The sequence below is a fragment of the Amycolatopsis sp. NPDC104819 genome (assembly GCF_055583145.1).
This window is the reverse complement of sequence record NZ_JBVJON010000007.1, coordinates 112188-168664: the sequence shown is the minus strand read 5'-3', so window position 1 is coordinate 168664 and position 56477 is coordinate 112188. Positions and strand designations below refer to the sequence as shown.

Here is a 56477-nt window from a genome sequence, read left to right as displayed (position 1 = left end):
CGAACGAGCCGGTCAACGCGCTGGTCGTCGACCTCCGGGGCCGTCAGGACGTGCTGCGCCGCGACAACGCCGCGATCAAGGGTGAGCGCGAGCGGCTGTGGAAGGTGATGGGGAAGCTCGCCGAGGCGGCCGCCTTCGCCGAGGCCGTCGACGGCGCCGTCGAGACCCAGGCCGGCGTCTTCGACTTCACGGATCCCGCGCGCGCCAACGCGTTGCGGGGCGACGTGCTGTACCCGATCCGGCAGCGGCACCAGGACCTGCTGACCCAGCTCGCGGTCAGCGCCCAGGGTTACCTCGCGCTGGACCTGGTGCGCAAGAACAACGACGAGCTGATCCGCGGGGTCGAGCGGGCGGTGTCGACCACCGTGTCCGCGTTGCGGGTCGCGCTGCTGGTCAGCGGGGCCCTGGCGAGCCAGCGAGACGTCCTCGACGAGGTCGCGGCGCTGCAGGCGACCACCGACGGGCTGATCCGCGCCAACACCGAGCTGCTGGACCTGCAGTCCGCCGAGATCCGCAAGGCGAGCAGCGACCCGGCGGTCGCGACCGAGACGATCCGCGCGTCGTTCGACCGGATCTACGCCTCGATCGACGCGATCGACGGCTTCCGCGCGGACGCCGTCCGCAGCATGGCGACCACGGTCGAGTCGCTGTCCGGCGAGATCCGGCGGGCCGAAGACCACCTGCGCCGTTCGCACGAGGGGGAACTGTGATCAAGAAGCTGGGGGCGTTCGTTCTCTGCGCCGTGCTGCTGGCCGGCTGTTCGGGCTCTGACACGTCGGCGCCGCTGGGCGACCCCGAGCCGGGCACGCTCCGGATCCTCGCGGGCAGCGAGCTAGCGGACATGCAGCCGGTGCTCGACGAGGCCGAGAAGGCCACCGGGGTCAAGGTCAAGTTCACCTTCACCGGGACCTTGGAGGGCGCCGAAGCGCTGGCGAACGGCAGTGTAGACGGCAAGTACGACGCCGTCTGGTTCTCTTCGAACCGTTATCCCGCGGGCATTCCCGAAGCGGCGAAGCGGCTCGGGAACCAGGTCAAGATCATGAGCTCGCCGGTGGTGCTGGGGCTGGCTTCTTCCGTCGTGCAGCGGCTCGGCTGGGCGGGGAAGCCGGTCAGCTGGGGCGAGATCGCCGCGCAGGCGGGGAAGAAGGCGTTCAGCTACGGGATGACGGACCCGTCGGCGTCGAACTCCGGGTTCTCGGCGCTGGTCGGCGTCGCGTCGGCGCTCGCGGGGGCGGGCAACGCCATCGACGCGCAGCAGATCGCCGCGGTGACTCCGCAGCTGACGCAGTTCTTCAGCGCCCAGGCGCTTTCGGCGGGGTCTTCGGGCTGGCTGTCGGACGCGTACACACGGCGCGCGACCGGCCAGGACCCGGGACAGAAGGTCGACGGGCTGATCAACTACGAGTCCGTGCTGCTGTCGGCGAACGCGTCCGGGAAGCTGCCGGAGCCGCTGAAGCTGATCTATCCGAGCGACGGCGTCGTCACCGCGGACTACCCGCTGACGCTGCTCGCTTCCGCGGGGGACGATGCCCGCTCGGCGCACCAGCGGCTCTCCGACTACCTGCGCACGCCCGACGTCCAGAAGAAGATCATGGACACCACGCAGCGGCGGCCGGTGGTGCCCGGGGTGGCGCTGGGGCCGCAGTTCGCGCAGCGTGACCTCGTCGAGCTGCCGTTCCCGGGGACGCAGCAGGCCGTCGACGCGCTGCTTTCCGCGTACTTCGACAAGATCCGGCGGCCGTCGCGGACCTTGTACGTGCTCGACACGTCGGGTTCGATGGAGGGTGACCGGATCGACGCGCTGCGGACGGCGCTCGTCGGGCTGACCGGCGCGGACAACTCGCTCACCGGGCGGTACCGGCGGTTCCGGAGCCGGGAGGAGGTGACGATGCTGCCGTTCAACACGCACCCTTCGGCGGCGTCGACGTTCACCGTGCCGGAGCAGAACCCGCAGGGCGAGCTGGACAAGATCAAGGCGTTCGCCGAAGGGCTCAACGCGCGCGGCGGCACGGCGATCTACGACAGCCTCACCGAGGCCTACCGGGTGCTCGAACCGCTGGCGGCGCGCGACCCGGACCGGTTCACCTCGATCGTCCTGATGACCGACGGCGAGAACGCGAACGGCTCGGCGCTGCCGGACTTCCAGGCGTCGTTCGGCTCGCTGCCGGCGGCGATGAAGCAGGTGCCGGTGTTCACCGTGCTGTTCGGCGAGGGCAGCAGCGACGAGCTGACGCAGGTCGCCACGCAGACCGGCGGCAAGGTGTTCGACGCGCGGAAGGTCCAGCTGTCGAGCGTGTTCCAGGAGATCCGCGGGTACCAATGATGCTGCGTTATCTGGGGTCGACCAAGAACCTCGCCGGCTGCGTCGGCGGGCTGCTGGGTGTGGTGCTGTACCTGACCGGGGTGGTCGGCTGGTTCTGGCCGTTCGTCGTGGTGGCGTTGTACCTGGTGGGTGCGCTGCTCGCGCCGGGGGAGAAGGTCCGGCTGGTGCCGGACCGGTCCGTCGAGCTGCGGCAGTCCCTGGACGCCCTGGTGGCTTCGGTTTCCGCGCAGGCTTCGCGGATGCCTGCGTCTACTGTGGACACCGTGCGGCGGATCGCCGAAGTGCTGGTGGATCTGCTTTCCCGGCCCGCGCGGCTCGCCGCCGATCCCGATCTGCAGCACTCCGTCACGCGGCTCGCCGGGACGGATCTGCCGCTGTCACTGGAAAGTTATCTGAACCTGCCGTGGTGGTTCGCGTCGCGGCGGGCGGGGGCGGGTGAGGAACTGGTGGCACAGCTGGGTTTGCTGGAGGCCGAGGCGCATCGGGTGGCCGAGCGGTTTTACTCCGCGGACGTCGACCGGCAGGCCGACCACACGCGGTATCTGCGGGACCGGGACGTCTGAGGTCGCTCTACCCTTGTGAGTGATGATGTTCGAACGCGCGTTCGAGTAACGTGGTCGGTGTCCGGCTCACCAGGGAGGGGAAGTCATGAACGCGCACCGAGGTTCGGCAGGGTCAGGGTCATCGCTGCGGTGGTCAGCCAGCTCAGCAGGTCCGGCAGGGGGATGCGGGAAAGCCGTTCCGGCCATTCCTCGGCCACGGTGTGCAACACGAGCTCGTCGTGCCGTGGCTCGACCTTCGTCAGCTTTATGCCCGGCGGAAGTTCCGGCAGCGGCAGCACGATGGGCCGGAAGCGCTTCGGCGGGCGGAGCTCTCGCTGTCCGATGTGGAGGGTCCGGGGCACGAGCACCACGGCGTCGTCGGCCACCTGGGCTTCGAGGGTCAGGTAACCCCATTGCGGCCGCTTGGCCCAGTGGATCTGGAGCAGCCCGCTGTCCGCCGGAGCGGCCACGATCCCGGGGCGCACCTTCGCCACCCGTTCGCGCAGCACGTCCGCGGAGACCGTGATCCGCAGTTCCACGCGGGCGGGCTTGGCGGCCGGCGTGGGTAGGGAGCGGAGCCGGACGTCTTCGGCGAGCACGGTGACCCGGCGCAGCGGAATGCTGCCACCATCGGGCTCGGGCCAGTCGACGTCCTCGGCGACGATCCGGACGTCACCAACCCGGCCGGTGGCCAGCCGGAGGCTGTCGGCGGGGTAGTCGAGTTCGGTGAGGGTGAGGCCGACCTCCCGGTCGTCCACCTTCGCGGTCAGCCGCCGCCCGACAAGCTGCTCGGTGACGGTCCGCACCAAGGCGGCGGGCGTGACGGGAACGTTCGGAAAAAGCGAACGCCCGGCCGCGGCCAGCCCAGCCAGCTCAGGCCAGGGCGACCAGCCTTCGAACCACCTGCCGTCGCTCATCCGTCCAGTGTCGCCGAAAGCCACCCCCAACCGCGAAGCCGGGTGTCCCGCCACCGGTCACCGCCCAGCGAAGTGGGTGACGACCCAGCCGGAACGCTCCAGCTACATGTCGGACCACCTGCCATCGCTGACCGGCGGGTATCGCCACAGAACACCGCGGTTGGCCGCGACGGTGGTCCGTGTCGGACCGCCTGCCGTCGCTGACCGGTGGGGCATCGCCGCAGAGTGCTGCGGTTGGCCGCGACGGGTTGTCTGTCGTCGGTCACCGCCCAGCGAGGCGGGCGGCGGACATGCGTCGAACCACCCGCCGTCGCCGACCGACTGGGGTGTCGCTGCGGGACACCGTGGACGGCAACGGCAGGTGGTCTGTCACGACCAGCCAGAGCACAACGGCCAGGGGTAACCGTGTGTCGGACCACCTGCCGTCGCCGACCGGCTGAGGTGTCGCTGCGGGACACCGTGGACGGAAACGGCAGGTGGTCCGTCGTCGGTCACCGTCCGGCGAAGCGGGCGATGATGCCGGTCACGACCAGCCAGAACACCGCAGCCAGACCGAAGTCGAGGATGACGGCCAGGCTGGGGCTGTCCACCGGGAACAGGCCCGGCCAGAACAAGGCGAGAGGAACCGCAAGCGACTTGATGAAGGCGAAGAAGGCGTTGCCGGCGTTGGCACCGGCGAGCACCATGATCATGTAAAGGACTTCGATCCCCGCGAAGATCGCGCCGATCGCCGTGATGACCCGCACGGCCGTGTTCCGTCTGGTGGTGGTTCGCCAAGGAGACATGCCCGCAAAATTCCCGGATCGGGTGACCGATCAAACGCTTCAAGCCCGAGATTGCGCCGTTCGGCCGCTCCCGTTGCTCTCCGCCACCCCTCCGCCACACCCCGCACACCCCCTCCGTCACCCCTCCATCCCCCTCCCGCCTTCACCCCGCCCACCACTCCCCAAACCTGCCCAACCAGCCGTGTCGACCCTCCAATCACGTGTGTCGACCTTTCAATCACGCGTGTCGCCCCTCCAGTCACAGGTGTCGGCTCCTCGATCACGTGTGATGCCCCTCCAGTCACGCGAGATGCCCGCCTAATCACGGCTGGTGCCCTCTTAGTCACGCGTGATGCCCGCTCAGTCACGGTCGATGCCCACCTGATCCGGTGAGTTCCGGCTCCAATCACGCGAGTCCCGGCCCCAAGCACGCGAGTCGCGGCTCTGATCACGCGAGTCACGGCCCTGATTACGCGAGTTCCGGCCTCGATCACGCGAGTCACGCCTGCAAACACGCGAACTCTGGCCCCGATCACGCGAGTACGGGCCTCGGCTGCGCGAGTTCCAAGCTCGATCGCACGGACCGCCCGCCCGAATCGGCCGATCGCCACGCTCGCGGCAACGGCAACGGCAACGGCAACCGGGCGACAGGTCGAGCGAGCAGTCCAGCCCGTGGGCGCGACCCCACCGCCGGAGGCCTGCTCAGCCGGGCTCAACCAGCTTGCGCGGTCGCGAGCCCGGCGAAACGGCTCCCGACCGGATCGCCCAATCGCGAGCAGCGGCGTGAGCCGCCCCGCGAGACCAAACCGCCCACCACCTACCCGCCCACAGCCCCCAGCAACCGAGCCACAGCCCAGTCCTGCACCGCAAGCCCCACAGACTTGAAAACCGTCCGCCCACTCACCTCCGGCGGAGCCCCCAACGCATCACCAAGCTCAACCAGATCCCCCCGAGAAAGAAGCCCCGTATCCACCGCATGAATCACCTCACCGGCCTCCTCAAGCACAGCCCCCACCTGATCCACCACCACACACCCAGCGGTAGCCAACAACTCCGCAGGAAGCTCCCGCATGGAAGGCAGATAAGACCCGATCGCATTGACATGAACCCGTTCAGGCAAAGCATCCACAGCAAAAAGAGGCACCGAAGACGACGTAGCACAACAAACGATCTCAGCGTCCGACACAGCATCCGACGCGGAAGAAGCAACCCGCACCGCCAAAGCAGGAAACTCCGAACCCAACCGACCCGCAAAAGCCCGCGCCCGAGCCAAATCTCGCCCGTACACCGCCACCCGGTCCACCGGACGAACCGCCACCACCGCACGAACCTGGTCCGCCGCCTGGGCCCCAGTACCCAACAGCGCAAGCCGGTGCGCGTCCGGCGGTGCCAGCAGATCTGTCGCGACGCCCGAAGCCGCACCCGTGCGCAGTGTCGTCACCTCGATCGCGTCCGCGACGACCTGGCCCTCGGCCGTGTTCCACACCAGCGTGCCCAGGATCATCGGGGCACGACCGGGGACCAGGTTGAGGGTCTTGACGACCGTGGTCGACGTCGGGGTGTGGCAGGCGCTCATCACCAACGTCGTGCCGCCGCCGAAAGACAACCGTTGGGGCACCTCGAAACGGCCGGCGGCGAGGTCGACGAACGCCTCGCGCACCGCCTCGACCGCGGCGGGCATCGGTACGGCGGCCCGGACGGCCTGGGCGTCGAGCATGCGCGGGGTCCCTTCGGGAGCGGGCATCTGCCGCTAGCCTGGCGGGGTGCCCGAAGCCACGCAAGATCCCGTCGAGGAGCAGCGGTTCGTCCGCGACGACCGGTACGAGGAGGAGATCACCGGGCGGCACTACGTGCGGTGCGAGTTCCTCGAGGTCGACTTCTCGGAGGCGGTCACCCGGAACTCGGTGTTCACCGACTGCACCTTCGGCAACGTCCGCTTCAACGCGTCCCGGCACGTGGACACGGCCTTCACCGGCTGCTCCTTCAAACGGTGCAACTTCTTCGACGCCGAGTTCACCGGGTGCAAGCTCGTCGGCGCGACGTTCGGCGAGTGCGAGCTGCGTCCGCTGCGGGTCACCGGGGGCGACTGGTCGTTCGCCGGGCTGCCGGGCGCCGACCTGCGGGCGGCCGCCTTCCACCAGGTGCGGATGCGGGAGGCCGACCTCACCGGGGCGAACTGCGCCGACGCCGTGTTCGCCGACGTCGACCTGTCCGGGGCGATGCTGCACGCCGTCAAGCTGGCTCGTGCCGACCTGCGGGGTAGTGACCTTTCGGCGCTCGATCCGGTGAACGCCGACCTGGCCGGCGCGATCGTGTCACCCGAACAGGCTGCGGTGCTCGTCACGTCGCTCGGGCTGCACGTCCGGGCGTAGGCTGCCGCAGAAGGCAGTGAGGAGGCCGCATGGGCGTCGTGACACCGGGTTTCCGCGGCCGCGCCCGCAGCGGCAACCCGCGCCTGCCACCCGGGCAGTACCTGGCCGAGGACTTCCCCGTGCTCTCCGCGGGGCCGACGCCGCGCGTGCGCACCGAGACGTGGGAGTTCACCGTCACCACCGAGACCGGGGAAAAGCACGCCTGGAGCTGGGCCGAGCTGATGGCCCTGCCGAGCGAGAAGCCCACAGTGGATATCCACTGCGTCACCCAGTGGTCCAAACTGGACACCCGGTGGCGCGGCGTCGCGGTGGACACGCTCGTCGGCGGGCTCGACACGATGGCCGACTACGTCATGGTGCACTCCTACGGCGGGTACACCACGAACCTGCCGCTGGCCGACCTGCTCGACGGCCAGGCCTGGATCGCCTACGAGTACGCGGGCAAGCCACTGACACCCGAGCACGGCGGCCCGGCGCGGCTGCTCGTGCCGCACTTGTACTTCTGGAAGTCGGCGAAGTGGGTGCGCGGGCTCGAGCTGAAGTCCCGGGACGAGCCGGGTTTCTGGGAGAACGTCGGTTACCACGACTACGGGGATCCATGGCGCGAACAGCGGTATCAGGGCGACTAGCCTGGCGGGTCGCCCGCCTGGCCGGCTTCCGCGACGAGACGCCGACGGCCCGCACGCTCCTCTTCGACCTGCCCGGCTGGCCGGGGCACCTCGCGGGACAGCACGTCGACGTCCGGCTCACCGCCGCCGACGGCTACCGCGCGCAGCGCAGCTACTCGCTCGCCGCGCCCGCCGACGGTGACCGGGTCGAAATCACCGTGCAGCGCGTCGCCGACGGCGAAGTCTCCGAGCACCTCACCGGGCCGTACGCGGTCGGGGACCCGATCGAAATCCGCGGGCCGGTCGGCGGCTGGTTCGTCTGGCGGCCGACGGACCCGGCGCCGGTGCTGCTCGTCGCCGGCGGTTCGGGCATCGTGCCGCTGATGGCGATGGTCCGCGCCCGGCGCGCGGCCGGCGTCCGCACGCCGTTCAAGCTGATCTACTCGCTGCGCACCCCGGCCGAGCAGTACTACGCCGACGAGCTGCGGACGCCGATCGCGGGCCTCGACGTCACGTACGTCTACACGCGCGAGCTGCCCGGAGGCCGGCCGGGCATTCCGCGACGCATCGACGTCGCCACGCTCAACACCGCGGGCTGGCCGGCCGAGTTCGGCGCGTCGTCCTTCGTCTGCGGCCCGACGAGTTTTGTCGAGACGGTCGCGGACATCCTGGTCGCCCTCGGCCACGACCCGCACCGCATCCGCACGGAACGGTTCGGGCCCAGCCGCGACTGACGGGCTATTGCGCCTCGGGCCGGGACAGGAGCTCGCGGAGCGTCGAGAGCAGCTCGCGCCGGTCCGCCGCGCCGAGCTTGCCGCGGATGCGGGCCATGTGGTGCTCGACCGTCTTGCCCGAGATGAACAGCTTGCTGCCCGCCTGCTTGTAGGTCAGTCCGTCGACGACCAGCCGCGCCACTTCGAGCTCGCGCTCGCTCAGCGCCGCCAGCCCGGTGCCGGCCGCCGCGGGCTCGGTGGTGCCGGCGTCGCGGCGGGCGGCCGTGCCCTGGAACTGGCGGGCCGCCTCCAGGAGCTGGACCATCGCCTTGCGGTCGGACGTCCGGATCGCCGCCTGGCCCGCGAGCCTCGACGCGTCCCAGCGCAGCCCGAGCTCGTGCAGCTCCGCGGCTGCGGCGGAGATCGTGTCGGGGGCGAAGGCGCCGCCCAGCACCGCCAGCCAGCCCTCGGCCGCCGTTGCCAGCGCGCTGGGGTGACGACCGCAGTGGGCGTGTGTCGTCAACGTAGCTAGGTGCGCCTTCGCCGCTTCCGTGTCTTCCAGCGCGATCGCCGCGTGCAGCTCGTGCCAGACCAGCGAGACCGTCCACAGTGGAGGCTCGCCGAGGTGGGCCAGCAGGCCGTGGGCGCGTTCCAGCTGGCCGGCCAGCTTCGCGTACGCGCCGGTGCGGGCCGCCGCGATCGCCAGCTCGCCCAGCGGCAGCAGCGTGAAGAGGTCGACCTGCTGCCGCATCGACGCCTGGTAGGCGCGGTTCCACGACCGCTGCAGCCCGACGAGGTCGCTGGCCCGCCGCGCGAGGCCGAGCTCCAGGGTCGCGAAGAACAGCTCGTCGCGCGCTTCGAGGCGATGACCGGCGACGGCGTCGCGGTGTTCGGCGGCCTTGGCGAGGTCACCGGCGGTCATCGCGACCCAGCCGAGCAGCAGCCGGTGCCGCACGGCGAGCAGGTCCCCGCCGGTCCGCCCGGCCAAGGCCCGGCTCAGCACGGACTCGGCCAGCGCCAGTTCACCGGTGTGCACGGCGGCGAGCGCGGCCAGGGCGGCCGGGCTGTCGGGCAGCAGGGTGCCGCCGAGGGCGGGTTCCAGCATGGTGGCGGCGCCGAGCAGGGTGGACAACGTCTCGGTCGCGCAGCCGGCCACGGAGTCCGCGATGCCGCTGGCCATCCGGGTCGCGGCACCGGCGAACAAGGTCGGCGCGACCCCGGGGGCGGGGGAGTCCAGCAGCCGCCGGGCGCCGTCGAGGTCGCCGGTCCCGACGAGCGCGATGGCCGCGAAGGCATCGGCCCCGGCCCAGGAGGCCGCACCGATCCGCCCGGGCGCGGCACCGTCGGCGCCGTGGGAGCCCCAGGCCGCGCCAGTCTGGCCAGGGGCGACCCCGCCCGCGCCACCGAATGCGGCTTGGTCGGCAGCAGCGCCACCGCGAGCGGCACCGCCGCCGCCAACAGGGTCGATCGTGCGTGAAGCCCAGTGGTACAGCTCCGCACTCCGCGCCAGCTCCCCGCGATGCGCCAGCACCGTGGCAGCGATCGCCACTCCGGCCGCGCGGGTCTCCGCGTCCTCCGCACCAAGCATTCCGTCGCCCAGCCGCAACGCCGTGTCGAGATCGCCGGACAACGCCGCCGCGCGGGCCCAGCCCGCCGTGACCACCGAAGACCGATCGCCCGCCTCGGCCGCGGCTTCGAACAGCTGCGTCGCCAGCCGCGCGTCGGTCGGCAATGCCTCTCCCGCTGCCGCGGCGAACGCGGCCGCCGCGGACGCGCCGGAACTTCCGGTCCCCAGCAGCGACCGGGCCAGCTCGAGCACCGGGAGCCCGTTCGCCAGCTGCAGCTCGACCAGCCGCTGCACCGTCGTCAACCGGCGCGCGGGCGGTCCGAAATCGCGGACGGCCGTCTCGGCCAGGGGCAGCAGCGTGTCGTCCGGGGCGAGCAGGCCGGTCGCGCGGGCGCCGTCGACGATCGCCGGAAGCTCGTCGGGGCCGCGGTCCAGCAACGCGCACAGCAGGTCGAGGTTGCGGCCCGCGCCCGCCTCGGTCGCGATCAGGTAGCGCAGGACGTCGTCGTCCAGTTCGTCGAGCTCGGGCCGGAACTCCTCCAGCCGGCCGAGCACCGCGCGTTCGGCCAGCCGCGGCACGCCGCCGCTGCGGGCGTGCAGCTCGGCCGCCGCCGCGGGGTCGGCGGGGGAGCCCGTCAGGGCCGCGCTCAGCTCGGCGATCTCGTCGACGCCGAGCGGGCCGAGCTGCAACAGCGTCCAGCCGGGCGCCACCGCGGCCGGCCGGTGCGCGACGACGATCGGCCCGTCCGCGCCGGCGAGCAGCTCCTCGAGCTGGTCGGGGCCGAGCCGGTCGGCGTCGTCGACGAGCAGGGCGTGGACGCCGGCTTCGCGGAACCGGCGGTCGAGCGCGGCGAGCAGCACGCTTTTGCCGTACCCGCCCGGCGCGACGACGGCGAGCCGCAGCGGCGCGGCCGGGTCGGCCGTGACCTGGTCGAGCAGCTGCCGGGCCGCCGGGTGCACGGGGACGGTGCGAAGCGCGGAGACCTGCGTGAGCAGTGTGTTCAACAGTGACCTTCACCGGAGGGGGCGCCGGGGGCGCAGTGACTCGGGGCGGGGGAGGTGTCGGGGCCGGCGGTGGCTTCGCGGGCGGTGAGGGTGATCAGCACGGCCGAGACGGCCGCGGCGAGCACGAGGATCGCGGCGGCGAGGGGACGCCGCCGCCGGAACAGGTTCAGCGGGCCGGTGCGCTCGGGCAGCTCGAACGGCGTGATGTCGACCGGCGGCCGGGGCGGCCGGTCGCCGAGCTCACTGAGCGTGTCCACCTGGGGGAGCAGGGTCGTCTCGACGGCCTGGGGTTCCTGCGGGGTGACGCGGTGGTCGGCGCGCAGCGCCGCGAGGGCGGCGGCGCCGAGTGCGGTGGTCGCCGGCGGAACCGGTCCCGCGAACATCGGGCACGGCGGCCGGGCCGGCAGCGCGTGCGGCGGGACGTCGCCGCAGAACACCACGCCGGCGAGCCCCTTCGGCGACGTCGACGCCGCGCCCGCAAGGGCGAACAGCGTGCTGAGCGCCGCGGCGGGGGCGACGCCTTCCGCGGTGGCGCCCGGCTGCCAGCCGCCCGCGCCGGCGGCCGTGGCCAGCGTGACGTGCACGCCGTCGGCGCCGAACTCGCAGACCCCGGCGAACTGCGCGCCGGGTCCGGGGACGGGCAGGTGTGCGCCGAGCGCGGCGGTCGAGCCGGGGACCAGCGTCACCGCGGTGAACCCGGCGTCGGCCAGTGCCCGCCGCAGCACGTCACGGCGGTAGGTGCCCCAGTCCCCGGGGTGGGTCAGCACCAGGTGGCGCGGCGGGCCGCCGAACAGGTTCGCGGCGTGCTCGGCGATGCCTTCGACGAGCACGGTGGTCAGCGTCTCGGGCGGGAACGCCTCGCCTTCGACGAGCATCGGCACGTCGTCGCCGATCCGCCGGTGGAAGCCGGTGAGCAGCCGGGACGGCACCCGGGCGCCCGCCTGCGCGGCCGCGTCGCCGGTGAGCAGGTACCCCTCGTCGTCGAGGAACAGCGCGGTCGCCGCGGCCGGGGACCGCTCGCCCAGCCAGAGGGGTTCGGGGTCGCCCCAGCCGGGGCCGCGGCGGCGGCAGGTCGCGGCGTGGGTCCGCCCTTGCGCCACATCGATCCCGAGGACGTAGGACAACGGCGTTTCCTCCTCACCTCGCAGGGCCGATCAGGGGATCGAAATCCCCCTAGGGCTCGGGGCATCCTCACCCAAACGGGTTAGTCAAGCAAGTGGTTGGAAGGATTTAATCCAACTGAGTGCGTCTCGGATGAGCCCCTAACTCCCTAACGATGACATATCGATCCCCTATCGGCTGACCGGCCTGCGACTCGGAGTGATCCCCGATGTGCGTGGGGGGACCGGCTCCCTACCTTGATGTCGGAGCACCGGTCCTTGCGGCCGATGCCGTCCCCCGAACCACCGGACCAGGAGAAAACCCCATGGACTCCGTGCAGACGTTGCACGACTTCGCCCTGAACCTGCTCAACGACCCGACCGCGCTCGCGGCCTTCGGGACGGACCCGCAGGGCGCCCTCGCCGCCGCCGGTCTCGGCGACGTCAGCGCCGCCGACGTGCACGAGGTCATCCCGCTGGTGCTCGACTTCGTGCCGGTCGACAGCCTCCCCGCCGTCGGTGGCCTCCCGGGCGTCGGCGACCTGTCCCCGGTGGGCACCGACGCCACCGGCATCCAGGGCGCGATCGACCAGCTCACCGCCCTCACCTCGGGCCTCGGCCTGTCGGCCGCCACGCTGCCGGGCGTCGGCGACCTCGGCGCCGGCGAGCTCGGCGGCTCCCTGCCCGGCGTGGGCGGCCTCGGTCTGCCCGCGGTGGCGGGCTTCGGGCACCCGCTTTCGAGCGTGACCGACATCACCAACAACGCCGCCAGCGTCACCACGATCGCCAGCGATGTCACGAACACCTTCGGGCTGGGCGGCGATCTCGCGCAGAGCATCGACGTCGCCTCGGTCGGCGGGCTCGGCAACGCCGTCACCGGCGCGGTGGACGGTCACAACGTGGTCGGCGAGGTCGGGCACACGGTCACCAACGCGGTGAGCACGGTCGGCACCGGCGACCTGACCGGCGCGGTCACCGGCACCGCGGCGGCCGGCGACGTCACCAGCCACGTCGGCGACCTCGGCAGCACGCTGAAGCACGTCGGCGACCTCGACGTCAAGCACGTCGGCGGCGACCTGACCAGCGCCGCCCAGAACAGCCTCGGTGACATCACGCACAACACCGTCACCACGGTCACCGGTGCGGTCGGCGGCGTCGACCACAACGCGGTCGGCGACATCGCCGGCAACAACGGTGTCGACGCGGTGCACGACGTGGTGTCGGGCGTCACCGACAACCTCAGCCACAACGCGCTGGGCAACATCCACGTCGGCGACCTCGGTCACAACGACATCCACCTCGGGCACTGATCCCCGAACGGTTCGTCGGTGCCCGTCCCGCGGTCTGGGTGCAGCCGCGGGACGGGCACCCGGTGTGCGCACGGGGAGTAAACCGGGGACACTCGTCCCTCGTGACCGCCCCGGCTTGGCTCGAAGTGCTCAACGAGACCCTGGACGCGTGCCGCACGCACGGCCGCGCCGATCTCGCCGAGCGCCTGCGCAGACGCCGCGACGCCCCCGTGGGGCAGATCCGGCTCGGTGTGCTCGGCTTTCCCAAGCAGGGCAAGGGCTACCTGCTCAACGCCGTGCTGAACGCGCCGGTGTGCGCGGTCGGCGACGCCGCGACCCCCGCCGTGCCCACCGAGATCGCCTACTCCGCCGAACCCGCCGCCACGCTGGTCGGCCGCTCCCGCGAACGGATCCCCGTCGCGGTCGAACGGCTCACCGGTGAGCTCGGCGCCCGGCCCGCCGGCACGCTCACCCGCGTCGAAGTCGGGGTGCCGCGGGAGCTGCTGTCCGCCGGGCTCGTGCTCATCGACACCCCGCCGGTCGGCGACCCGCGCTCACCGCGCACCGCCGCCGCCCTCGAGCTGCTCGACGAGGCGGACGCGGTGATCATCGTCTCCGACGCGACCGCGCCGCTGAGCGCCGCCGAGCTCGCGCTGGCGCGCCATGTGCGTACTTGGTGCCCCCATGTCGTGTTGGCGCTCACCAAGATCGACTCCTGCCCGGGGTGGCGCGCGGTCGCCGAACGCGATCGCGCGATGCTCGCCGAAGCGGGGATCGACGCGCCCGTTCTGCCGGTTTCGGCCGTGGTGCGCCAAGCCGCCGCGAAGGCGGGTGACGCGGATCTCAACGCCCGCTCGGGTTTCCCGGAGCTGCTCACCTGGATCGCCGAGCAGGCCGCGCGGCCGCAGGAGCAGTCCCGCGCGCTGCTCGCCGCGGTGGGCGTGCGCGCCGCCGCCGCGGAGCTCGTGGAGTCGTTGCGCGACCGCGTCGAGTCGGCGGGGCAGGACGCCGGGCTCGGCCAGGCCGCGCTGCTGCAGCGGGCGCAACGCCGGGCCGACGACCTGCGCCGGCAGAACACCCGGTGGCAGAACCTGCTTTCCGACGAGGTCACCGACCTGCTGTCGGACGCCGAGTACGACCTGCGCGAGCGGACCCGCAAGATCGTCACCACCATCGACCAGACCTTCGACGAGGGTGACCCGGCGAAGGTCTGGGAAGACTTCTCGGCGTGGCTGGACGACTCGCTCGCCGACGCCGTCGAGACGAACTACTCGTGGCTGGCCGACCGGGCGGAGTGGATCGCGCAGGCCACCGCGGCGTGCTTCGGCGCACAGTACGACCAAGCGCTGCCCGACCTGCGGCTCGACGGCTCGGGGGTGGAAAGCCTCGACGACGTCCGGCGGCCAAAGATCGAGAAGTTCAAGATCGGCCAGCAGGCGTTCACCGGGTTGCGCGGGTCCTACGGTGGTGTGCTGATGTTCGGCCTGGTCACCAGCCTCGCCGGGCTGCCGCTGATCAACCCGGTCTCGATCGGCGCGGGCGCCGCGTTCGCCTTCAAGACGATCAAGGACGAGGGCGGCATGCGGCTGCAGCGCCGCCAGGCCGTCGCCAAGCAGGCGGCGCAGCGGCACGTCGACGACGTCTTCATCCGGTTCAGCAAGGAATGCCGGGACGCGATCCGCGTGGTCCAGCGGCGGCTGCGCGACCACTTCACCGGGCTGGCCGAAGAGCTCGCCGACGAGCTGACGCGCGAACGGGAGACGATCCTGGCCGGCACCGCCGAGCGCGAGCGCCGGACCGTCCACATCAGACGCGAGATCGACCGGCTCGCCGGCCTGCACCAGCGCGCGGGCGAGCTCGGCACCCTGGCGGGCCGGCAGCGCCGGGAGCTTTCGGCGTGACCCAGGACGTCCGCGACCTCCTCGCCGCCGCGGCCGGGCTCTACCGGGACGACCCGCGCGCTTCGGCCCTCCTGCACGACTGCATGGATCGGCTGGAGCAGCCGCTGCGGGTCGGGTTCACCGGGGCGCCGTCGTCGGGGAAGACGACGCTCGCCGCGGCGCTGGGCGAATGGCCGACCCGGGCGCTGCGCGACCTCGTGCTGCTGGACGACCCCGGCCCGGCGGACGACCTTCCGGACGCGACGGTCCGGCTGGTGCGCCACCTCGAACCCGACGAGCTCGCGGCGGCCCACCCGCCGGGCGGCTCGGCGTTCGCGCGGCAGAGCGCGGTCAACTCGGTGCTGGTGCTGTCGCGGGCCGACGAGGTCGGCGCGGGACGCATCGACGCGTTGCTGACCGCGAAGCAGCTGGCGCGGCGGGCCTGGCGCGAAGACCCGCTGTGCACGGGTTTCCTCGGCGTGATCGCGGTCGCCGGGCAGCTGGCCTACGGCGGCCGGTCCCTGCGTGACGACGAGTTCGACCTCCTGGCGGCGTTCGCCGCGGTGCCGCGCGAAGAGCTGGAACGGCACGTGCTTTCGGTGGACTCCTTCACCGACCCGGCGTTCCCCGGCCCGATCCCGGTCGAGACGCGGCGCTCGCTGGTGGTGCGCTTCGGGATGTTCGGCGTCCGCCTGGCGCTGACGCTGATCCGGACCGGCTGCGACGACCGTGTGAAGCTCTCGGCGGAGCTGGTCCGCCGCAGCGGTCTCGGCGAGCTGAGGGACACGCTCGCGGGTTGTTTCGTGGCGCGGTCCGAGGCGTTGAAGGCCCGCACGGCGATCATCCGGCTGGAGGCGCTGCTCGCCGCCCAGCCCCGCCCGGGCGGCGACCGCCTGGTGTCCCGCGTCGAGCGGTTCGCCGCGGCCGCGCACGACTTCCGCGAGCTGCGCCTGATCGCCGACATCCGCGGCGGCCGCACGGCGCTGTCCGGCGACCCCGCGGAGGAGGCGGTCCGGTTGCTCGGCGCCCAGGGCACGGCCCCGGCCGACCGCCTGGGCCTGGAGCCGGACGCGGACCCGGGCGACATCTACGACGCGGGGCTGGACGCGCTGCGGCGGTGGCGGCACGAGGCGGAGCGCCCGGACCGCCCGCACGCCGAGCGGACCGCGGCGCACGTGGTGGTGCGGTCGGCGGAGGGGCTGCTGGCGCTGTTCGGTTAGACCGGCTCGCCGTTCACAGTGACGTTCGTGAGCGTCACGTCCCGGGCGTTGCCGATCTGCGGCGCCGGGGTGTCGATGTTGGTGAACGTGCTGTCGCTCAACCGGAACCCGGTGAGCGGGCTCTCCGCCGCGCCGCTGATCTTCAGCGCGAACGGCGAGTCGTCGAGGTGGACGTCGCTGATCGTGATGTCGCGGATCACCGGCTGCACGATCGGGCCGCCGGTCAGGCGGCGCACGTGGATGTCCGAAACGACCCCGCCGCGGCGCGGGTTCGTCTTGAGGTAGACACCGTAGAACGACTTGTACGACGACCCGGCGTGGATCCGGTTGTCCTGCGCGAAGACGTTGCGCACACCGCCGGACATCTCGCTGCCGACCGTGATCGCGCCCCAGCGGCCGTCGGTGTCGCGGCCGGACTTGATCACCGTGCCGTCGTCGCCGGTGTCGAAGGAGCAGCCGTGGACGTGCACGTCCGCGCTGCTCTCCGGGTCGCCGCCGTCGACCATCGCGCCGCGCGAGTAGATCGTGACGTTCCGGACCGTGACGTTGCGGCACAGCACCGGGTGCACGGTCCACATCGCCGGGTTGCGCAGCGAGACGTCGGCCACCAGCACGGTGCGGCAGCGGTAGAACTGGATCATGTTCGGCTTGAGGAAGTGCTTGTCGCCGAACACCCGCCGCGCGGGCGGCACGCCGTCGACCGCCTGCTGCTGCAGCACTTCCCAGTCCGGGCCGCGACGTCGGTCTGGTCGATCGCGTAGATGAACGGCGAGTAGCTGAGGAATTCGATGCCCTGCCAGCGGGTGAACACCACCGGAGGTAGGACGCCGCGTCGCTGCGGAACCGGATGGTCCCCACCACGTGCAGCTCCACTTTGGACAGCAGGTGGATCTTGCCGGTGCGGAACGTCCCCGCGGGCACCAGCACCCGGCCGCCTCCGGCGGCGTGGCACGCGCTGATGGCCGCCTTGAACGCCGGGGTGCAGTCGGTGGTGTTGTCGCCGACGGCGCCATACCTGCGGATGTCGAAGACGCGGCACGGGAACACCGGGGGCCGGACCCGGCTCAGGATGACCGGCACCCGCGCCCACGGGTCCTCGGCGGCGCTCGCGCCGCCGGGCCGAACACCGCGCCGGCGGCCGGCAGCCCGCCCGCCGCGCCCGCGACCTTCAGGAACTCACGCCGAGTGCCGCCCGACATACATCATGTACAGCATGCGATATTCCGTCACGACGGTCAAAAAGTATGCCGGTGACCGTTATTGACGCCCGGGGGAGCCCGGCGCACCATAGACCGGTCTATGGTCCAGCGCCGGCCGAAGGGAACCACGCCATGCCCGAAGACCTCCGCCCCCGGGTCCGGCTGTTCGGCGAGCTCCTGGCGCACTGGGCGCGCGAACGCCCCGACGAGACCGCGCTGCTCTTCGGCGACCGGTCGTGGACCTGGACGGAGTTCGACGAGCGGGTCCGGCGGCTTTCGGGCGCCCTCGCGGCCGCCGGGGTCGGGCGGGGTGACCGCGTCGCGTTCGTGGACAAGAACCACCCCGCCTGCCTGGAGACGACCTTCGCGGTGGCCGGGATCGGCGCCGCCAACGCCGTGGTCAACTGGCGGCTCTCCGGCGACGAGCTCGCCTACGTGCTCGCGGACGCGGGCGCGAAGGTGGTCTTCGTCGGCGCCGAGCTGCGGCCGGCACTCGACGCGGTCCGCGACCGGCTGCCCGCCTTGGAACGCGTGGTCGTCGTGGGCGGCGACGCCGACGAGTACGAGCCGTTCCTGGCCGGCGCCGAGCCGCACACCGCGTCCGGTCTCGACGAGGACGACGGCGTGCTGGTCATGTACACCAGCGGCACCACGGGCTTCCCCAAGGGCGCGGTGCTGACCCACCGCAGTGTTCTCGCGCACGGGCTCGCCGCGGGCACGGCGTTCCCGATCGGCCGCGGCGACGTCAACCTGGTCGCGATGCCGCTGTTCCACGTCGGCGGCAGCTGTTACGCGGTTTCCGGGTTCCTCTACGGCGAACCGTCGTACCTGACGCGCGAGCCGGACGCGGCGTCGCTGTTCGCCGCGCTGCAGGCGGGGATCACGCACGCCTTCCTGGTGCCGGCGGTCGTCGCCGGGATCGCGCAGGCCGGCGAAGTGGCGCTCAAGGCGTTCTCCCGGCTGAAGTACCTCTGCTACGGCGCGTCGCCGATGCCGCTCCCGTTGCTGCGCACGGTGCTCGCCGCCTGGCCGGACGTCCGGTTCGCGCAGGTCTACGGCATGACCGAGCTGTCCGGCGCGGTCACCGCGCTCGACCCGGAGGCGCACCGCGACGGCTCCCGGCCCGAGCGGCTGGCGTCGGCGGGGACCGCGCTGTCCGGTGTGGACATCCGGATCGTCGACCCGGTGACGGCCGCGGACAGCGCGGTCGGCGAAGTCTGGATCCGCACCGAGCAGCGGATGGCCGGCTACCTCGGCAAACCCGAGGCGACCGCGGAAACCATCGTGGACGGCTGGGTGCGCACCGGCGACGTCGGCCGGCTCGACGACGGCGGGTTCCTGTTCCTCGAGGACCGTGTCAAGGACATGATCATCACCGGCGGGGAGAACGTCTACTCGCCGGAGGTCGAGCGGATCGTCGCGGAGTACCCCGGGGTCGCCGAGGTGGCCGTCATCGGCGTGCCGGACGAGCGCTGGGGTGAGCAGGTCAAGGCCGTCGTCGCGCCGGCGCCCGGGGAGGAGCTCGACACGGACAAGCTCGTCGAGTTCTGCCGCGAACGGCTGGCCCACTACAAGTGCCCGCGCAGTGTCGACGTCCTGGAAGCCCTGCCGCGCAACGCGACCGGCAAGATCCTCAAACGTTCGCTGCGTGAGCCGTACTGGCGGGACCGGGACCGGAACGTCTGATGCCCACGGCGAACCGGGAGGCCTACTTCGCCGGCGCGCTGGAGGTGCTGGCGGAGCACGGGTTCACCGAGCTGACCGTCGGCGCGCTCTGCCGCGGCCTCGGGGTCACGAGCGGCTCGTTCTACCACCATTTCGGCGGCTGGCCGGGGTTCGTGGAGCAGCTGCTGGAGCACTGGGAGAACCGGCAGGTGCTGATCCTGCGCGAGCGGAACTTCGGCGCCGGCGGCCCGGCCGCCGACTTCGCCGCGCTGATGGACCTGACGCTCGGCCTGCCGCACGAGGCCGAGGCCGCCATCCGCGCGTGGGCGATGAACGACGAAACCGTGCGGGCGGCTCAGAAACGCGTCGACGACGCCCGGCTGCGGACGGTCGGCAAGGCGGTCGAGGGCATCGTCGGCGACCGCACGACGGCCCGGACGCTGACCTCGCTGGGGATGGCGATGCTCGTGGGTCACCAGCAGCTGGCTTCGGTGGGGGAGCACAGTGAGCTGGCGGCCCTGTTGGCGGAATACACCCGGCTGGTGCACTCCCGCGCCTCGTGAGTGTTTTTTAGGGTTCTAACCCTAAAAAACACTCACGACCGGGTCTGAGCGTTGCCGAGCACCCGGTTCACGGTGATCTCCAGGACCACGCGTTGCGGGTTCGGCTTGGGCTGCCGATAGCGGGCGGCGTAGCGGTTTTCGGCGTCCTTTACGGACTCGGCGTCATCGCGCAGCACCGCGCGTCCCTCCAAAGTGGACCACCGCGGGCCGTCGAGCTGGCAGACCGCGACCGGGATGCCGCCGTCTCCCGCGGCGCGCGCGAGCCGGGCCTTGACCGACGACGAGAACGTGATCACCCGCGCGACACCGGCCTCGAAGTCCACGGTGACACCGACCGCGACGACGTGCGGGGTGCCGTCCGGTCGGACCGTGGTGAGCGTGGCCAGGTGACGCTCGGTCCAGAACGCGCGGAAGTCCGGGCCGCGGCCGTCGAGGGTGATCTTCATGCCCTCCACGCTAGTCCGTCCGGGTGGCGCGGGGGCCGTGAGACCACTCACGGTTATTGTAAGGAAAGTTTCCTAACAGTCTTGACCGAGTCTTGAACCTTCTGTCACGCTCTGATCGCCGTCGCCGCAGCCAACGATGTCCTTTACGGAGGAGCGATGAGAAAGATCGTCCGGGCGGTGGTGGCCACGGCCGCGCTGGCCGCCGGGCTGCTGAGCGTGCCCACGACCGCTTCCGCGGCCGGCACGCCTTACGTGCCGGGAACCCTGCGGCCGTCGGTTTCGCAGGCCACGCAGGACCAGGTGCTCCAGAAGTACTACGACTTCTGGAAGACGAACTTCCTGACGACGAAGTGCGGCAGCGGCACCTACGCCGTGCTGTCCAAGGACGCCGACCACTCCTTCGTCGCCGAGGGCGAGGGGTATGGCCTGACGATCTCGGCCATGATGGCGGACAAGGACCCGCAGGCCCGCGCGATCGTCGACGGGATCCTGAAGTTCGTGAAGGCCCACCCGTCGGTCAACAACAAGGACCTGCACGCGGCCGAGCAGGACTCGAAGTGCAAGAGCGTCAACGGCAGCGACTCCGCGACCGACGGCGACCTCGAAATCGCCTACGGCCTGCTGATCGCGGACAAGAAGTGGGGCAGCACGGGTTCGGTCGACTACAAGGCCGAAGCCGTCCGGATCATCAACGCGATCAAGAAGTCCGAGGTCAACAACAGCACGAAGTTCACGCTGCTCGGCGACTGGGGCAACGACGCGGAGTACAAGAACAGCTCGCGTTCGTCGGACTGGATGCCGGGGCACCTGCGCGCGTTCGCGAAGGCGACCGGCGACAGCTTCTGGGACTCGGTCCGGACCCGCTCGGAGACGGCGGTGAGCCAGTTGCAGTCGTCCTACGCGCCGAACACGGGACTGCTGCCGGACTTCGTGGTCAACACGAACTCGACGCCGAAGCCGGCGCCGGCGGACTTCCTCGAGGGCCCGTACGACGGCAAGTACAGCTGGAACGCCTGCCGCGACCCGTGGCGCCTCGGCGCGGACGCGATCTCGTTCTCCGGCAGCGCGGCCGCCGCGCAGGTCCGCAAGATGAACACGTGGATCAAGTCCGCCACGGGCGGCGACCCGTCGAAGATCCAGAGCGGCTACTCCCTGTCGGGCTCGAAGACCGAAAGTGGCCAGCACCCGTGCTTCACGGCCCCGTTCGCGGTGGCGGCGATGACGGACGCGGGCAGCCAGGCCTGGCTCGACAAGCTGTGGACGTCGATCGCGTCGTTCTCCCCGGACTCGACGGACTACTACGGAACGGGCATCACGGTCCAGGTCCTGCTGATCCTCAGCGGTAACTACGTGGCTGCCTAGCTCGGCTCGTCCCGCACCCGGAATTCGGGTGCGGGACGACCGCTTCGCGGGCAAGACTGGCGCCATGACCGGTCACCCGCGCAGCGTCGAGGAGCTGACCCGCGCTCTCGACGCGGGCCGGCGGTTCAAGTACGTGTACTTCTGGGGCCACCGGCCGCCGCGCGGCGGCGGGGTGGGGGCCGGGTGCTTCAGCCAGTGGTGGCCCTCGCCGTTCGAGCTGGACGGGGTCCGGTTCGCCACCGCCGAGCACTACATGATGTGGCGCAAGGCCCTGCTCTTCGGCGACGAAGAGGTCGCGGCGCAGGTGCTGACCGCGAGACACCCGAAGCAAGCCAAGGACTTCGGCCGCCGGGTGCGCGGCTTCGACGAAGAGGCTTGGGTGGCTCACCGCTTCGAGATCGTCGTCGACGGCAACGCCGCCAAGTTCGCCCGGCATCCCGAGCTGGGCCGGTACCTGGCCGGCACGGGGGAACGGGTGCTGGTCGAGGCGAGCCCGGTCGACCGCGTCTGGGGGATCGGTCTCGCGGCGGACGACCCGCGGGCGGAGAAGCCGCGCGCTTGGCGGGGCCGCAACCTGCTCGGCTTCGCCCTCGCCGATGTGCGCGCTCAGCTCGGTTCGCGCAGCGGCAGTCCCGCGGCACGGTAGATCTCGTCGATCACCGTCATCGTCTCGACCGCGTCGGCCGCCGAGGTCTTCACCGGCTCGCCGCGCAGGACCGCCGCCGCGAACGCGTCCAGCTGGTACTCGTACGACGCCCGGCGCGGGAACTTCTCCGACCGTCGCACGCCGTCGACCTCGATCCGCATGCGGTGAAACGCTTGGGGCGCCACCGGGTTCACGATCCGGATCGAACCCCGGGAGCCGACCACCTTCGCGCTGATCTTCAGCAGCGTCGACGACCACATCGAGCACTCGACCCGTCCGGTGTGGCCCGACGGGTACCGGAGCTCCGCCGTCATCGCCCGGTCGATGCGCGAGTCCCGCAGCTTCGGCGAAGCCGACACCACCGACGGGGTTTCGCCGCCGCCGAACGTCCGGGCCATGTGGACCGCGTAGCAGCCCGCGTCCATCGTCGCGCCGCCCGCGAGGTCGTAGTCGTAGCGGATGTCCGAGAACTTCGGCAGCGGGAAGCACAACGCCGTCTCGACGCGCTCGAGCGAACCCAGCTCGCCGGACGCCACGATCTCCTCCACCCGCAGCGCCAGCGGGTGGTAGCGGTAGTGGAACGCTTCCATGACAATGCGGTCCGAGGAAGCGGCCAGTGAAGCGATCTCCCGCGCCTCCGCCGCGTTCGCCGTGAACGGCTTCTCGCACAGCACGTGCTTCCCGGCCGCCAGGGCCGCTCGCGTCCACCGGCCGTGGAGGCCGTTCGGCAGCGGGTTGTAGACGGCGTCGACGTCCGGGTCGGCGAGCAGGGCCTCGTACGACGAGTGCACCCGCGGGATGCCGTGGCGGGAGGCAAACGCTTGCGCCCGGTCGGCGGAGCGGGCGGCCACCGCGACGACGTCGACCTCGGAACTGGCTGAAGCGGGCTTGACCAGGGCGGCGGGCGCGATGCTCGCCGCGCCCAGGATGCCGATCCGCAGGCTCATGCGCGCAAGTTAGCACCGGCGTAGATTTCAACAGCTAGTTGACCTCTTCAACAACGAGTTGTACCGTTCCGGCCAGCCGAACAGTGGAGGTCCGTTATGTCCCGTTCACGTGCCGCTCAGGCGGTGTTGCTCGCGAGCCTGGCCGTGCTGGTGACGGCTTGCGGTGGCGGTCCGGACGGCGCAGGCGGGTCCTCGCAGGCCCCCGGCGCCCCCGCGTCCGGCATCCCGGACACCGCGGCGATCGTCCAGGGTGTGCAGAAGGACGCCCAGCTCAACGCGGCTTTGCCGGCGAACGTCAAGCAGGCGGGCGTGCTGCACCTGGCGTCGAACCTGCAGTCCGCGCCCAACAACTTCTACGCCGCCGACGGCAAGACCCCGATCGGCTACGAGGTCGACCTCGCCAAGGCGGTCGCCGCCAAGCTCGGCGTCACCGTGACCCACCAGGACATGGCGTTCGGCTCGCTCATCACCAGCCTCCAGTCCGGCCGCATCGACCTGACGATGGCCGGCATGAACGACACCAAGGCCCGCCAGGCGCAGATCGACTTCGTCGACTACTTCACCTCCGGCATCACGATCATGACCCGCAAGGGAAACCCGGACGGCATCACCGGCCCGGACACCCTCTGCGGCAAGAACGTCGCCGTGGTGCAGGGCACCAGCCACCAGAAGTTCGCCGAGGCGCAGACGGCCAAGTGCACGCAGGCCGGGAAGCCCGCGGTGAACGTGACCGCGACCGACAGCGACAACCAGAACCAGAACCAGCTGCGCACCGGCCGCGTCGCCGCGATCCTCAACGACCTCCCGAGCGCCGTCTTCATCTCGCGGACGGCGGGCGACGGCAAGTTCTTCGAGGTCGTCCCGGGTGAGCCGATCGAAGGCGGGCCGTACGGCATCGGCGTCAACAAGCAGAACACGCCGCTGCGCGACTCCGTGCAGAAGGCGCTGCAGGCGCTCATCACCGACGGCACCTACGGCAAGATCCTGCAGGCGTGGGGTGTCGACCAGGGCGCCATCAAGGAGGCCGCGATCAATGGCGGCTCCTGAACCGCTCCCGATCGTCCGGCTCCGGCACTGGGGCCGCTGGGTCGCCGCCGCGATCATCCTCGCGCTGCTCGTGCTGCTGGGCATCGCCCTCGGCAACGCGCAGATTGAGTGGGGTCAAGTCCCCGACTTCGTCTTCTACCGCGTCATGGCGACCGGCCTGCTCAACACCGTGGTGCTGGCCGTGCTGTCCCAGGCCGTCGCGATCGTGCTCGGCATCGTCATCGCCCTGCTGCGCCGCAGCGCCAACCCGGTCGCCCGGTGGTTCGCCGCCGGGTACATCTGGATCTTCCGCGGGCTTCCGGTGCTGCTGCAGATCCTGCTCTGGTACAACCTGGCGCTGGTCTTCCCGGTCATCGACATCCCGTTCCTCGTCCACGCGCAGACGAACGTGCTGATCAGCGCGTTCACCGCCGCGTTCCTCGGCCTGGCGCTCAACGAAAGCGCGTACATGGCCGAGATCGTCCGGGCGGGACTGAACAGTGTCGACAGTGGACAGACCGAGGCGGCGAAGTCGATCGGCATGACACCGGCCGCGACGCTGCGCCGGGTCGTGCTGCCGCAAGCCATGCGCGTGATCATCCCGCCGACCGGCAACGACTTCATCAACATGCTCAAGGGCACGTCGATGGCGTCGGTGATCGGCGTGACCGAGCTGATCCACGCGGCCAACAACATCTCGTCCAACAACCTGCTCGTGATGGAGACGCTGCTGGCCGCGGCCGTCTGGTACATGGTCGTGGTGACCGTCGCGGGCGTCGGGCAGCACTACCTGGAACGCTCGTTCGGCCAGGCCGATCGCGGGCCGCTTTCCCGTGCGGGCAAGGCGTTGCGCGGCGTGCCGCTGGTGAGGAGTGCCCGTGTCTGAACCACTGCTGCGTGCCGTCGGCGTCAAGAAGTCCTACGGTCACACCGAAGTCCTCGGCGGCATCGACCTCGAAGTCCACAAAGGACAGGTAGTCTGCCTGCTCGGGCCGTCCGGCGCCGGGAAGAGCACGTTCCTGCGCTGCATCAACCACCTCGAGACGATCGACGCCGGCCAGATCTGGGTCGACGGCGAGCCGATCGGCTTCCGGCAGCGCGGCGGGAAGCTGTACGAACTGCGCGAACGCGACGTCGCGCGCCAGCGCCGGGACATCGGCATGGTGTTCCAGCGGTTCAACCTGTTCGCGCACCGGACGGCGCTGGAGAACGTCGTCGAGGGCCCGATCCGGGTGCTCGGCCTGAAGCCCGAAGACGCCCGGAAGCAGGGCCTCGAGCTGCTCGACCGCGTGGGCCTGGGCCACCGCGGAGACGCCTACCCGGCGCAGCTGTCCGGCGGGCAGCAGCAACGCGTCGCGATCGCGCGGTCACTGGCGATGAAACCGAAGCTGATGCTGTTCGACGAGCCGACGTCGGCGCTCGACCCGGAGCTGGTCGGCGAGGTGCTCGAAGTGATGAGTACGTTGGCGGGGGAGGGGATGACGATGGTCGTCGTGACGCACGAGATGAGCTTCGCCGCGGAGGCCGCCGACGAGGTGGTGTTCCTGGCCGACGGCGCGGTGGTCGAAACCGGGCCGCCTGATCAGGTGCTGAGCGCGCCGAAGCACGAACGGACCCGGCAGTTCCTGGCGAGGATCCTCGCGTGACGCGGATTTCGCCCCGGTACCTGCTCCAGTTCGACGAGCCCGCCGGTTACCTCGACTTCGCCCGCTTCGGCCCGCCGTCGCACGCGGTGCTCGACACGACGGCCGCGCTGCTCGACCAGGCCACCACGGCCGGTCCGTCCACTGTGGACGAGCTGATGCGGCAGGAGGTCCGGGCCAAGGCCGCCGCGGCGCGGCTGTCCGGTTCGGACACCGACCACACCGTGCTGCTGCCGAACACGAGCCTCGGGCTGTTCCAGGCAGCGTTCCACAGCACGGGTGAGGTGCTCGTGTCGGCCGCGGAGTTCCCGGCCAACACCTACCCGTGGGCCCGCGCCGAGCAGGCCGGGCGGCTGCGCGTCCGCCGTCTGACCAGCGGTTATGTCACGCCTGAGCGAGTCGCTGACGCGTTGACGCCGGAAATCACGACAGTCAGCGTCAGCGCCGTCGACTTCCGGACCGGGTACCGCGCCGACCTCGCGGCGCTGCGCGAGGTCGTCGGCGACCGGCTGCTGGTCGTCGACGGCATCCAGGGGTTCGGTGTGGTCGACGAGCCGTGGGAGGTCGCCGACGTCCTGGTCGTCGGTGGGCAGAAGTGGCTGCGCGCGGGCTGGGGCACGGGGTTCGCGGTGCTGTCGGACCGGGCGCTGGAGCGGATGGACCCGGTGCTGTCCGGCTGGACCGGCGCGCGCGACGCGGGGCTGTTCGACAACGAGATCCACCCGCCGGACGGCACCGCGCAGGCCTGGTCGATCTCGAACCTCAGCCCGATCACCTCCGGCGCGTTCGCCGAGGCCCTGGAGCTGGTCGAAGACGCCGGGGTCGGCGCCATCGCGGCGCGGATCGCCGAGCGTCTGGCCTCCTTCGAGGAGGTCTTGGCCTCGTGCGGCGCCGAGGTCGTCTCGGCGGTGGACCGGCGCGCCGGGATCCTGGCGTTCACGCTGCCCGGGCACCCGGCCGAGCAGGTCGGGGCGGCACTGGCGAACGCGGGAATCGCGGCGACGGTGCGGCCCGAGCACGTCCGGTTGTCGCCGCACGCGTCGACGCCGGCCGCCGCCGCGGACCTGCTGCGTTCGGCGTTGGAGACGTTGACCGCGCCGCGGGAACCGCTGGTGGTCCCGGCCGCGGGCGCGACGACGCACGAGGTGCTGACCGCGCTGGTCCCGGCGATCCCGGGGCTCGCGGCGATGCTCGGCCCGGGCAACGAGGTGCTGCTGCACGACCTGAGCCGGCTGCCGGACTCGATCGTCGCCATCGCGGGTGACCTGACCGGCCGCAACGTCGGCGGGCCGATGACCGACCTGCTGCTCGGCCTGGTCCGCCGCGGGACGACGCAGGACCTGACGAACTACCGCACCCACGGCCCGGACGGCCGCGCGATCCGCTCGTCGACGCTGTTCCTGCGGGACGCGGACGGCGTGGCGGTCGGCTGCCTGTGCGTCAACAGCGTGGACACGGCCGCTTCGGCCGGCGGCAACGGCGAGCCGGAGACTTTCCCACCGGACGTCGACAGCTTGCAACGGTTCCTGGTCGACCGCGCGGTGACGAAGGCCGGCATCCCGGTGGACCTGATGAAGAAGCGCCACAAGGCGGCGGTCGTCCGGGAGCTCGACGAAGCCGGTTATTTCCTCATCAAGGACGCGGTCGACCACCTGGCCGGCCGCCTCGACGTCACGCGCTACACGATCTACAACTACCTCAACGAAATCCGGGCCTGACGCTGCCCGAACGGACCTTGTCCCGCTCGCCCGTCCGGGCGGACGATGGCGCCCATGACCGAACCGGACACGCAGCGCGCGCTGGTGCGGCTCGAAGCCGACGGGGACGACGAAGACCTCGACCGCCTGGCCCGTCGGCTGCGCGCCGAGCTGGGCGAGCTGGACGTCGACGTGCAGGCGGTGGCGGGCGAGGTCCCACCCGGCGCGAAGGCCGCCGACCCCGTGACGATCGGCTCGCTGGTGGTGGCGTTCAGCGCGGCGGGAGGGGTGTTCCCGGGGCTCGTGGAGACCCTGCGCGAATGGCTGGGCCGGCAGGCGGGACGCCACAAGATCAAGGTGACGGTGGACGGCGACACCGTCGAACTGGAGCGCGCGACGTCGGCGGAGCGGCAGCAGCTGATCGACGCGTTCGTCAAGCGGCACGGCTAGCCGATGGCCCGGCACGCGCTGCTGATCGCGACCGAGACGTACGCGGACCCGGCGCTGCGCCGGCTCACCTCGCCCGGCGGTGACGCGCGGGCGCTGGCCGCGGTGCTGAGCGACCCGTCGGTGGCCGGTTTCGAGGTGACGACCCTGATCGACGAGCCGCACCACGTCGTCGGCGAAGCGGTCGGCGAGTTCTACCGCGGCCGCCGTCGCGACGAGCTGACGTTGCTGTACTTCACCGGCCACGGCGTCAAGGACGACGACGGCAGCCTGTACCTGGCGATGGCCAACACGCGCCGGGACAGCCTGATGTTCACGGCGCTGGCGGCGGAGCTGGTCGACCGCGCGATGGCCGGCTGCGCGTCCCGGCAGAAGGTGCTGGTCCTGGACTGCTGCTACAGCGGCGCCTTTCCCGCTGGCCGCCTGGCGAAGGCCGGGACGGACGTCCACACGCTGGAGCGGTTCCAGGGCCGCGGCCGCGCGGTGCTGACGGCGTCGGACGCGACGCAGTACTCGTTCGAGGGCGACGCGGTGGTGGGCTCGGCGGCGCGGTCGGTGTTCACGCGGCACCTGGTCGCGGGCCTGCGCGACGGCAGCGCGGACCTGGACGGCGACGGGGACGTCACGGTGGACGAGCTGTACAGCTACGTCCACGAGCGGGTCGTGGCCGAGATGCCCCGGCAGCGGCCCAAGCACCAGTCCGATGTGGAGGGTCGCATCGTGCTGGCGCGCAACCCGAGGTGGGCGCTGCCGGAGTACCTGCGGCACGGGCTGGCCAGCCCGATCGCGCTGGACCGGATGAACGCGCTGGAGGGGTTGAAGCGGCTCAATCGGGTGGGCAACGAGATGGTCCGAGAGCGGACGGCGGCCTCGATCCGGGGTCTGGTGGACGACGACAGCCGGCGGGTGTCGAGCGCCGCGGCCGCCTGGGTGGCGGAGGAGGACGGCCCGCCCGAGCCGGTGGTGGTCGAGCGGGAGCCGGTGGCCGAGTCTGGGGTTGCGGCGGATCGGGTGGTCCGGGTCGAGCCCGAGCCGGTGGTGGTCGAGCGGGAGCCGGTGGCCGAGTCTGCGGTTGCGGCGGTTCCGGTGGTCCGGGTCGAGCCCGAGCCGGTGGTGGTCGAGCGGAAGCCCGTGGCCGAGCCTGGGGTTGCGGCGGATCCGGTGGTCCGGGTCGAGCCGGAGCCGGAGTCGACGGCGGGACCGGCGGTGCGAGCCGAGCCGGGGCCGGTGGCCGAGTCTGGGGTTGCGGCGGAACCGATGGTCCGAGTCGAGCCCGAGCCGACGGTGGAACCGGCAGGACAAGCCGAGCCGGGGCCGGTGGCCGAGCCGGTCGCCGAACCCGAGCCGACGGGCACCGCCGCGAAGAGGCTCACCCGGCGGGTGAAGCTCATCCTCGCGGCGGTGGCCTTGCTCATCGTGGCCGGAATCGTCGTGCTGATCGTGGCACTGGCCGACAGCGGCACCGGCAGCGGCTCGAGCGGAGGCAGCAGCTACTCCAGATAGGCCTCCACGGCGTCCGCGGCCACCGGAACCCCGCCGTGACTCCGGATCTCCGCCTTCAGCGAAGCCAGCCGTGAGGCCACCGAAGCCGACGACGTCACCTCATCGACCGCCGCCCTCAGCGAAGCAGCCGAAACCGAGTCGGCCGGCAAGTGACGCCCCACTCCCAACGCCTCCAGTTGATCCGCATTCCCGAACTGGTCCGCCGCCTGCGGAACGGCCACCGTCGGCACTCCGAACCACAACGACTCGGTCGCCCCGCCCATCCCCGCGTGCGTGATGAACGCCGACGCCGCCTCGAGAACCGCCAGTTGCGGCACCGAAGCGAACACCTCCACCGACGGCGGCAGTGGTCCGAGGGAAGCCGGCGACACGTGCTTCCCGATCGACATCACCACGTGCCAGTCCGCAGCAAATGCCTCGATACACGCACGATAAACCGGCAGCTGGTCGTTGAACGCCGTCCCGAATGACACCAGCAGCACCGGACGCCCCGACGATGGCGGCGTCCACGACCGGTCGGCCAGCCGGGCCGGATCCAGGCAGGGCCCGACGAACCGCACGTGCGAGCCGACCCGGTCCGCGTGGGGCTGCATCGCCCGCGGGATCAGCGACAGGATCCGCGCGGGGTGACCCAGCCACTCCCACGCGTCGGCCTTGATGCCGTTCGCGCGGAGCCACCGGGTGAACGTCTCCGCGTAGTCCACACCGGACGGTGACGCCTTGATCGGGTCCATGACGGGCGCCATGTCCGCGTCGTAGCCCTCCCACGCCACCAGCGTCGGCGACAGCTGGACCGCCGGGACGTCGTACCGGGCGGCCAGCACCGGCGCGCCCAGGCCGCCGATGTCGTACAGCAGCAGGTCGGGCCGGTCGGTGTCGAACGTGGACGTCAGCTGGGGATGGATGGTGATGGCCTCGTCGAGGAAGACGCGCATCGCGTCGGCCGGGTCGTCCGGCCACACCGCGGCCTCGCCCAGCGGGAACGTCGTCGGGTGGGCGACCACGGAAGCGCCGGTCGGCGAGACCAGCGGGGCCAGCGGCTCGCCGACCACGTAGGACACCCGGTGCCCGCGGCGGACCAGCTCGGCGATCACGCCCAGCGACGGGTAGACGTGGCTCGGCGCGGTGCAGCCGACCATGACGATGTGTTTGCGCAGCATGAAGCTCCTTCAGAGGAAGAAAGAACCGACGGCGCGCAGATGAGGGGACCAGGCCCGGTGGGCGGGCGGTCCGGCGGTCACGCCGTCTCAGACGGAGCGGATCCGGATGAAGTAGATCATGTCCGGCACCGTAGGGGATCCCGGAACGACCGCGCCACCCGATTTCCACCTTTCGTAGGGCATTCGGGGCCGCCACCCCGTTCGCGGTCCCCGCGCGCCGGAAGCGGGTCTAGGGTTCACCCGCTTGAAGTCGGAGCCAAAAGGGAGAAAACAGTGAGACGTGCGTTTTTCGCCGCGGTGGCCGCCGCCGCGGTGGCGTCCGCGCTCGTGGCCGCGCCGGCCGCGACCGCCGCGCCCGCACCGGCAGCCGGGACCATCACCTGGGGGCCGTGCACCGATCCGACGCTGGTCGCCGCCGGCGCCGACTGCGGGTACCTGGGAGTCCCGCTCGACTACTCGAAGCCCCACGGCGAGCAGGTCCAGCTCGCCGTCAGCCGCGTCAAGCACAAGGTCGCGGACGCGCAGTACCAGGGCGTCATGCTGACCAACCCCGGCGGCCCCGGCGGCTCCGGCCTGCTGCTGGCCACCCGCGGCCCGAAGGTGCCCAACCACGCCGGTGACGCCTACGACTGGATCGGCTTCGACCCGCGTGGCGTCGGCGCCAGCAAGCCCGCGCTAAGCTGCGACGCGAACTACATGGACTACGACCGGCCCTCGTACCTGCCGATCACGCCGCAGATCGAGCGGACCTGGCTCGACCGCGCCAAGGGGTACGCGCAGGCCTGCGCGAAGAACAACCCGAAGGCCCTGCTGGAGAACATGAAGACGACCGACACGGTCAAGGACATGGACTCCATCCGCAAGGCGCTCGGCCAGAAGCAGCTGAACTTCTACGGCTACTCCTACGGCACCTACCTCGGCCAGGTCTACGGCTCGCTGTTCCCGCAGAACGTGCGGCGGATGGTGCTCGACTCCACGGTCGACCCGCGGGGCGTCTGGTACGGCGACAACCTCAACCAGGACGTCGCGTTCGACAAGAACATCCTGATCTGGTTCGGCTGGCTCGCCCAGCACGACGACGTCTACCACCTCGGCAAGACGCAGTCGGCGGTCCAGCACGTGGTCAACGAGCAGCTGCTCAAGGCGTCGTTCAACCCCGCCGGCGGCGTGATCGGGCCGGACGAGATCCTCGACGTCATCCAGCAGGCTTCGTACTACCAGCTCCGGTGGACGCTCCTGGGTGACGCGCTGTCCCGGTTCGTCAACCAGGGTGACTGGCAGAACTGGAAGTCGCTGTTCGAGGCCTTCGGTGGCCGCGGCGACGACAACGGCTACGCGGTGTACCTCGCCGTCCAGTGCACGGACGTCCAGTGGCCGCAGAGCTGGAACCAGTGGAAGGCCGACAACTGGAAGACCTTCGCCAAGGCGCCGTACTTCACCTGGCAGAACGCCTGGTTCAACGCGCCGTGCCTGTACTGGCCGGCGAAGGCGGGCAAGCCGACCAAGATCGACGGTCGTGGCGTGCCGAGCGTGCTGATGATCGACGAGACCCTGGACGCGGCGACGCCGTTCCCGGGCAGCCTCGAGGTCCGCAGCCGCTTCCCGGGCGCGTCGCTGATCGCGGAGCCGGGCGGCACGAGCCACGCGATCACCCCGCGCGGCAACGCGTGTGTCGACAACAAGATCGCGGACTACCTGGCGACGGGCGCGCTCCCGGCCCGCAAGCCGGGCCGCACGGCCGACGTCGAGTGCGCGCCGCTGCCCCAGCCGACACCGCCCGCGCCGACGGCGGCGAAGGCCGATCTCGGCGCGACGCAGGGGTTGGTCGCCGGGCGGTTCACCGGCTGACCTGCGTGAACCCTGAGTGACGGGGTGTCGGGCCCAGTGCCCGGCACCCCGTTTTTAATGCTTTCCGGCGCCGTGGGCTTTGAACTTGCGCGAGGTTTGTGTTACAAAGTTCGCAGCAACTTTGCGTTGCAAAGTCCACGAGCGAAGGGAGAGCGCCATGACTGGGGGACCGGCGTTCGCACTGCACCACCTGACCAAGCGGTTCGGCCGGGTCACCGCCGTCGACGGGGTGTCCGTCGAGGTCACGCCCGGCGAGGTCGTCGCGCTGCTCGGGCCGAACGGCGCGGGCAAGTCGACCACCGTCGACATGCTGCTGGGCCTGACCAAGCCGGACGCGGGGGAGGTCATCGTCGGCGGCGGCACCCCGCGGGAGGCCGTCGACCGGGGGCTGGTCGGCGCGATGATGCAGAACGGCGCGCTGCTCGGGGACGCCACCGTCGGCGAGCTCGTCGACCTCATCGTCTCGACGCACGCGAAGCCGCTGCCCGCCGCCGAGGTGATCGCGCGGGCGGGCCTCGAAAACCTCGTCAAACGCCGCTGCGGCAAGCTTTCCGGCGGCGAACGGCAGCGCGTCCGGTTCGCGCTCGCCCTCGCGGGCAACCCGGACCTGCTGGTGCTCGACGAGCCCACCGCGGCGATGGACGTCGACGGCAGGCGGGCCTTCTGGGCCGCCATCCGCGAGTTCGCCGCCACCGGCCGGACCGTGCTCTTCGCGACGCACTACCTCGCCGAGGCCGAGGACTACGCCGACCGCGTGGTGCTGATGCGGCACGGCGTCGTCGTCGCCGACGGCCCGGTCGCCGAGGTCCGGGCCGCGGTGTCCGGGCGGGTGCTCAAGGCCGCCGTGCCCGGCGCCACCGAAGCCGAGCTCGCGCAGCTCCCCGGCGTCACGACCGTGCAGCTGCGGGCCGGCCGCGCCGAGCTGGCCTGCGCCGACTCCGACACGGCGATCCGCGCGCTGCTCGCCGCGTACCCGGCCGCGGCCGACATCGAAATCACCGCATTGGGCCTCGAAGAAGCATTTCTGGCACTGACCGCCGAGGAGGTGGCCGCGTGAACACGACCTACCTGAGCCTGGAGATCAAGCGGATCGTCCGCAGTCCCCAGTTCACGATCTTCACCATCGGGATGCCGGTGGCGATGTTCGTGCTGTTCGGCTCGATCTTCGGCAAGCTCGCCACGCCGAGCGGCATCCCGGCGGACGTCGAGACGATGATCAAGCTCGCCGCGTACGGCGCGAGCGGCGGCGCGCTGTTCACCGGCACCCGGGTGGCGCAGGAGCGCACCGACGGCTGGCAGCGGCAGTTGCGCCTGACACCCATGCGCGGCCCCGGCTACCTCGTCGTCAAGGTCATCTCGGCGATGGCGGTGGCCCTGCCGGTGCTCGTCGTGGTGTTCGTCGCCGGGCTGGCGATGGGTGTCCACCTGACCGCCGCGCAGTGGGGCCTGGTGCTGGTGTCGCTATGGCTCGGCGTGCTCCCGTTCGCCGTGCTCGGGCTGGCCATCGGCCTGTTCGGCAAGGGCGACACGGTCGGCGCGGTCACCGGCGCGCTGATGATGCCGCTGGGCATGCTCGGCGGCCTCTGGATCCCGCTGTACGTCCTCCCGGACTGGATGGCGACGCTGGCGCACTTCTTCCCGACGTACTGGCTCGGCCGGATCGGGCTCGAGCCCCTCGCGCACGAGGGCGGAACGGGGCTCGCGGTGCTCGTGCTGGCGGGCTGGCTCCTCGTCCCGGCTCTGGTCGTGGTGCGCCGGTTCCGGCTGGACACGGCGCGGCTGTGAATGCTTGTTAACCTCCGTGCAGTACTGAGGGGTCTGCGCGGACGAAGGGCGGGACGGGTGGACGACGAGCCGTTGTCGGCGGAGGAGTCGCTGAACCTGATCGCCCAGCAGAACCGGCGCACGCGCCGGGAACTGGGCGGGGGCCCCGCGCGCATGCTGGCCGCGTGGGCCTTCGCCTGGATCGTCGGCTGGGGGTTCACCTACTTCGCGACGCGGACCGCGAGCATCCCGGGCTGGGTCGGCGGGGTGGTCGTCACCGTGCTGTTCCTCGGCGCGATGGGCTACACCGCGTTCGTGAGCGCCCGGGCCGGCCGGGGGATCCGCGGCCCGTCGCGGACCGTCGGCGCGATGTACGGCTACAGCTGGGCGCTCGTCTCGATCGGGCTGGCCGTCGTCGACATCCGGATCACGAACTTCGGCACGCTGTCCTCGGACCAGGTGTCGCTGCTCTGGTCGGGCACCTGGCTGCTGGTCACCGGCGTCATGTACCTCGCCGGCGGCATGCTCTGGCAGGACAAGCTGATGTACGGGCTCGGCGCGTGGATGATCGTGTCCGCGGCGCTGAGCGTGCTGGTCGGGTTCCCGGCGAACTTCCTGGTGCTGGCGATCTGCGGCGGAGGCGGGTTCCTGCTCGCCTCGATCGTCTACTTCGTGCGCGAGAAGCGCCGATGAGCGACCCGCTGCCGCAGCTCGACCCGGTCATCCACGCCCAGGCGCGGCTGCGGGTCACGGTCGCGCTCGCCGGGCTGCACGCGGCCGACCAGATCACCTTCCCACGGCTGCAGCAGCTGCTGGACATGACGGCCGGCAACCTTTCGACGCACCTGCGCAAGCTCGAAGACGCCGAGTACGTCGAGATCACCAAGGCCTACGAGCACCGCACGCCGGTCACCCTGGTCCGGCTGACCGCGGCCGGGCGCGCCGCGTTCGAGAGCTACACGAAGGCGCTGCACCAGCTGCTGGACGCCACCGGCGGGGAGTGACGTGGCCCGCTGGGTGATCCACCTCGACCTGGACGCCTTCTACGCGTCGGCCGAACAGCTCACGCGGCCGACGCTGGCCGGGCGCCCGGTCCTCGTCGGCGGGCTCGGGCCACGCGGTGTCGTCGCGGGCGCGAGCTACGAATCCCGCGCGTTCGGCATCAAGTCGGCGATGCCGATGGCCCAGGCGCGGCGGCTGCTGCCGGCCAACGGCGTGATCGTGCCGCCGCGGTTCCGCGTCTACGAGCGGCTCAGCCAGGCGGTGTTCGCCGTGGTCACGGCGGTGGCGCCGGTGCTGGAGAAGATCTCCCTCGACGAGGCCTTCGCCGAACCCCCGCAGCTCGTGGGGGCTTCTTTCGAGGCGGTCACGGAGTTCTGCGCCTCGCTGCGGTCCGCGATCCGGTCGGAGACGGGCCTGGTCGCGTCGATCGGCGCGGGCAACGGCAAGCAGATCGCGAAGATCGCTTCCGACGAGGCCAAACCGGACGGCCTGCTGGTGGTGCCGCAGGGCACCGAACGCGAGTTCCTCGCACCGCTGCCGGTGCGCGCGCTGTGGGGGATCGGCCCGGTCGCCGAGGGCAAGCTGCGGTTCATCGGCGTCCAGACACTGGGACAGCTCGCGGCACTGTCCGAACAGGACGCCGTCGCCACGCTCGGCGGGGTGATCGGGCGCGACCTGCGCCGCCTCGCGACGGGCTTCGACGACCGCCCGGTGGCCGACCGCGGCGAGACCAAGCAGGTCAGCGCGGAGACGACGTTCGACACCGACATCATCGACCTGGCCACACTCCGCGCCGAGGTCCGCCGCATCGCGGTCGGCGCGCACGCGCGCCTGGTGAAGGCTGAGCGCGTCGCGCGCACGGTGGTGATCAAGCTGCGGCACACGGACATGCACACGGTGACCCGTTCCGAGACGATCTCGGCCCCGACGGACGACCTGGCAGAGCTGTCGGCAACGGCGGAGCGCCTCCTGCTGGACCCGGCGGAGTTCGGCGGCATCCGCCTGGCGGGGGTCGCCTACAGCGGCCTTTCGGTGCCCCACCAGGACGCGCTGTTCACCCTCGCGGTCCCGGAAACCCCGGCGTCCACGGTGGTCTCGGCCGCCCCGGCCCCGGTCGCACCACCACCCTCGACGTGGCGCCAGGGCGACGACGTCGTGCACGAAGAGCACGGCACCGGCTGGGTCCAGGGCGCGGGCCACGGAAGGGTGACGGTCCGGTTCGAGACCTGCTCGAGCGGCCCCGGCGTGGCCAGGACCTTCGAGCAGACCGACCCCGCGTTGCGTCGCGGTGAGCCGGGTGACTGCCTCAAGTGAGCCCGATGTGACATCGTGGAGTGCGGTGGTCACAGAGGGGGTTGCATGGCGGGGAACGCGGCTGAGCTGGTCCGGCGAGCGCGGGCGGTGCTGTTCGACTGCGACGACACGGTGCTCGCCACCGCGAAGTCCCGCTGGAGCATCCTCGTCGCGACAGCCCGCTCGTTCGGCGTCACGCTCACCCGGGAAGCCATCGAGGCCGCGTGGGGGCTCCCGTTCGACCGGTTCGTCGCGGCGATCGTGCCGTCGGTCGATCCCGAGGCGTTCGTCGGGCGCTACCGGCTCGCGATGAGCGTGCGCCGCCCGGAAGCCGCGCCGGGCGCGCCGGAGCTGCTCGGCCACCTCGCGGCCCGGTCGGTGCGGATGGAGATCGTCACCGGCGGCAGCCGCGCCCTGGTCACGCAGGACCTGGACGCGCTCGGCCTCACCGGTCACTTCGCGCGGATCTACGGACACGAGGAAACCCCGTTCCACAAACCGGATCCGCGAGTGCTCGACGTGGTGCTCGAGAACCTGGCGCGCGATGGGTACGACCCGGCCGAGCTGGTGTTCATCGGGGACAGCCTGCGCGACTTCCAGGTCGCCGAGGCGCGGGCCGTCCCCTTCGTCGGCGTGTTGAGCGGCCTGGAGCCCGCCGCCGGCTTCACGGCGGCGGGCTTGCCGGACGAGCGGATCGTCGGTGACCTCACTCAGCTGCTGCCGAGCTGAGGCCTCACTCCGCCGAGCAGCCCTGCAGCTTGGCGACTTCCTGTCCCGCCAGCAGGAACGCACCGACGCCATACGCCGCGGTGTCCGTGGCCTTCGCCGTCGCCGGGCGGTCGCCGACCGGCTGGACATAACCGACCAGGCCGTTGGGCTGCAACGCCTTCGCCGACAGCGCCGTCCACGCCTTGTCCACCACCGGGCGGTAGCGCGCGGCGTCGAGGATGCCCGCGTTGACGCCCCAGCCGATGCCGAACGTGAAGAGCGCCGTGCCGCTGGACTCCGGGCCGCCGTGGTCGAACGGGTTCAACAGGTCCGCGTTCCAGAAGCCGTCACGGCGCTGCAGCAGGGACAGCGTGAACGCCATCTTCTTGTACACCCGCAGGTACTCCGGCCGCCGCGGGTCGTTGGCCGGGAGGACCTGCAGCACCTTCGTCAGGGCCGAGAGGGCCCAGCCGTTGCCGCGCGACCAGAACACCGCCGAGCCGGTGAACCGCGCGTCGCGGTACCACAAGCCCGTGAGCTCGTTGAACAGCTTGTGTTCCGACGACTTGAACAAGCGGTCCATCGCGTCCAAATAGGACGGATCGTGGTCGATGACGCTCATCCGCGCGAACGAGGGCATCGCCATGTTCAGCGCGTCGACGTAGTTCCAGTAGTCGCGGTGCCCCGCCTGCACCGACGCGACCTCGTCCTTGATGCGGGCGCGGATCGAGTCGAGCGGGGCTTCCGGGTGGAAGTACGTGTAGAGGTCGAGGTACGCCTCGCCGGCGGCCTGGTTGTCCGGGAAGAACGGCCGCTTCGGGTCGGTCGGCAGCTGGTAGCCGTTGGCCTGCGCCCACGGCAGCGTCTTGTGGTTCGACTGGCCGGTGGTCCGGACCAGTGCGAGGTTGCCGACGTGGAACGTCGCGTTCTGCCAGTCCGGCGCGTCCAGGTTCGTCCCGTTGGTCACCCAGTAGTTGCCCGCGGACACCATCTGGCCGGTGATGGCGCACTCGGCCGGCGCCGCGACGGCGGCCGGGGCCGAGAACAGCCCGCTCGTCACCACCACGGCCGCGAGCACGCCGAAGCCACGAATTCCCGGGAAACGCATGAATGCGTCCTCCTCAATGATCGGTTCCGGGGGTCCGGGTGGCGGAGCCCCCGGCCAGGGGCGAAGCCCCTGATGGTCGAGCACGTCATGGCGGCGGGTGGGTCGCAGCGAGTGTTCAGGCTTCCCGGTGGACGTGTCAAGGTGCCGGTGAGTGGTACGGCGCAACGGTTTCCAGCAACCGGCGCGACGCGGACTCGGCGCCGTCGGCGTTCTTCGCCAGCACCAGCGTGAGCACCCGGGAGTGCGCGACGAGCGTGTTGCCCCCGGGCAGCTCCATCGGCTCGCCGTGTGCCCGCAGCGCCGCGACGACGGGCACCTGCAGCTGCGCGATGAGCGCGTTGCCGGAAGCGCGGATCAACGCCGCGTGGAAGTCCGAGTCGGCGTTGTGGAAGGCCGCGGTGTCCTGGCGTTCCACCGCGTCCGCCATCAGCTCGTAGGCCGCGGCCATCGCCGAAAGCTCGCCCGGACGCCGGTGGTGCGCGGCCAGCCGGGCCGCCTGCGGCTCGATCGTCAGCCGCAGTTCGAGCAGCTCGTGCAGGTGGTGGCGGCGGCCGGGACCGTTGATGCGCCAGCCGATGACGTCCGGGTCGATCGCGTCCCACGCCTCCGGGGGCAACGTCCACGTGCCGACGCGCGGCCGCGCGGTCACCATGCCCTTCGACTCCAGCACGCGCAGCGCTTCGCGGACCACCGTCCGGGAGGCGGAGAAGCGCCGGCCGAGCTCCTCGGGGACGAGCGGCTGCCCGTCCCCGAGAACGCCTTCGACGATGAGCCTGCCCAGTTCGTCGACTATCCGGGCGTGGAGGTTCACCGCTACTCGGGCAGGCCGACGCGGCGCTCCCCGCTGCGCAGCTGCTGCAGCACGACCGCGATCACCAGCAGGGCGCCGTGCGCGACGTTCTGCCAGAACGGGTTGATGCCCAGCCCGGACATGCCGTTGTCGAGCACCCCGAGGATGATCACCGCGAGCACCGTCGAAATGATCGATCCGCGACCGCCCTTGAGCATCGTGCCGCCGAGCGCGGCGCCGGTGACGGCCTGCAGCTCCAGGCCTTCCGACCCGGACACGGGCTGGCCCGAGCCGGTGCGCGCGGTGATCAGGACGCCCGCGACCGCCGCGACGACGCCGGCGAGGGCGTAGACGCCGATGATGTACCGGTTGATGTTGATGCCGGCCAGGCGGGCGGCGGTGTCGTTGCCGCCGATCGCGTAGACGTTGCGGCCGATGTCGGTGTACTTCAGCAGGAAGTGCAGGGCCGCGGCGACGATCAGGAACACCCACACCAGCGACGGCAGGCCCGCGATCGCGCCCTTGGCCAGGAAGATGAACAGGTCGTCCCCGCCGGTGTAGCCCTGCGACTTGCCGTCGGAGATGACCTGCGCGATGCCCTTGTAGGTGGCCAGCATGGCCAGCGTCGCGACCACCGGGTTGACCCGGCCGAAGATGATGATCATGCCGTTGACCAGGCCGCAGAGGATGCCGACGCCGACCGCGGCGAGGATGCCGACCTCGGCGTTGCCGGTCGAGGTGAACACCATCGCCGAGATCACCGAGGCGAGCCCGGCCATCGAGCCGACGGAGATGTCCAGGGCGCCCAGGATGATCACCAGGGTCTGCACCAGGGCGAGCAGCCCCATGATGGTGATCGCGCTGCCGATGAGCAGCAGGTTGTTGGTGCGCAGGAAGTTGTCGTTGAGGATGCTCAGCAGCACGATCAACGCGATCAGCGTGATGATCAGGCTGGAGTTCTGCACACCGATGCCGGTGAGCACACGGCGCGCGGCGCTCGGTTGCGCCGGGGCGGCAGGGGCCGTCGTTTCCTTCGTGGGGGTGCTCATGCGCCGATCTCCTGGGCTTCTTCCACGGCTGGTTCGGTTTCGGGGATGGCGAGGGTCAGCACGGCTTCCTCGGTCGCGTCGTCACGGCCGATCTCGCCGGCCAGGCGCCCGGCGCGCATCACGAGGATGCGGTCGGCGAGCGTCAGGACCTCGGGCAGGTCGGAGGAGATGACCAGCAGGGCGATGCCTTCCGCGGCGAGGCCGTCGATGATCCGGTAGATCTCGGCCTTCGCGCCGACGTCGACCCCGCGCGTCGGCTCGTCGAGGATCAGCAGCTTCGGCCGCCGCGCGAGCCACCGCGCGAGCACGGCCTTCTGCTGGTTGCCGCCCGACAGCTTCCGGACTTCCTGCTCCATCGACGGTGTCCGCACGCGAAGCTCGCGGATGTACTCCTCGACGAGCGCGCGTTCCTTCGCGCGCTTCACGACGCGGAAGCGGCGAAGACGGTCCAGGACGGAGATGGAGATGTTGTCGCGCACGGACCGCTGCATCAGCAACGCGTCCGTCTTGCGCTCTTCGGGCGCGAAGCCGATGCCCGCCTTGACGGCGTCACCCGGGTTGCTCGCGCGCAAGCGTTTGCCGGCCAGCTCGACGGTCCCGGAGCGGATCGGGAGGTCCCCGACGATCGCGCGCGCCAGCTCGGAGCGTCCCGCGCCGACCAGCCCGGCCAGGCAGACGACCTCACCCGCGCGGACCTGCAGCGAGATGCCGGTGACGTCGTCGGTCGTGACGTCGTCCAGCTTGAGCACGATGTTGCCGGTGTCCTGCGTGACGCGGCGTTCGAGGGCCGAGAGGTCACGGCCGATCATCATCCGCACGAGGCCGGGCTCGTCGGTCTCCGCGACCTGCTGGACGCCGACGAGCTTCCCGTCGCGCAGCACCGCGACGCGGTCGGCGAGCTGGAAGATCTCCTTCATCCGGTGCGAGACGTAGACGACCGCGACCCCGCTGTCGCGCAGCCGCCCGATCAGCCGGAAGAGTGCTTCGACCTCGTGTTCCGACAGCGACGACGTCGGCTCGTCGAAGGCGATCACCTTCGGCGGGGTGGCCGCGGTGAGCACCCGCAGGATCTCGACGATCTGGCGCTGGGCGGCCGACAGCTTGACACCGAGCGTCGCCGGGTTGAGGACACCCTCGAAGCCGTACTCGGCGAGCGCGTCCTGCGTCGCCTTCAGGAGCGTGCGGCGGTTGAAGACCCGCGCCTCGGCCGGGAGCTCGCCGACGAAGACGTTCTCCGCCACCGAAACGTGCGGGATGATCTCGGGTTCCTGGTAGATCACGCGCACCCCGGCGGCCATCGCCGCGCGCGGGGTGTCGAAGGTGACTTCGGCGCCGTCGAGGAGCAGGCGGCCGTCGTCGGGGCCCTGGTCGCCGGAGAGGACGCGCAGCAGCGTCGACTTCCCGGCGCCGTTCTCGCCCATCAGCGCGAGGACCTCGCCGGAGCGGATCTCCAGCGAGACGTCGTCGAGGGCGGTGACGCCGGAGAAGCGCTTGCCGATGCCCTCGACGGCGAGCGCGGGTGAAGAGGAGGACATGGTCGCCTTCCGTACGGCGGTCGTGAGTGTTTAGGGCGGTTAGAACCGCCCTAAACACTCACGAGGGGTCGGTCAGGTGCAGTTGACGCCGGCCTGCTTGTAGTTGTCCTTGTTGACGATCGTGGTCTTCGCGATCGTCTCCGCGGGCAGCTCCTTGCCGTTCTTCACCTTGTCCACCAGCACCTGGATCGCCGAACGGCCGACCTCGGCGCCGGAGATGTAGAGCGCGGACTTGTTGCCGGTGTCCTTGCCCGCGGCCCAGTCCTTGCAGTCGAGGTACGCGCCGAGCCCGACGCCGATGATGTTGTTCGCCTGCACGCCGGAGTTGGCGAGCGCGGTGACCACGCCGGTCTCGTTCTCGTCGTTGCAGCCCCAGACGACCCAGTGCTTCACCCCCGGGTTCGAGCCGATCACGGCGCCGGAGCGGTTCTGCGCGTCGACGGGGGAGTTGTCGGTGCCGACGTCGATCACCTGGACGTCCGCGCCCGCGGACTTCGCGAACGCCGCCTTCGAGGCGTTGACGCGGTCGGTGCAGACGGTGAGGTCCTGCTTGTAGGCGCTGATGATCTTCGTGTCGGCGGCGGACCAGCCGGCGGCCTTGAACAGCTTCCCGGCCTCGGTGCCGACGGAGTCGCCCATCTGGCTGCCGTTGAAGCCGACGAACGGGGCCTTCGCGCCGGTGCCGTCCTTGATGACGTCGTCGGAGGCGATCAGCGGGATGCCGGCGCTCTTGGCCTTGTCGATCACCTGCGGGCCGATGGCCTGGTCGGGGACGACGATGGCGACGCCGTTCGCGCCCTGCGCGACCGCGGCGTCCAGTTCGGTGATCGCCTTGTTGGCGTCCTGGCCGAGGTTGACGACCTTGAGCTCGACGCCGAGCTCCTTCGCCTTCTCCTGCGCCCCCTGCGCCTGCTCGACGAAGTACTGCTGGTCACCCTGTTTCTGCAGGTAGTACAGGGTGATCTTGCCGTTGGCGGGCGCCGACTGCTGCGGTGCCGCGGTGTCCTTGCCGGAGGAGCAGGAAGCCATCAAGACACCGGAAATCAAACAACAACCAACAACGCTCCAGGTGCGGAACCTGTGCGAGTGTGGGGACATCGTTGCTCCCAAGGAGGCCGAGGTTCGAATGGCGCGTGGGGGCGCCGGTGGGTGACTGGTATTACAAAACACCCGTTCGTGGAGCGTCAAGGTGGAGTTAGCGGAGCGAGACCTACTCTCCGTGATCAAATGACCGCGCGCGCTCGGCCATTTATAGTATTTTTTACCCGCTGTCCTGGGCGTTGTCCGGTTTTGTCCTGTGCGAATGTTGTGATCGGTGTTGTCGACTGTGGTGCGATTGGCCGCTGACCGGGATGCCGTCTCTGCCGGATTCGCCCGGCTGGCAGGATGACCGGACCACGCCCGGAGGGGGACCGATGACGAAGCACCGCGTCGCCGCGCTCGCCGGTGTCGCCGTCCTGGCGGCCGCCTGCAGCAGCCCGCCGCAGTCCGGCCCGGCGCCGACACCGTTCCCGGAGACGCCTTCTTCTTCGGCCGCGGCGGCGCCCGAGGGGTCGTTCAGCGTCGTCGCCACCGGTGACGTCCTGATCCACCCGGCGCTGACCGAGCAGGCCGAGGCCGACGGCGGCGGCGGGAAGATCGACTACCGCCCGCTGCTGGCCGGGGTCAAGCCGCTGATCTCCGGCGCCGACCTGGGGATCTGCCACCTCGAGACGCCGCTGGCGCCGGAGGGCGGGCCCTACAGCGGGTACCCGTCGTTCAGCGCGCCGCCGGAGATCGCCGACGCGCTCAAGGACACCGGCTACGACACGTGCTCGACGTCGTCGAACCACACCATCGACCAGGGCGCCGACGGGGTGAAGCGGACCCTCGACAAGCTCGACGAGGTCGGCCTCGAGCACACCGGCTCGGCCCGGTCGGCCGCCGAAGCCGCGAAGCCGCTGATCCTCGACGTCCACGGGGTGAAGGTCGCGCAGGTGTCGTACGCGTTCGGCTTCAACGGCATCAAGGTGCCGGCCGGAAAGCCGTGGCTGGCCAACCAGATCGACGTCGACGACGTCCTGGCGGCAGCGCGCAAGGCGCGGGAGGCGGGCGCGCAGGTCGTGATCGCGAGCCTGCACTGGGGAGTCGAGTACCAGCACGACCCGACGGCCGAGCAGCGCTCGCAGGCCAAGAAGATCCTGGCGTCGGACGACGTCGACCTGATCGTCGGCCACCACGCCCACGTGGTCCAGCCGTTCGAGAAGATCGGCGACAAGTGGGTCGCGTACGGGCTCGGCAACAGCGTCGCCCGCCACTCCGACCCGCGCGGGGACACCGAAGAGGGCGCGGCGGCGCGTTTCCGCTTCGTCCGCGACGGCGACCGCTGGAAGGTCGACAAGGCCGAGTACGTCCCGACCTACATCAAGCTCGACGCCCCGATCCGCCTTCTCGACTTGTCGACAACCCCGGCGTCCGCGCAGGTCACCAAGGCCCTGGCCGACACGGACAAGAACATCCTGAGTCTCAAAGCCGACAAATCCGGCCTAACCCGCCCCGGCAAGTAACGGACGACACGCGTACCTGCGCGGACGACACGCGTACGCAGGCGGACGACACGCCGGGCAGGGCGAGTGCTCGCCGTGTCGTCCATCCAGGTACGCGTGTCGTCCACCGGGGTACGCGTGTCGTCCGTTCCGGTACGCGGGTTCAGTGGGTGCGGGTGGTGATCAGGCGGGCCAGGGCGGCCAGCTCGGCTGCCGGGCGGGGGACCGGGTTTTCCGCGGCCAGCTCGCGAAGTCCCTTCGCCACCAACGCGGCGGCCTGGGCCTGGCTCCACTGGCGGCCGCCGGCCTCGTCGACCAGGGCGGCCGCGCGGGACAGCTCCGCCTCGTCGAGCGGGTCCGTGCCGCCGTAGAGCGACGCCAGCTCCGTGCCCGCCGCGGTGCCGGACGACAACGCCGTCACCACCGGCAGCGACTTCTTGCGGTTCTGCAGGTCCGAGTACACCGGCTTGCCCGTCTCGACGGGGTCGCCCCAGATCCCGAGCAGGTCGTCGACGTGCTGGAACGCCAGCCCGACCGACCGGCCGAACTCGCCGAACCGCGCCACCGTGTCGTCCCGGCCGCTGAGCAACGCGCCGAGCTCGCACGACGCCGCGATCAGGGCCGCCGTCTTGCCGCCGGCCATGCGGACGCACTCCGCGGGCGTGACGTCGTCGCGCTGCTCGAAGTCGAGGTCGGCGGCCTGCCCTTCGAGCAGGTCGAGCACGCCCTGGGACAGCAGCTTCGCGCCCTCGGGGGTCAGCTGCTCGAAGGCCAGGCTCAGCAGCGCGTCCCCGGCGAGCACGGCCGGGCCGGTGCCGAACACCGTCCAGGCGGTCGGCCGGTGGCGGCGGGTCGTGTCGCCGTCCATGACGTCGTCGTGCAGCAACGAGAAGTTGTGCACGAGCTCGACCGCGACCGCCGCGGGGACGGCGTCCACCGGCTCGGCGCCCACCGCCTCCGCGCACAGCAGCACCAGCGCCGGCCGCAGGGCCTTGCCGCCGTCGGCCGAAGTCGGCTCACCCTGAGCGTCCCACCAGCCGAAGTGGTACCCGGCGATCCGCCGCATCACCTCCGGCAGCCCCTCGGCGGCGACGCGCAGCGCCGGGTCGACGAGGCTTTTGCTCCACGCCAGGACGTCGGCGACCGGCCGGGCCGCGGTGCGGGTGTTCATGGCCGTCATGATCGCCCGATTTCGACGTCGTCGAGTACGCCGAGCGCGTCCGGGACCAGCACAGCCGCGGAGTGGTAGGCGCTGACCAGGTAGGAGGTCACCGCGCGGTCGTTGATGCCCATGAACCGGACGTTGAGCCCGGGCTGGTATTCGTCGGGCAGGTCTTTGGGCCGGAGGCCGATGACGCCGGCGTCGTCTTCGCCGACGCGCATGGCCAGGATCGAGGTGGTCCCGGTGTCGGTGACGGGGATTTTGTCGCAGGGCAGGATGGGGACGCCGCGCCAGGCCATGACGCGTTTCCCGTCGAGCAGGGCGGTGTCGGGGTAGACGCGGGTGGCGGTGCATTCCCGCCCGAACGCCGCGATCGCCCGCGGATGGGCGAGGAAGAACTTGGTTTTGCGGCGGCGGCAGAGCAGGTCGTCGAGGTCGAGGGGGGTGGGTGGGCCGGTGCGGGTGGTGAGGCGGTGTTTGAGGTCGACGTTGTGCAGGAGCCCGAAGTCGGTGTTGTTGACCAGTTCGTGTTCTTGCCGTTCCCGCAACGCTTCCACGGTGAGCCGGAGTTGTTGTTCGAGCTGGTTCATGGGCTGGTTGTAGAGGTCGGTGACGCGGTTGTGCACCCGCAGGACGGTTTGGGCGACGGCGAGGTCGTATTCGCGCGGTGAGGGGTCGTAGTCGACGTAGGTGCCGGAGAGGATCGGTTCGCCGTCGTGACCGGCGGAGAGGTCGATGGTGGCTTCGCCTTTGGGGTTCTGCGGTTTCCGTGGCCGTCCGATCGCTTCGGCGACGTGGGCGCGCAGGGATTCGGAGCGGCCGTTGAGGCGGGCGTAGGTGGTGGCGGGCAGGACGAGGGCGATGACGCGGGTGGCGGCGCGGGCGGTGAACGTCCAGGTGGTGTTGTCGCGGGCGAGCAGTTCGGCGCCGAGGTGGTCGCCGTCGGTGGCGGTGCCCAATGTGGTTTCGTCGCCGTATTCGCCGCGGCCGTGGCGGGTGACTTTGCCGTGGGCGATGAGAATCAGCGTGTCGAGTGGTTCGCCGGCGGTGAGCAGGGTGGCGCCGGGTTCGTATTCGCGTTGTTCGAAGGCGTCGGCGAGGGCGGCCAGGGCGTGTTCGTCGCTGAAGCCGCGGAGGAGTTCGAGTTCGGTGAGTTCGGCGGGTACGACCTGGACTCGGGAGCCGGTGGTGCAGAAGCTGACTTTGCCGTCGCCGATGGTGTAGGTGAGGCGGCGGTTGACGCGGTAGGAGCCGGCGGGGACGTCGACCCAGGGCAGCTGGGAGAGCAGCCAGCGGGTGGTGATGCCGCGCATCTGCGGCAGGGTTTTGGTTGTCGTCGTGAGGGTCCGTGCCGCCGTGACGCTCAGCGACAGCTGGGCGGACGCCGGTTCTTCGGTGACTGTCAAGGTTTCACGCGCCGATCGGGTTCAGGCGGTTCGGGGAGACGGGTGCCCGCGGTCTTCGGCACGATCCGGGCCGCGGCCGTGCCGAGCCCGGTCGGCCCGAAGGCCGACGGGGGCAGGCCCGGCCCGGGGCACGGCGGTTCCGCGTCGGGCCGGCGGGGCGGCGTCGCAGGCTCGGGCATCACGCCTCCCGGCCGATTTCGGCGCTTTCCAGCACCGCCAACGCATCCGGCACCAGCACCGCCGCCGAATAATACGCCGACACCAGATACGAGATGATCGCCTGCTCACTCACCCCCATGAACCGCACGTTCAACCCCGGCTGGTACTCATCCGGCAACCCCGTCTGATGCAACCCCACCACGCCCTGGGCCTGCTCCCCGGTCCGCATCAGCAACACCGAGCTGGTCCGGGTCTCGGTGACCGGGATCTTGTTGCACGGCAGGATCGGCACCCCCCGCCACGCCGGCACCTGATGCCCGCCCAGGTCCACCGCGTCCGGATACACCCCGGCCTTGGTGCATTCCCGCCCGAACGCCGCGATCGTCTTCGGATGCGCCAGGAAGAACCCCGGGTCCTTCCACACCAAAGCCAGCAGCTCGTCGAAGTCGTCGGGGGTCGGCGGCCCGGTCCGGGTCGGGATCCGCTGGGCGAAGTCGGCGTTGTGCAGCAACCCGAAGTCGGTGTTGTTGACCAGCTCGTGTTCCTGCCGCTCCCGCAACGCCTCCACCGTCAGCCGCAGCTGCTGTTCGATCTGGTTCATCGGCTGGTTGTAGAGGTCCGCGACCCGGGAATGGACCCGCAGCACCGTCTGCGCCACCGACAGCTCGTATTCACGCGGGGAGGCGTCGTAGTCGACGAACGTGCCCGGCAGGGTCGGTTCCCCGTCGTGGCCCGAGGCCAGGGAGATCTCGGCTTCGCCGTGGTCGTTGCGGGCACTGGCCCCACCCGCGACATAAGCATCCAGATGCGCCCGCAGGGTCTCGGAGCGAGAGAGGACGTCGTCGAACACCTGGCGGGGGAGGGACAGGACGGTGCAGGTGGTGACGGCTTTGGCGGTGAACTCCCAGATCCCGTCGGTGCGAACCAGGGTGGTGTCGCCGAAGTAGTCGCCGTCGGCGAGGGTGCCCAGGACGGTCTGGTCGCCGTAGGCGCCGGAGCCGACCTTGGTGATCTTGCCGTGGGCGATGAGGAACACCTGCTCGGCCGGGGACCCGAACTCGACCAGGGCGTCGCCGGGGGCGTATTCGTGCTGGGTGAAGCGGGAGGCGAGTTCGGTGAGGACGTCTTCGTCGTCGTAGCCGCGCAGGGGGGCGAGTTCGCCGAGTTCGGGTGGGATGACGCGGACGTCGGCGCCGGTGGTGGTGAAGGTGACGCGGCCGTCGCCGACGGAGTAGGACAGGCGGCGGTTGACGCGGTAGGCGCCGCCGGAGACCTCGACCCAGTTGAGGAGTTTGAGCAGCCAGCGGGAGGAGATGCCCTGCATCTGCGGGACCGACTTGGTCGTGGTGGCCAGGGTCCGGGCCGCGGCCCGTCCGAGGCTCAACGGCGCCTGTTCGGTCTCCACCGGGTCGGTGACAGTCACAGCGAGAACCACCTCATCATCAGCGCCGGCGCGCGGGCGCGCCGATCATGACCTGCTATTTCCGGGTAATCGAGCGGATTCGCGACGCCGCGAAATCAAGATAGCAACCGCGCTCCCGCGCACAATGACACGATCGGGTCGCCCGCGCGGGTCACCTGGTTGTCGTCCGCCCATTTCGGACACTCGCAAGGACAGGGCTGGCGTCCGTCGTCACCCCGTGTTTCCGGGTATCACTCGTTAGGGAAACCCGCAGCTCGTAAGGGGAATCGGTGGTCGCCGTGGGCAGCGGCGGAAGGGCAGGCCGATCGTCCGGCTGCGCCGAACCGGCGATAACATCGGCGCGGGTGAGGCCACCCGGATGAATTCGAACAATTCCCGGTTGTCCCGCCGGAAACACGTGACTAACTTGAGCGCTCCGGCGCTGAATACGCGCGGTGCGGAAAGGACCTGGATGAACATCTTCGTGGCCGGCGGTCTCTGGGTGGCCGGCGCGGCGCTCGTCGGGGGCCTGATCGCGTACCTGGTGCGCCGGTTCGGCTGGGACGAGGGCCGGCCCGACAACAACGACGCCGCGGGCCAGGTGTTCACCATCGTCGGCGGGCTGCACGCGGTCCTCGTCGCGTTCGTGCTGATCTCCCTGTTCGACTCGGTCGGCGCCGCGAGCCAGGACGCGCAGACCGAGGCCGACAGCCTGATCGCCGCGACGTGGGCGGCCGACGCGCTGCCCGCCGACGCCAAAGACCGCGTCCACCAGCTCGCGATCGCCTACGCGAAGACCGTCGAGCAGCAGGAGTGGCCGCGGCTGGCGGACGGCGGCGAAGTGCCCGAGACCGGCTGGACGCAGCTCGACCAGATGCGGCAGGCCGTCGCCGCCGCGGAGGTCGACGGCGACTGGCAGGTCGACCGCAAGACCGAGGCCAGCAACCAGCTCTGGTCGGTTTACCAGGCCCGTCAGCAACGGCTGGCGAACTCCGGCGGCGGCGGGGTCGGCGCGGTCGTCTGGTTCGCGCTGATCCTCGGCAGCCTGATCACCGCGATCCTGCTGCCCAACCTCTTCGGCGGCACGCGCCTGGCCGCGCACGTCATCATCGTGTCGACGCTCGCCGGCACGATCACGTTGCTGCTGTTCGCGATCTACCAGCTGCAGAACCCGTTCAGCGGCGGCGCGAAGGTGCCGCCCGAGGCGTTCACGTCGGCGCTGGAAAGGCTGGCTTGACCGGCAGGCGGGCCCGCTGGGCGGCGATGCTCGGGGTGGCCGCGGCGGTGTCGGCCCTGCTCGCGGCGACCGGCTGGCTCGCGCCGTCGTCGAAGCGCCCGGCGGCCCAGGCCACGGACGGCTGCACGATCCTGCAGGCGGAAAACGAACGCGCGGGCGCGCCGACGACGTTGCGGCTGCTGTCCCTGCCCGGCGGCGCGACCAAGCGGCTGACGCAGGCGAGCTACTGGATCAACGCGATGGGGTACTCGGCGGCGCAGGACGTGGTTTACGGCGTCGCCGACGGCACCCGCGGCGGCCGCTACGACCACGGCGCGCACGCCGTCCGGATCGACGCGTCCGGCGAGGTCACGGACCTGGGCGTGGTCGGCCGCGCGGGCCCGCCGCACCCGGTGTGGAGCCAGGTCACCGGCGCCACGGCCGGCGCGATCGACGGCAACCGTTGGTACGTCCGGCAGGACACCGATCTGTACACAGTGGACGTCGACCCGGCGAGCGCGGACTACGTGCGCGTGGTGCACCGGACGCCGCTGCGCCCGGTGTCGCTGGCCGCGGGGGTCGACGACTTCGCGTACGACTCAGCGTCCGGCTTGCTGTACGGCGTCTCGACGACTTCGCGCGGGGATGGCGCGGTGGTGACGCTGGACCCGTCGACGGGCAAGGTCGTGCCGGTGCCGGGGCTGAGCTTTCCCCCAGGCGGCGCGTACGGCTCGGTGGTCCTCGGCCCGGATTCGATCTACGCGACGGCGAACCGGGAGGGCCGCCGGAGCGTCACCTACCGGCTGCCGCGCGACGGTTCCGGTGCAGCGGTCGAGGTCGCGACGGGTCCCGCTTTGGTGAGCGGGGACGCGGCGGGGTGTTACGTCGAGGCAGCGCCGCCCACTCCCACGCCGACTCCGACACCCACGCCTTCACCGACTCCGGCTCCGACTCCGTCGGTCACTCCCACGCCGGAGCCGCCTCCGCCGTCGCAGCCGCCGCCGGTGGAACAACCAGCGGCGGTGACCCCGACCACGCCCACCCCCACTCCGACGCCGACACTGACGACTGAGCCCAAGGTGGAGGCGCCGGTCGCGCCACCGCCGTCCGCGAAACCGCGCGTCCGGCCGACGGAGAAGGCGGCGCCGGTGGTCGAGGACACCGGAGTCCGCACGAAGGAGAAGCGCCGCTGGGGCCTGACGGCCCTGATCCTGATCCTGGGCAGCGGCGCGATGCTGGCCCACCGACGGCACCGTTAACTCCGGCGCCTTCTCGAAGACGGCCATTGTCCACTTCGGCCACTCAGACTCCTCCTCCGGCGCGGGTCCACGCGCCGGAGGAGGAGAAACCGATGAAGCGGGTACGAATCGCCGTGCTGGCCGGGGTGCTGGTGCTGCCGCTGGCCGCCGCGGGGCCGGCTGCCGCCCATGACCACGAGCACGGGCCGCGGGCGAAGGACGACCACTACCGGGTGCGGGCCGGGGGGACCGTGCGGGGGGACGTGCTCGGCAACGACCGGTCGGCCACCGCCGTCGTGCGGCACACCGCCGCCGCGCACGGGACCGTGGCCGTGGCCGCCGACGGGACGCTGCGCTACACCCCGGCGCCCGGCTTCACCGGCCGGGACTCCTTCACCTACACCGTTTCCGACGCGGTGAAGCTTTACCCGACGGACTTGCCTCCGCTCGCCACGATCGGCGGGGTCCGGATCAACGGCGGCGCGTACGGCTCCGCGCTCACGCCCGTGCCCGGCGAAAGGGACGAGTTCTACGGCCTGACCGACCGCGGCCCGAACGTCGACGCGCCCGACGGCGGCAAGATCGAGCCGCTGCCCGCGTTCACCCCGGCCATCGGGAAGTTCCGGCTCCACGACGGGAAAGCCGTGCTGGAGAAGAAGATCCCGCTCCGGGCCGCGGACGGCACGCTGTACAACGGCCAGGTCAGCCCGCTGGCCGACACCGGCGAGAAGATCGTCGACCTCGCGGGGAAGACGCTGCCGCAGTCGCCGTACGGGTACGACTCCGAAGGCCTCGTCGCCCAGCGCGACGGCACCTTCTGGGTGTCCGACGAGTACGGCCCGTTCATCACGCACTTCGGCCGCGACGGCCGCGCGCTCGAGCGCCTCTCGCCGTTCGACGGCTCGCTGCCGGCCGAGCTGAAGTACCGGGTCCCGAACAAGGGCATGGAAGGCCTCGCGCTGACCCCGGACGGCCGGACGCTGGTCGGCGTCATGCAGTCCGCGCTGCAGCAGCCCGACCTGACGAAGAAGCCGGGCAACGTCACCACGCTGCGGATCGTCACCGTCGACCTGCGGACCCGCGCCACCCACGAGTACCTCTACCTGCTGGACGACCCGGACACGACCGGCACGGCGGTCAGCGAGATCACTGCGCTGTCGGCCACCCGGTTCCTGGTCGACGAGCGGGACGGCAAGGTCGAGCCGGGCGCGTTCAAGAAGCTCTTCGAGATCGACCTGACCGGCGCCACCGACGTCGGCCCGAAGGCGGCGGGCTACGACGCCGTCAAGGGCGGCGTGCTCGTCGGCGGCAAGAGCATCGACGCCTACGTCGGCAAGGACACCACGGCCGACGCGACCGAGCACCTCGCCGCGGCCGGCATCACGCCGGTGTCGAAGAAGCTCCGCCTGGACCTCGGCGCGCTCGTGACATCGCTGGACCCGAGCGGCGGCTTCTTCGGCCACGACAAGGTCGAGGGGGTCGCCACCACCGACGGCGGCCGCACGCTCGTGATCAGCAACGACAACGACTTCGGCATCGACGGCGTGACGAACGCGGCCCCGCCGTACACGCTGCACCCGAAGACGCTGCCGGACGGCACGCAGGACGACGGCGAGTACCTGGTCGTCGACACCACACGGCTCCCGGCGGCCACCAGCACCGCGACGGTCACCATCGACGTCCGTTAGTACTTGAACTGGTCGACGTTGTCGGCGGTGATGAGCAGCGGATCGCCCAGCAGGACGGTCTTCGACGTGAGGTCGTACTTCACCGCCGGCAGCTCCAGGCTCACCTTGTTGACCGGGGCCAGGGGTTTGCCGTCGGCGACCTGCTTGGCCGTCCACGCCGTCAGGTAGCCCAGCGACTCGACGTTCCACAGCACCGACTGCGAGCACGAGCCGTCGAGCAGGAACGGCTTGATCGCCTGCGGCGTGCCGACGCCGACGGTGAACACCTGCCCGATCTTCTGCTGGTCACGCACGGCCTTCGCGACCCCGGGCGCGGAGGTCGTGCACTCGCCGACCATGCCGGTGAGGTCGGGGTGGCGGGCCATCAGCTCCTTGGCGAGGCTCGTCGCGGTGTCCTGGTCCTCACCCGCGTACACGGTCTCGACGAGCTGGGCCTTCGGGTACCTCGTGGCCGCGTACTCCTTCTGGACCGAGATCCAGGTGTTGAGGTTGGCCGCGGCCGGGCCGCACGAGACGATGGCGTACTTCCCGGTGCCGCCGGTCTTCGCCATCAGCGCGTCGATGAGCGCGGTGCCGATGCCCTTCGCGGTGGCCTGGTTGACGAACACCTCACGCTCGGTGCCGGGGGCGTCGGTGTCCGAGGTGAGCACGTGGATGCCCTTCGCCCGCGCCTCGGCGATGACCGGCGCGAGCGCGGCCGGGTCGTTGGGCGCGACGGCGATGACGTCGACCTTCTTCGCGATCAGGTCCTGCAGGATCTTGACCTGTTCGGCCGGGTCGACGCTCGCCGGGCCGGTCGCGGACCACTCGACACCGAGCTGCTTGGCCGCTTCCAGGCCGCCGGTGTTCATCGCCTCGAAGTAGGGGATGCCCCGCACCTTGGGCACGAAGGCGATCCGGGTCGGCGACGGCTCGGGCGCGCTCCCCAGCGGTTCCGAACACCCGCCGAGCGCGAGCGCCGCACCCAGCAGCACGGTCGCGACCAGCCGGAACGTCTTCGTCGGCCCTCGCATCCCCACCCATTCCTCAGGACTCTCGAACGGTCTGCGCACGGTGGAGACCAAGGGCGAACGTAGGGCCCCGCGTAACTGTGGTCAACGGGATGTGCGCAAAGGGTTACGGAAGTGAGTTCTGCCTGGTGGGTTCTTGACGGGAAACCGCCTGGTCGGCGGTTTTGGTGACGGTGGGTGATGAGGGGTCCGCGTTCGGTGGCTGTGTGTTGACGGCGGCCCGGGTGCGCGTCGCCGTTGTGACTCACAGAACGTGCCACTAGTACCCCTAGGGGGTATATTCATCCCTATGAGCGAACAGCACGGAGCCTCTTGGCCGACGGCGATCCAGGCGACACTGCACTGCCTCACCGGCTGTGCCATCGGTGAGGTGCTCGGCATGGTCCTCGGCACGGCGTTCGGCCTGCACAACGCCGCCACCGTCGTCCTGTCGATCGCGCTCGCGTTCGTCTTCGGGTACGGCCTCACCATGCGGGGTGTGCTGAAGTCGGGGCTGAGCGCGGCGGCGGCGTTCAAGGTCGCGCTGGCCGCGGACACCGTGTCGATCGCCGTCATGGAGGTCATCGACAACACCGTTGTCGTGGCGATCCCGGGGGCGATGGACGCCGGGCTGGTGAGCTACCTGTTCTGGCTGGCACTGGTGCTCTCGCTGGCGATCGCGTTCGTCGTCACGGTGCCGGTGAACAAGTGGATGATCGGGCGCGGGCTCGGCCACGCGAAGGTGCACGCGCACCATCAACACTGACAGGGGGAGGTGGCGGCCTCCCCGCGGCGTCAGAGGCTGGACAGGTCGACCGCGCGGTCGACCTTGCGCCGGTCGAGCACCCGCAGGATGCCCTCCAGCAGGTAGTAGTCGGCGTACGGGAGCGACACCTCGATGCCGTCCTCGGCCGGGCGGTTGCGGGTGCAGCGCGCGACGCTCGCCTCGGCCCGCGTGGACTTCGTCGTCAGGCACGTCTGCGACACCGCCGTGAGGATCCGCAGCGCGCTGTCCCGGTACTGCGGGCGGTGCGTGACCTCGGCGAGGTCGAGCAGGCCGCACGCCATGATCACGCCGGCGGAAGCGTCCTTGACGTCGTTCGGCGCCTGCGGGGCGAGGTAGTCCCACACCGGCACCTGGTCGGGCGTCAGCTTCGAAAGCGCGTAGTCCGCGAGCCGCCGGGCCGTGGTCAGGAACTCCTTGTCGCCGGTCCGGCGGTAGATCGTCGTGAAGCCGTAGACGCCCCACGCCTGCCCGCGCGACCAGCACGACGTCGGGCTGTAGCCCTGCACTGTGTTCGGCCCGATCGGCGCGCCGGTGACCGGGTCGAAGTCGAACACGTGCGGGGTCGAGCCGTCCGGGCGCACGAAGTTCTTCTGCGCCGTCTTCGCGTGCGCGATCGCGATGTCGAGGTACTGCGGGTCCCCGGTCTGCTTCGACGCGAACGCCAGCAGGTCCAGGTTCATCATCGTGTCCATGATGACGCGGCCCGCGTCCTTCGGGTCGGTCAGCGCGCCCCAGGCGCGGATGAACTTCCCGGCCGAGTTGTACCGCTTGATCAGCGACGACGCGGCCTGCACCGCGCCCGCCTTCCACTTGTCGTCCCCGGTGAGCCGCCAGGCGGTCACCCACGACGGGTAGAAGAGGAAACCGAGGTCGTGCGTGCCGGTGTCGTTCTGGCGCGGCGCGAGTTTCTCCGCCGACGCCAGCGCGAGGGTCTTGAATTGTTCGTCACCGCTGTGCAGCCACGCGAGCCACAACTGGCCGGGCCAGAATCCGCCGACCCAGTCGCCATTCTGCGAATAAACCCATTTCTCGAACTTCGTGCCGGTCGGAAACGCCGTGACGCCGGGCGCCACCGCGCGGAGCTTGGCTACTGCGTAGTCGGCCGCTTGGCGGAGCGTCCGGGTGACCGATGCCTGGTCGGAGGCATCGAGGGGGGCCGCCGAAGCGGCCGTCGAGGTGCTGGCGCTCACCGCCACCGCGGCACCGGCCGCGGTGGTCAGCAGGGTTCTCCGGGTAACGCTCACAGGTGCCCGCCATTCCGTGTGGGGAAATGCTCCAGGTGACCGGAAGTTTTCCACAACGGACTGGCGCTTGTACACCCGGCGGATAGTCGTTCACGGTTGTGAATTCATGTTCCGCTCGGCGGGATATTCGCATTGTGGTGGAAGACGTTGCCGGGGTCGTAAGCGTCCTTGACCCGCCGCAGCCGCTCGTACTTCGCCGCGCCGTACGACGAGCGCCGACCAGAACGCGCGGGTCCAGGCCCGGTCGGCGGCGTGCAGCTCCGGGGTCGGCGCGACCGCGGCGATCCCGATCACGTAACCGTCCTCGCGGTGCCGCCGAACGCCGTCGCGTCGTCCGGCACCGCGGAAACGCGCCTGTGAACCGGAACACCGGCACCAGCGTCAACGGCGAGGCCTTGCCGGGCAGGTGCGCCGCGATGACGTCGAGGACGTCGTCGGAGAGCTCGGCGACGGTCGGACGCGCGGAGGATCCGGCCGTCCGCGGTGACGACCTCCGCGGAGAGCAGGTTGTCGACGGAAAGCCCGTGCCGCGCGGTCAGCCAGCCGAAGCCGCCGCCCAGGGTGAGCCCGCCGACGCCGGTGTCGCTGACCGTGCCGCCCGGGGTCGCGAGGCCGTGGTCCTGCGTCGCCGCGTCGAGCTCGGCCCAGGTCGCGCCGCCGCCGACGCGGGCGGTGCCCGCCGCGCCGTCGACCTCGATGGTGCGCAGCGCGCCCAGGTCGACCAACAGCGCGCCGTCGGCCACGGCGGCGCCGCCGAAGTTGTGGCCAGCGCGGGACGCCGGTCGATCTCGCCGTTCCAGATCCGGCGGGCGTCGTCGCCTTCGCTCGGCACGGTGCCGCGGATCCGCGCCGCGAAGGTGTCGCTGGTCGTGGTCATCGGCCGGTTTCACCGCGTGCCACCGGGCGCGCGAAAGGGCGAAGGCCCGGCGGAGTCGCCGGGCCTTCGCTGTTACCAATCCG

General features: G+C 71.0%; 53 protein-coding genes (1 of these 53 only partly in view). 31 read left to right on the top strand and 22 right to left on the bottom strand.

The window, feature by feature from the left end; genetic code table 11:
* The 3 genes in view from ACZ63E_RS23415 to ACZ63E_RS23405 are tightly spaced (each overlapping or abutting the next) and all read left to right on the top strand, a layout consistent with a single transcriptional unit that may run on beyond the window.
* A protein-coding gene (locus ACZ63E_RS23415; protein WP_465311473.1) for a toxic anion resistance protein crosses the window boundary here: on the top strand, positions 1-710 show its 3' portion. The gene continues 424 nt to the left of window position 1, outside the view; the window shows 710 of its 1134 coding nt (coding positions 425-1134); its start codon lies beyond the left edge, outside the window; it ends in the stop codon at positions 708-710.
* Positions 707-2323, top strand: a complete 1617-nt coding sequence (locus ACZ63E_RS23410; RefSeq protein ID WP_465338239.1) for an extracellular solute-binding protein — start codon at positions 707-709, stop codon at positions 2321-2323. The genes ACZ63E_RS23415 and ACZ63E_RS23410 overlap by 4 nt, the downstream gene beginning before the upstream one ends.
* Positions 2320-2886, top strand: coding sequence for a hypothetical protein (locus tag ACZ63E_RS23405; protein ID WP_465311471.1), 567 nt, complete (start codon positions 2320-2322; stop codon positions 2884-2886). Before ACZ63E_RS23410 ends, ACZ63E_RS23405 begins: the two co-directional genes overlap by 4 nt.
* 83 nt (positions 2887-2969) lie before the next feature.
* On the opposite strand, the gene ACZ63E_RS23400 is transcribed toward ACZ63E_RS23405, so the two are convergent.
* The 3 genes from ACZ63E_RS23400 to ACZ63E_RS23390 all read right to left on the bottom strand — a co-directional run bounded on the left by ACZ63E_RS23400 (position 2970) and on the right by ACZ63E_RS23390 (position 6263).
* Positions 2970-3782 (bottom strand): LmeA family phospholipid-binding protein, encoded by an 813-nt coding sequence (locus tag ACZ63E_RS23400; protein ID WP_465311470.1) that lies wholly within the window; start codon positions 3780-3782, stop codon positions 2970-2972.
* Between the two features lie 491 nt (positions 3783-4273).
* Complete coding sequence (locus ACZ63E_RS23395) at positions 4274-4528, bottom strand: hypothetical protein (RefSeq protein ID WP_465311469.1); 255 nt, start codon at positions 4526-4528, stop codon at positions 4274-4276.
* 835 nt (positions 4529-5363) lie between these two features.
* A complete protein-coding gene (locus tag ACZ63E_RS23390; protein ID WP_465338238.1) occupies positions 5364-6263 on the bottom strand; it encodes an ornithine cyclodeaminase family protein in 900 nt (299 codons plus the stop codon).
* Between the two features lie 46 nt (positions 6264-6309).
* Here ACZ63E_RS23390 and ACZ63E_RS23385 point away from each other — a divergent pair, with 46 nt between their 5' ends.
* The 3 genes from ACZ63E_RS23385 to ACZ63E_RS23375 are packed head-to-tail and all read left to right on the top strand — an operon-like array spanning position 6310 to position 8260.
* On the top strand, positions 6310-6918 hold the full coding sequence (locus ACZ63E_RS23385; protein ID WP_465338237.1) for a pentapeptide repeat-containing protein: 609 nt from the start codon (positions 6310-6312) through the stop codon (positions 6916-6918).
* A 29-nt stretch (positions 6919-6947) separates the two neighbouring features.
* Positions 6948-7547, top strand: a complete 600-nt coding sequence (locus tag ACZ63E_RS23380) for a sulfite oxidase-like oxidoreductase (RefSeq protein ID WP_465338236.1) — start codon at positions 6948-6950, stop codon at positions 7545-7547.
* On the top strand, positions 7517-8260 hold the full coding sequence (locus ACZ63E_RS23375) for a ferredoxin reductase (protein ID WP_465338235.1): 744 nt from the start codon (positions 7517-7519) through the stop codon (positions 8258-8260). Before ACZ63E_RS23380 ends, ACZ63E_RS23375 begins: the two co-directional genes overlap by 31 nt.
* A gap of 4 nt (positions 8261-8264) precedes the next feature.
* Here the strand turns inward: ACZ63E_RS23375 and ACZ63E_RS23370 are convergent, their stop codons facing one another.
* Positions 8265-10811, bottom strand: a complete 2547-nt coding sequence (locus ACZ63E_RS23370; RefSeq protein WP_465338234.1) for a helix-turn-helix transcriptional regulator — start codon at positions 10809-10811, stop codon at positions 8265-8267.
* Complete coding sequence (locus tag ACZ63E_RS23365; RefSeq protein ID WP_465338233.1) at positions 10808-11935, bottom strand: Hsp70 family protein; 1128 nt, start codon at positions 11933-11935, stop codon at positions 10808-10810. Before ACZ63E_RS23365 ends, ACZ63E_RS23370 begins: the two co-directional genes overlap by 4 nt.
* Before the next feature lie 302 nt (positions 11936-12237).
* Between ACZ63E_RS23365 and ACZ63E_RS23360 the strand changes: the two genes are divergently transcribed.
* From ACZ63E_RS23360 to ACZ63E_RS23350, 3 genes are all read left to right on the top strand, one after another.
* Positions 12238-13221 carry an IniB N-terminal domain-containing protein gene (locus ACZ63E_RS23360; protein WP_465338232.1) on the top strand — a complete coding sequence of 328 codons (984 nt, stop codon included), beginning with the start codon at positions 12238-12240 and terminating at the stop codon, positions 13219-13221.
* Between the two features lie 101 nt (positions 13222-13322).
* Entirely contained in the window at positions 13323-15101 is a 1779-nt protein-coding gene (locus ACZ63E_RS23355) for a P-loop NTPase family protein (RefSeq protein WP_465338231.1), read from the top strand.
* Positions 15098-16300, top strand: coding sequence for a GTPase (locus tag ACZ63E_RS23350; protein WP_465338230.1), 1203 nt, complete (start codon positions 15098-15100; stop codon positions 16298-16300). The genes ACZ63E_RS23355 and ACZ63E_RS23350 overlap by 4 nt, the downstream gene beginning before the upstream one ends.
* Here ACZ63E_RS23350 and ACZ63E_RS23345 read toward each other — a convergent pair.
* Complete coding sequence (locus ACZ63E_RS23345) at positions 16297-17019, bottom strand: glycoside hydrolase family 28 protein (RefSeq protein WP_465338229.1); 723 nt, start codon at positions 17017-17019, stop codon at positions 16297-16299. The genes ACZ63E_RS23350 and ACZ63E_RS23345 overlap by 4 nt on opposite strands.
* A 345-nt stretch (positions 17020-17364) precedes the next feature.
* Positions 17365-17499 (bottom strand): twin-arginine translocation signal domain-containing protein, encoded by a 135-nt coding sequence (locus ACZ63E_RS23340; protein WP_465338228.1) that lies wholly within the window; start codon positions 17497-17499, stop codon positions 17365-17367.
* 132 nt (positions 17500-17631) lie between these two features.
* On the opposite strand from ACZ63E_RS23340, the gene ACZ63E_RS23335 reads away from it, so the two are divergent.
* The gene (locus ACZ63E_RS23335) at positions 17632-19185 is read left to right on the top strand and encodes an acyl-CoA synthetase (RefSeq protein ID WP_465338227.1); all 1554 of its coding nucleotides are present in this window, start codon (positions 17632-17634) and stop codon (positions 19183-19185) included.
* Positions 19185-19727 carry a TetR/AcrR family transcriptional regulator gene (locus tag ACZ63E_RS23330; RefSeq protein WP_465338226.1) on the top strand — a complete coding sequence of 181 codons (543 nt, stop codon included), beginning with the start codon at positions 19185-19187 and terminating at the stop codon, positions 19725-19727. The genes ACZ63E_RS23335 and ACZ63E_RS23330 overlap by 1 nt, the downstream gene beginning before the upstream one ends.
* 32 nt (positions 19728-19759) lie before the next feature.
* Here ACZ63E_RS23330 and ACZ63E_RS23325 read toward each other — a convergent pair whose 3' ends face one another.
* On the bottom strand, positions 19760-20173 hold the full coding sequence (locus ACZ63E_RS23325) for a PPOX class F420-dependent oxidoreductase (RefSeq protein ID WP_465338225.1): 414 nt from the start codon (positions 20171-20173) through the stop codon (positions 19760-19762).
* A 156-nt stretch (positions 20174-20329) separates the two neighbouring features.
* On the opposite strand from ACZ63E_RS23325, the gene ACZ63E_RS23320 reads away from it, so the two are divergent.
* The gene (locus ACZ63E_RS23320) at positions 20330-21535 is read left to right on the top strand and encodes a glycosyl hydrolase family 8 (protein ID WP_465338224.1); all 1206 of its coding nucleotides are present in this window, start codon (positions 20330-20332) and stop codon (positions 21533-21535) included.
* Positions 21536-21599: 64 nt separating this feature from the next.
* Positions 21600-22181, top strand: a complete 582-nt coding sequence (locus ACZ63E_RS23315) for an NADAR family protein (protein ID WP_465338223.1) — start codon at positions 21600-21602, stop codon at positions 22179-22181.
* Here ACZ63E_RS23315 and ACZ63E_RS23310 read toward each other — a convergent pair.
* Positions 22142-23128 carry a Gfo/Idh/MocA family protein gene (locus ACZ63E_RS23310; protein ID WP_465338222.1) on the bottom strand — a complete coding sequence of 329 codons (987 nt, stop codon included), beginning with the start codon at positions 23126-23128 and terminating at the stop codon, positions 22142-22144. The genes ACZ63E_RS23315 and ACZ63E_RS23310 overlap by 40 nt on opposite strands.
* A gap of 96 nt (positions 23129-23224) precedes the next feature.
* On the opposite strand from ACZ63E_RS23310, the gene ACZ63E_RS23305 reads away from it, so the two are divergent.
* From ACZ63E_RS23305 to ACZ63E_RS23280, 6 genes are read left to right on the top strand one after another with little or no spacing between them, the layout of a single operon-like run.
* Positions 23225-24175, top strand: a complete 951-nt coding sequence (locus ACZ63E_RS23305) for an ABC transporter substrate-binding protein (RefSeq protein WP_465338221.1) — start codon at positions 23225-23227, stop codon at positions 24173-24175.
* Positions 24162-25040 carry an amino acid ABC transporter permease gene (locus ACZ63E_RS23300; protein WP_465338220.1) on the top strand — a complete coding sequence of 293 codons (879 nt, stop codon included), beginning with the start codon at positions 24162-24164 and terminating at the stop codon, positions 25038-25040. Before ACZ63E_RS23305 ends, ACZ63E_RS23300 begins: the two co-directional genes overlap by 14 nt.
* Positions 25033-25800: an amino acid ABC transporter ATP-binding protein gene (locus ACZ63E_RS23295; RefSeq protein ID WP_465338219.1), complete on the top strand. Its 768-nt coding sequence runs from the start codon at positions 25033-25035 to the stop codon at positions 25798-25800. The genes ACZ63E_RS23300 and ACZ63E_RS23295 overlap by 8 nt, the downstream gene beginning before the upstream one ends.
* The gene (locus ACZ63E_RS23290; protein WP_465338218.1) at positions 25797-27515 is read left to right on the top strand and encodes an aminotransferase class V-fold PLP-dependent enzyme; all 1719 of its coding nucleotides are present in this window, start codon (positions 25797-25799) and stop codon (positions 27513-27515) included. The genes ACZ63E_RS23295 and ACZ63E_RS23290 overlap by 4 nt, the downstream gene beginning before the upstream one ends.
* Before the next feature lie 54 nt (positions 27516-27569).
* Complete coding sequence (locus ACZ63E_RS23285; RefSeq protein WP_465338217.1) at positions 27570-27944, top strand: effector-associated constant component EACC1; 375 nt, start codon at positions 27570-27572, stop codon at positions 27942-27944.
* A gap of 3 nt (positions 27945-27947) precedes the next feature.
* Positions 27948-29444 (top strand): caspase, EACC1-associated type, encoded by a 1497-nt coding sequence (locus tag ACZ63E_RS23280; protein ID WP_465338216.1) that lies wholly within the window; start codon positions 27948-27950, stop codon positions 29442-29444.
* Here ACZ63E_RS23280 and ACZ63E_RS23275 read toward each other — a convergent pair.
* Positions 29432-30604, bottom strand: coding sequence for a macrolide family glycosyltransferase (locus ACZ63E_RS23275; RefSeq protein WP_465338215.1), 1173 nt, complete (start codon positions 30602-30604; stop codon positions 29432-29434). The two genes, ACZ63E_RS23280 and ACZ63E_RS23275, sit on opposite strands and share 13 nt — an antisense overlap.
* Before the next feature lie 297 nt (positions 30605-30901).
* Between ACZ63E_RS23275 and ACZ63E_RS23270 the strand changes: the two genes are divergently transcribed.
* From ACZ63E_RS23270 to ACZ63E_RS23240, 7 genes are all read left to right on the top strand, one after another.
* Positions 30902-32452 (top strand): alpha/beta hydrolase, encoded by a 1551-nt coding sequence (locus tag ACZ63E_RS23270; RefSeq protein ID WP_465338581.1) that lies wholly within the window; start codon positions 30902-30904, stop codon positions 32450-32452.
* A 157-nt stretch (positions 32453-32609) separates the two neighbouring features.
* Positions 32610-33509, top strand: a complete 900-nt coding sequence (locus ACZ63E_RS23265) for an ABC transporter ATP-binding protein (protein WP_465338214.1) — start codon at positions 32610-32612, stop codon at positions 33507-33509.
* Positions 33506-34237 carry an ABC transporter permease gene (locus tag ACZ63E_RS23260; protein ID WP_465338213.1) on the top strand — a complete coding sequence of 244 codons (732 nt, stop codon included), beginning with the start codon at positions 33506-33508 and terminating at the stop codon, positions 34235-34237. Before ACZ63E_RS23265 ends, ACZ63E_RS23260 begins: the two co-directional genes overlap by 4 nt.
* A gap of 57 nt (positions 34238-34294) precedes the next feature.
* Entirely contained in the window at positions 34295-34909 is a 615-nt protein-coding gene (locus ACZ63E_RS23255; RefSeq protein ID WP_465338212.1) for a hypothetical protein, read from the top strand.
* Positions 34906-35220: a winged helix-turn-helix domain-containing protein gene (locus ACZ63E_RS23250; RefSeq protein ID WP_465311443.1), complete on the top strand. Its 315-nt coding sequence runs from the start codon at positions 34906-34908 to the stop codon at positions 35218-35220. Before ACZ63E_RS23255 ends, ACZ63E_RS23250 begins: the two co-directional genes overlap by 4 nt.
* Position 35221: 1 nt before the next feature.
* The gene (locus ACZ63E_RS23245) at positions 35222-36532 is read left to right on the top strand and encodes a DNA polymerase IV (protein ID WP_465338211.1); all 1311 of its coding nucleotides are present in this window, start codon (positions 35222-35224) and stop codon (positions 36530-36532) included.
* A 45-nt stretch (positions 36533-36577) separates the two neighbouring features.
* A complete protein-coding gene (locus ACZ63E_RS23240) occupies positions 36578-37240 on the top strand; it encodes an HAD family hydrolase (RefSeq protein WP_465338210.1) in 663 nt (220 codons plus the stop codon).
* A gap of 4 nt (positions 37241-37244) precedes the next feature.
* On the opposite strand, the gene ACZ63E_RS23235 is transcribed toward ACZ63E_RS23240, so the two are convergent.
* The 5 genes from ACZ63E_RS23235 to ACZ63E_RS23215 form a co-directional block, all read right to left on the bottom strand.
* Positions 37245-38327: a glycoside hydrolase family 88 protein gene (locus ACZ63E_RS23235; RefSeq protein ID WP_465338209.1), complete on the bottom strand. Its 1083-nt coding sequence runs from the start codon at positions 38325-38327 to the stop codon at positions 37245-37247.
* A 136-nt stretch (positions 38328-38463) separates the two neighbouring features.
* Positions 38464-39138: a FadR/GntR family transcriptional regulator gene (locus tag ACZ63E_RS23230; protein ID WP_465311439.1), complete on the bottom strand. Its 675-nt coding sequence runs from the start codon at positions 39136-39138 to the stop codon at positions 38464-38466.
* 2 nt (positions 39139-39140) lie between these two features.
* Positions 39141-40166: an ABC transporter permease gene (locus ACZ63E_RS23225; RefSeq protein ID WP_465311438.1), complete on the bottom strand. Its 1026-nt coding sequence runs from the start codon at positions 40164-40166 to the stop codon at positions 39141-39143.
* Entirely contained in the window at positions 40163-41701 is a 1539-nt protein-coding gene (locus tag ACZ63E_RS23220; RefSeq protein WP_465338208.1) for a sugar ABC transporter ATP-binding protein, read from the bottom strand. The genes ACZ63E_RS23225 and ACZ63E_RS23220 overlap by 4 nt, the downstream gene beginning before the upstream one ends.
* Positions 41702-41773: 72 nt before the next feature.
* Positions 41774-42748 carry a substrate-binding domain-containing protein gene (locus ACZ63E_RS23215; RefSeq protein ID WP_465338207.1) on the bottom strand — a complete coding sequence of 325 codons (975 nt, stop codon included), beginning with the start codon at positions 42746-42748 and terminating at the stop codon, positions 41774-41776.
* A gap of 368 nt (positions 42749-43116) precedes the next feature.
* Between ACZ63E_RS23215 and ACZ63E_RS23210 the strand changes: the two genes are divergently transcribed.
* The gene (locus tag ACZ63E_RS23210) at positions 43117-44247 is read left to right on the top strand and encodes a CapA family protein (protein WP_465338206.1); all 1131 of its coding nucleotides are present in this window, start codon (positions 43117-43119) and stop codon (positions 44245-44247) included.
* A gap of 142 nt (positions 44248-44389) precedes the next feature.
* Here the strand turns inward: ACZ63E_RS23210 and ACZ63E_RS23205 are convergent, their stop codons facing one another.
* The 3 genes from ACZ63E_RS23205 to ACZ63E_RS23195 all read right to left on the bottom strand — a co-directional run bounded on the left by ACZ63E_RS23205 (position 44390) and on the right by ACZ63E_RS23195 (position 48376).
* A complete protein-coding gene (locus ACZ63E_RS23205; protein WP_465338205.1) occupies positions 44390-45406 on the bottom strand; it encodes a family 2 encapsulin nanocompartment cargo protein polyprenyl transferase in 1017 nt (338 codons plus the stop codon).
* The gene (locus tag ACZ63E_RS23200; RefSeq protein ID WP_465338204.1) at positions 45403-46794 is read right to left on the bottom strand and encodes a family 2B encapsulin nanocompartment shell protein; all 1392 of its coding nucleotides are present in this window, start codon (positions 46792-46794) and stop codon (positions 45403-45405) included. The genes ACZ63E_RS23205 and ACZ63E_RS23200 overlap by 4 nt, the downstream gene beginning before the upstream one ends.
* 178 nt (positions 46795-46972) lie before the next feature.
* Positions 46973-48376 (bottom strand): family 2B encapsulin nanocompartment shell protein, encoded by a 1404-nt coding sequence (locus ACZ63E_RS23195; protein WP_465338203.1) that lies wholly within the window; start codon positions 48374-48376, stop codon positions 46973-46975.
* 451 nt (positions 48377-48827) lie between these two features.
* Between ACZ63E_RS23195 and ACZ63E_RS23190 the strand changes: the two genes are divergently transcribed.
* From ACZ63E_RS23190 to ACZ63E_RS23180, 3 genes are all read left to right on the top strand, one after another.
* Positions 48828-49592, top strand: a complete 765-nt coding sequence (locus ACZ63E_RS23190; RefSeq protein WP_465338202.1) for a bestrophin-like domain — start codon at positions 48828-48830, stop codon at positions 49590-49592.
* Positions 49589-50830, top strand: coding sequence for a DUF6923 family protein (locus tag ACZ63E_RS23185; RefSeq protein WP_465338201.1), 1242 nt, complete (start codon positions 49589-49591; stop codon positions 50828-50830). The genes ACZ63E_RS23190 and ACZ63E_RS23185 overlap by 4 nt, the downstream gene beginning before the upstream one ends.
* A gap of 92 nt (positions 50831-50922) precedes the next feature.
* On the top strand, positions 50923-52497 hold the full coding sequence (locus tag ACZ63E_RS23180) for an esterase-like activity of phytase family protein (RefSeq protein ID WP_465338200.1): 1575 nt from the start codon (positions 50923-50925) through the stop codon (positions 52495-52497).
* On the opposite strand, the gene ACZ63E_RS23175 is transcribed toward ACZ63E_RS23180, so the two are convergent.
* The gene (locus tag ACZ63E_RS23175) at positions 52494-53516 is read right to left on the bottom strand and encodes an autoinducer 2 ABC transporter substrate-binding protein (RefSeq protein WP_465338580.1); all 1023 of its coding nucleotides are present in this window, start codon (positions 53514-53516) and stop codon (positions 52494-52496) included. The two genes, ACZ63E_RS23180 and ACZ63E_RS23175, sit on opposite strands and share 4 nt — an antisense overlap.
* A 280-nt stretch (positions 53517-53796) precedes the next feature.
* Between ACZ63E_RS23175 and ACZ63E_RS23170 the strand changes: the two genes are divergently transcribed.
* A complete protein-coding gene (locus ACZ63E_RS23170; RefSeq protein ID WP_465338199.1) occupies positions 53797-54252 on the top strand; it encodes a DUF4396 domain-containing protein in 456 nt (151 codons plus the stop codon).
* A gap of 29 nt (positions 54253-54281) precedes the next feature.
* Here the strand turns inward: ACZ63E_RS23170 and ACZ63E_RS23165 are convergent, their stop codons facing one another.
* The 3 genes from ACZ63E_RS23165 to ACZ63E_RS23155 form a co-directional block, all read right to left on the bottom strand.
* Positions 54282-55517, bottom strand: coding sequence for a glycoside hydrolase family 88 protein (locus ACZ63E_RS23165; protein ID WP_465338198.1), 1236 nt, complete (start codon positions 55515-55517; stop codon positions 54282-54284).
* Positions 55518-55621: 104 nt separating this feature from the next.
* A complete protein-coding gene (locus ACZ63E_RS23160; RefSeq protein WP_465314619.1) occupies positions 55622-55699 on the bottom strand; it encodes a BBE domain-containing protein in 78 nt (25 codons plus the stop codon).
* 108 nt (positions 55700-55807) lie between these two features.
* Positions 55808-56260 carry an FAD-binding protein gene (locus tag ACZ63E_RS23155; protein WP_465338197.1) on the bottom strand — a complete coding sequence of 151 codons (453 nt, stop codon included), beginning with the start codon at positions 56258-56260 and terminating at the stop codon, positions 55808-55810.
* Between the last annotated feature and the right edge of the window lie 217 nt (positions 56261-56477).

Bases quoted from the DNA above. Each gene is read 5' to 3' on its own strand.
- ACZ63E_RS23405 (WP_465311471.1), top strand. From the start codon at position 2,320: ATGATGCTGCGTTATCTGGGGTCGACCAAGAACCTCGCCGGCTGCGTC.
- ACZ63E_RS23400 (WP_465311470.1), bottom strand. From the start codon at position 3,782: ATGAGCGACGGCAGGTGGTTCGAAGGCTGGTCGCCCTGGCCTGAGCTG.
- ACZ63E_RS23390 (WP_465338238.1), bottom strand. From the start codon at position 6,263: ATGCTCGACGCCCAGGCCGTCCGGGCCGCCGTACCGATGCCCGCCGCG.
- ACZ63E_RS23380 (WP_465338236.1), top strand. From the start codon at position 6,948: ATGGGCGTCGTGACACCGGGTTTCCGCGGCCGCGCCCGCAGCGGCAAC.
- ACZ63E_RS23375 (WP_465338235.1), top strand. From the start codon at position 7,517: ATGGCGCGAACAGCGGTATCAGGGCGACTAGCCTGGCGGGTCGCCCGC.
- ACZ63E_RS23360 (WP_465338232.1), top strand. From the start codon at position 12,238: ATGGACTCCGTGCAGACGTTGCACGACTTCGCCCTGAACCTGCTCAAC.
- ACZ63E_RS23340 (WP_465338228.1), bottom strand. From the start codon at position 17,499: ATGTCGGGCGGCACTCGGCGTGAGTTCCTGAAGGTCGCGGGCGCGGCG.
- ACZ63E_RS23335 (WP_465338227.1), top strand. From the start codon at position 17,632: ATGCCCGAAGACCTCCGCCCCCGGGTCCGGCTGTTCGGCGAGCTCCTG.
- ACZ63E_RS23330 (WP_465338226.1), top strand. From the start codon at position 19,185: ATGCCCACGGCGAACCGGGAGGCCTACTTCGCCGGCGCGCTGGAGGTG.
- ACZ63E_RS23325 (WP_465338225.1), bottom strand. From the start codon at position 20,173: ATGAAGATCACCCTCGACGGCCGCGGCCCGGACTTCCGCGCGTTCTGG.
- ACZ63E_RS23320 (WP_465338224.1), top strand. From the start codon at position 20,330: ATGAGAAAGATCGTCCGGGCGGTGGTGGCCACGGCCGCGCTGGCCGCC.
- ACZ63E_RS23315 (WP_465338223.1), top strand. From the start codon at position 21,600: ATGACCGGTCACCCGCGCAGCGTCGAGGAGCTGACCCGCGCTCTCGAC.
- ACZ63E_RS23310 (WP_465338222.1), bottom strand. From the start codon at position 23,128: ATGAGCCTGCGGATCGGCATCCTGGGCGCGGCGAGCATCGCGCCCGCC.
- ACZ63E_RS23305 (WP_465338221.1), top strand. From the start codon at position 23,225: ATGTCCCGTTCACGTGCCGCTCAGGCGGTGTTGCTCGCGAGCCTGGCC.
- ACZ63E_RS23300 (WP_465338220.1), top strand. From the start codon at position 24,162: ATGGCGGCTCCTGAACCGCTCCCGATCGTCCGGCTCCGGCACTGGGGC.
- ACZ63E_RS23285 (WP_465338217.1), top strand. From the start codon at position 27,570: ATGACCGAACCGGACACGCAGCGCGCGCTGGTGCGGCTCGAAGCCGAC.
- ACZ63E_RS23280 (WP_465338216.1), top strand. From the start codon at position 27,948: ATGGCCCGGCACGCGCTGCTGATCGCGACCGAGACGTACGCGGACCCG.
- ACZ63E_RS23275 (WP_465338215.1), bottom strand. From the start codon at position 30,604: ATGCTGCGCAAACACATCGTCATGGTCGGCTGCACCGCGCCGAGCCAC.
- ACZ63E_RS23265 (WP_465338214.1), top strand. From the start codon at position 32,610: ATGACTGGGGGACCGGCGTTCGCACTGCACCACCTGACCAAGCGGTTC.
- ACZ63E_RS23250 (WP_465311443.1), top strand. From the start codon at position 34,906: ATGAGCGACCCGCTGCCGCAGCTCGACCCGGTCATCCACGCCCAGGCG.
- ACZ63E_RS23240 (WP_465338210.1), top strand. From the start codon at position 36,578: ATGGCGGGGAACGCGGCTGAGCTGGTCCGGCGAGCGCGGGCGGTGCTG.
- ACZ63E_RS23235 (WP_465338209.1), bottom strand. From the start codon at position 38,327: ATGCGTTTCCCGGGAATTCGTGGCTTCGGCGTGCTCGCGGCCGTGGTG.
- ACZ63E_RS23225 (WP_465311438.1), bottom strand. From the start codon at position 40,166: ATGAGCACCCCCACGAAGGAAACGACGGCCCCTGCCGCCCCGGCGCAA.
- ACZ63E_RS23220 (WP_465338208.1), bottom strand. From the start codon at position 41,701: ATGTCCTCCTCTTCACCCGCGCTCGCCGTCGAGGGCATCGGCAAGCGC.
- ACZ63E_RS23210 (WP_465338206.1), top strand. From the start codon at position 43,117: ATGACGAAGCACCGCGTCGCCGCGCTCGCCGGTGTCGCCGTCCTGGCG.
- ACZ63E_RS23205 (WP_465338205.1), bottom strand. From the start codon at position 45,406: ATGACGGCCATGAACACCCGCACCGCGGCCCGGCCGGTCGCCGACGTC.
- ACZ63E_RS23190 (WP_465338202.1), top strand. From the start codon at position 48,828: ATGAACATCTTCGTGGCCGGCGGTCTCTGGGTGGCCGGCGCGGCGCTC.
- ACZ63E_RS23180 (WP_465338200.1), top strand. From the start codon at position 50,923: ATGAAGCGGGTACGAATCGCCGTGCTGGCCGGGGTGCTGGTGCTGCCG.
- ACZ63E_RS23170 (WP_465338199.1), top strand. From the start codon at position 53,797: ATGAGCGAACAGCACGGAGCCTCTTGGCCGACGGCGATCCAGGCGACA.